The organism is Microbacterium terrisoli (assembly GCF_030866805.1).
Lineage (GTDB): Bacteria > Actinomycetota > Actinomycetes > Actinomycetales > Microbacteriaceae > Microbacterium > Microbacterium terrisoli.
This window is the reverse complement of record NZ_CP133019.1, coordinates 1,492,438-1,548,593: the sequence shown is the minus strand read 5'-3', so window position 1 is coordinate 1,548,593 and position 56,156 is coordinate 1,492,438. Positions and strand designations below refer to the sequence as shown.

Sequence of the window (56,156 nt, the reverse complement as noted above, 5' to 3'; positions counted from 1 at the left end):
CAGGTCGCGGCTGGACGCCGCGGCGATTCCGGCGATCGAGGCGAGCAGTGCCGTTCCGACGGATCCCCCGACCTGCTGCACGACATTGACCGTCGCCGAGGTCACACCGGCGTCGGCCGGGTCCGCCACCGACGTGGCGGTCGCGAACATCGTCGAGATCGCGGTGCCCATGCCGAGTCCCATGACGATCAGCGGACCCACGATGCTCGCCCCGTAGGTGGACGTGGTCGACAGGAATGACAACCAGAACAGTGCGCCGGCGCAGACGGTGAGACCACCGGCGAGCAGCGCCTTCGGGCCGAATCGCGGAAGGAGCAGCACCGGCGCCTGGGTCGCACCGGCCATCAGCGCGACGGTCATGGGCAGGAACGCGAGTCCTGTGACGAGGGGGCTGAATCCGAGGCTCTGCTGCATGACATAGGTCAAGAAGAGATTGACGCCGAACATCCCGATGATCGTGACGAAGCCGGTGATGAAAGCTCCGGCGCGGAAGCGATCGAGCACGACGCGCAGCGGGAGCAGCGGATGCGCCACCGTGCGCTGGATGACGACGAAGACCGCGAGCAACAGCACACCGAGCGCAAGAAGACCGGCCACCTGCCAGCTCGACCACGCACTGGTCTCGGCATTCGAGAACCCGAACACCAAGAAGAACAGGCCGGCCGTGGCAGCGATGGCGCCGGGCACGTCAACGCGCGGTCGCGTCGAGGCCCGGCCGCCCGGCAGCAGAACGCGTGCGCCGACAGCGCTGGGGATGGCGAAGACGACCGCGACGAACAGGCACGCGCGCCAGCCCACGAACTGGGTGAGGGCACCACCGAGGACGAGCCCGATGGCACTTCCGGCGACGGCGAGTGCTGAGAACATGCCGAACGCACGCGCACGGGCCGGACCGGTCGGGAAGGTCGTGGCGAGCAGGGCGAGTGCCGCGGGGGCAAGCAGCGCAGCGAAGGCTCCCTGAGCGGCTCGTGCCGCGACCAGCACGGCGAAGTTCGGCGCAAGTCCGCCGAACAGCGAGGCGAGGGCGAATCCGAGGATGCCGATGAGGAATACCCGCTTGCGGCCGAAGACATCCGAAAGCCGGCCGCCGAGCAGCAGCAGACTGCCGAACGCGAGCGCATAGGCGGTGATGACCCATGAACGCTGTGCATCGGCGAAATCGAGGCCGGCCTGCGCGGATGGGAGTGCGATGTTGACGATTGCGTTGTCGAGCGTGACGAGGAGTTCGCCCACGCCGATCGTGGCGAGCACCCACCAGGGGTGCTTCAGGGGCAGCATGTCCACAGTTCTTCCTTTCGTTGTATTGCTGATGATCAGCATTACTGACGATCAGAGTAACGCTACAATCGGGATATGTCCACACCAGACGGCGCGACCATCGATCCGCATGACGTCCTCGGCTATCTGCTGAAGCACGCCGCTGCCCGGTTCGCTGCGGTCGCCGACTCCGCGCTCGAACGCCACCGGATCGACAGCAAGGAACTCGGCGTGTTGCGGATGCTCGCCGGCCGCGAGGGCACGTCGCAGTTGGCCCTGGCCGACGCACTCGGCATCGACAGGACGACCATGGTCGCGGTGTTGGACGGACTCGAGCGCAAAGGCGTGGTGGACCGCCATCCGGACCCCTCAGATCGGCGGCGGAACGTGGCCGAGCTGACCCAGCAGGGTCAACGGACCTACGAGGCCGCCGAGGCCGACTACCTCGCAGCGGAGAACGCGTTCCTCAGCGCGCTCAGCTCCGGCGACCGGGCAGCACTGCGACGCGGGCTGCGCACACTCGTCGTCGATCCGGCCGGCGCGGCTCCGGCGCGCTGAGCCCAGGAATGGAAAAGACCCCGCGTTCCCTTCTCTCGTAAGGGAACGCGGGGTCTTGGTTCGGGTGACAACGGCTCGTGGAGATGGGGGGAATCGAATTATGCCGAGGCGCCCGGCCGTTCCGGTGATCTGGCTCAAAATCCGCGGAATTCCGCGGAATTTCGGTCATGTTTTGGGGTGCTCAGTGGGGCTTGTTTTGGTTCGATTGCGCTCAAGTGTGGGCAAATTGTGGGCAAATCGGTCCGATCCGACAGTCAGCCGACCAGCGATCGGGGCCGGCGGAGTGCTCGCTGAGAGCGGCTCCTAAGCGCAGCGCGAAGCGCGAAGTCTGGAAGGAGCGAGCAGTGAGAACGGAGCCGGGCGCGATCGCTACACTCTCGGCGTCGGGGCGCACCGAGCCGTCTGCTGCGCTCCGCGACCTACAATCCCGTCCCGGTCGAAGATCGTCTCCCATTCGACCTCGCGTCGTCCAAAGGACGGGATCGCGCCGGTCTGCTCGATGTTGAAGTTGTGCCACGCGGGATCCCATCCTCGCGCAGCAGCGACCCTCGCCGCGGCTGCGCGAGGATGGCGTCGCTGCCCGGCTGGGTGTGAAGCGAGTCGAGATCCTGCGTCGTTCCTGCGCGGAAAGTAGCGAAGGGCGAGAGCCGCACCACCGACTCGGCGAATGCCCGCGACGAGGTTCGAGGCCTGAAGTTTCGCGATGAGCGCCCGCAGACCGTCCAGATGTCGTCACGGTCGAGTGTGGTCAACACGGTCAGTGGGTTTCGACCCGGTTACGGGGAAACGGCTGCAGAAGGCCCGGATGTCCAAGACCAAGGACGGCGCGGCAAGAAGCTCAACACGATGCTTCGTGAACGCGATAGCCAGGAGACGGTTCTCGATCGGTCGACGCACATCGCAGAGCTCGCTGCCAAATGGCTGGCGGATGCCTCGACCCGGACGAACCCACCACCGCTGCGGTCGCGCAGTTGCGAAAGCTTCGCGCAGAGGATGCCGGCTTGAACCCGCACGGGTTGGTGTGGCATCGCCCCGACGGGGCCTCGAACTCCAACGTCGACGACGAGCTGTGCCCTCAAGGATGCCCGCGAGCGGGTAAACAGGAGCCACTACATACCGTCTAGTCCCGCAGTGAGCGAGGTGGGCGGGTGACGTCCCCTGGGGTGGTGGAGATTCCGATGGGTTGGTCTGCGTCGTAGACGTGGGTGAGCCATCGTGCGATGGTCAGTGAGTACCGATCAAAGTCACTCACAGAAAGACACAAAGCACGATGGCTCTAGACCAGTCTGCCCTCCTCGAGCTCCTCGGGGAACTGAAACTCACCGATGTCACTGACCGGATCCGTGTCGCGACCGAAACGCTCTATCAGGAGCTGATCGATGCGGAAGCGGCCGCGTTCATCGGCGCGGCCCCGTATGAGCGATCCGCTGGCCGGGTGACTCAGCGCAACGGATCCCGCCCGAAGACCGTGTCCACGACGGCTGGGGATCTGGAACTGCGGATCCCGAAACTCCGGCAGGGGTCGTTCTTCCCGTCGCTGCTGGAGCGCCGGCGAAGGGTCGATCAAGCACTGTTCGCGGTGGTGATGGAGGCGTACGTCCACGGCGTCTCAACGAGGAAGGTCGATGATCTGGTGAAGGCGCTGGGTGCGGATACCGGGATCAGCAAGTCCGAGGTGTCGCGGATCTGCGCGAACCTGGACGAGGACGTCGCCGCGTTTCGGGACCGGCCCCTGGCGGACACGACCTACCCGTATGTGTTCCTCGACGCGACCTACTGCAAAGCAAGGGTCGGACGGCGGGTGGTGTCCCAGGCGGTGGTCGTCGCGATCGGCGTCGCCGCGGACGGGCGTCGCGAGATCCTCGGGTTCGAGGTCGGGGAGACCGAATCGCAACCGTTCTGGACCACGTTCCTCCGATCGTTGAAAGCACGCGGTCTGGATGGTGTGAAGCTGGTCATCTCCGACGCTCACACGGGTCTGATCTCGGCGATCGAGACCGTGTTCGCCGGGTCCGCGTGGCAGCGGTGCCGGGTCCATTTCATGCGCAACGTACTCTCGAACGTTCCCAAAGCGTCGGGGCCGATGGTCGCGTCGATCATCCGCACGATCTTCGCCCAGCCCGACACCGAGCACGTGTTCACGCAGTTCCACGAAGTCGTCCGGATGCTCACCCGCTCCCACCCGAAGATCGCGGACATGCTCGAGAACGCGAAGGATGACATCCTCGCGTTCTGCGGGTTCCCGCAACAGCACTGGCGGCAGATCTGGTCCACGAACCCCCTGGAACGGCTCAACAAGGAGATCAAACGTCGCACCGACGTCGTCGGCACATTCCCCAACCCCGCCGCCCTGCTGCGCCTCGCTGGGCACGTCCTGATCGAGCAGCACGACGAATGGGACGGCGCCGACCGCCGCTACTTCTCCGAGCACTCCATGAAGCTGTTGTTCGCCGAAGCCGAGGAGGTGGCCATCCCCGAACTCAACGCGGCATAATCACAGAAGCTGATCCCGCACGGTGTCGAGAAACTCCACCAACCAGTGGGACGTCACCCATTGAAGAACCGACAACCGCGCCGATGGGAGCGCTTTCGGCCGTCTCGGGGATTACGGACTCCATACCGCGGGACAACCGATGTCGGGACGGGCGCGTATAGTCGCCAACTCGGGATAGTAAGGATCATCAAAGTGGCAAGCATCAACACCGCAAAGTCGCAGGCGCGAAGCATCGGAGCGGCCATCAACGGTCAAAGTTCTGCAATGCAAACGCTCGGCAATGTTGGGCGAGACCCGCACCCTGAGCGGCTGCTCGCCGTGGGTCTTGCCCATGCGCAGAACGCCCTTGGCGAGCTGATCAAACTGATCGAGGAGCAGCAGGAGGAGATCGATCAGCTGCGTCCCGCATTGCGCTAATGCCAAGTCGTTCGGCGAAGGCCGCGTGCCGCGTGGCTCGACCCCGGTCCCTCAGGGACGTGGATAGGGTCCTGAGGGGGGCGTGAGATGACACTAGATCTGCAACAGCTTGGTCCGATCGGCTTCCAGGACCTCGCCGGCGCTATCGCGCTTTCGTGTTTCGGGCCAGGGGTGCAGGTCATGGGCGCGGGACGTGATGGAGGACGCGATCTTTATTACCGAGGCCGCATGTCCTGGTCGACCGCCGCTCTCCCCGGGGAGGACCCAAGCACCGAAGTGTGGGACGGGTATTCGGTGATCCAGGTCAAGCACCGCCAGTTTCCCTCAGACCGCCCCGAAGACAACGCCAGTTGGCTGTGGGGCCAGATTCGATCAGAACTCAAATCGTGGGCGGACCCCCATGGAGACCGCGCAGAAGTTCCCGCCAACATGCTATTCATCACGAACGTCCGGCTCTCGGCATTTCCGGGGCTTGGCGGCCATGATTCAGTGCTCTCGAACATTGCGCGGTTCATCGAAAGGCTTGATGACGCGAGCCGAGACGTCAACGACGCCGCTGGCGAGCTTCGCCGCGAGAAGTTGAGTCGCCTTTCGAGAATCAACAACTGGCGAATCTGGGACGGAACCCAGGTTGGGACTCTGCTGCTCACCAAGAGTGACGTGCGACGAGGATTTCCCGCATTCCTCACCGCGGCCGATGTCTTTGCCCACCTTGGCCAGTTCACCGACAGGCTTCCGGTCGAGGAACTACGGCCGGCTCTGCGCACGCACGCACGGTCGAGCCTCACAGGGGGTGACGGCCTCATCTACTTCGACGAGGCCGGGAGCGGGGATCTCCGCTCCTATGCTGTGCACGACCTTGCTATCGATCTCCCAATCGTGGAAACCGGCACCACGACCCGATCGACGGTTGTCCACTACGTGCTGGACCGGGCGGAGCACGTTCTTCGGCCCGGAATCACAACCGTCGCTCAACCCAGAAGCGTCATTCTGGCTGGCGCCCCAGGCAACGGCAAGACGACAATCTCAAAGTTCCTTGTTCAGGCGTATCGCGCCGCAATGCTTGACGGCGCAGACGACCTCAGTGATGGGCAGCGAGCGGTGGTCGACGGGACTCGAGCGGCTCTCATCAGGATGGGCCGCGGTGGCCTCCCGCTCCACCGAAGGTGGCCAATGCGAATCGATCTCGCTGAGTACGCGCAACAAGGTGGCCTCGATGAGGATGCCACCCTGCTCAAGTGGATAGCCAAGACTATCTCGAAGCGGCTGAACGCCGGACAAGTATCACCTCGGGTTCTCGACTCCTGGATGAGACAGTGGCCATGCATCCTCGTCCTCGACGGGCTGGACGAGGTCACCGAGCAATCGGTACGAAAGCGCCTGATCGAGCAGATAACAGAATTCGTAGACGAGGCCGAGGCTACCAAGTCCGACGTCTTCGTCGTGCTTACCACGCGTCCGCTCGGGTTCACCGAGAACATTGCTCCGGGGCATTTCGGCCGGGTCGATCTCGCGGACCTTCCGCGGCAGGAGGCGTTGAAGTACGGAGTCCTTGCCAGTCAAATCCGCCTGCAGGCCGACCCAGATCGTCTAGATCGGGTGATCCGACAGCTCCGAGTTGCCGCCAAGGACGAGTCACTCAAGTATTTGTTCCGCACACCACTCCAAGTCCTAATCCTCGCGATCATCATCGAAGGATCGGGCCCCTTAGCTCCCGATCGTTTCAGCCTGTTCTCGGGCTACTACGAGACTGTCGCACAACGAGAGAAGGGCAAGGTCGGCGGCCACAGTCACCTACTTCGCGACCATGCGCCGCTTGTGCACCAACTCCACGAGCGGGTGGGATTTGAACTGCAGGTCCGAAGCGAGAACGCAGATCGCTCCCTAGCCGTGCTGTCCTTCGACGAGCTCAAAGCGATCGCATGGAACCTGCTGCTAGAGCACGAGTTCCAACCCTCCGGTCGAGATAGCGATCTTCTACGACGCATTCTGGAGGCCGTCACCCACCGACTCGTCTTGATCGTCCCTCGTCGGGAAGCCGGCTACGGATACGACGTAAGGTCCCTTCAGGAGCTCATGGCAGCGATGTTCCTGACGTCCGGTCCGCTCGAGGCCACGGTCCAAGCACTCCGCGTGTGCGCCCCGAGCCCCCACTGGCGCAATACCTGGCTGTTCGCTGCCGGCAGACTCTTCGCAACTCCACAGCCGCATCTCCAGAGCGCGGTAGTAGAACTCGTTGAGTCGCTCGACGACAACGCAGCGAACCGGCTCGCTGCTCTCTTCCCCGTCGGACCGCGGTTGGCATTGGATGTGATCGATGACGGAATGGCCAGATCTAGCCCGAAGTGGAGAGCCAGGCTCATACGACAAGGTGTAAGAGTACTCCAAGCGCCGGCCACATCTGAGTTCCCGGAGAACTGCCGCATCATGATCCAGTTCGCGGACGCGGACGACAGAAATTCGGCGTTGGTCGCGGACGGTATACGCGATGCAATGGCGGCGTCGGGCACCGGCAACGACAACGCTTGGCGCTTCAAAGGCATGATCCACGCCCTCTGCGACGAGACCGGCGCCGGTCTTCGGGCACGGGGACTTGCGGCCGTATTGCCACGTCCGACCGACAGCCCTCGGCAGACGCCGCTCGATTGGGACGAATTCGAAGCGGAGCTTGCCACCGCCCCCTTAGCTGCGAATCTAACCGCCACACTCGCAGGAGCCGGTCAGGCCATACGGTCACTAGCCGAGGGTGCGACGCACCCTGATGTCAGCGCAACGATTCTTCACGCACTACAACAGCCCGGAGTCGACACGGCGCTCGCCCAAGCGCTTCACCACGTGATTCCGAGCGAGCCTGTACTCACGCGAGAACTTCAGGAAGCCGTCCTACCTACGGTGCACCGACACTCAGTTGGTGATTCCCTGCGCGACATCCTGGCGGATTAGGGACTGCCCAACGTTCGGGGATTCGCTGGACAGACCTTTGCGCGCCAGCTCGTAGGCGCGGCGAACGTCGACTTAGATGTCAAGGCGATCGGGCCGACGCTACGCTCGACACCGCAACTCGCGCCGCGTTCGAGGATCGCGTGAGTGCGCTACCCACGCCGTCGAGCGGTTGCAACTCGGCGACCGGTCCGCCGGTCGCCGCAGCGGATACCGCCGTCGACGGCCCGGGTTGCACACCCGCTCGCGTTGCCCCATTCGCGCATTGCCCGGATACGGATCGGCTGATTCGTTTGGTGAAGGTTTCAGCCGCTTACGAGTCCGCAATGTAGTCGAGCAGCTTGGCGAGATCAGCCCACTCGCTTGCCACCAAGTCTCCTTCACGGGCCCGCACCACCTTGGCGCGGAACCGCTGCTGGATCTCGCGCTTGCGCAGGAACTCGCCCTGGTACTCGCCCTGGGAGTCGATGAAGCGGGTCCATTGCACAGGCTCAAGCGCGCCCGAGGGATCGGTGAGCACATCTCGACCGAAGAAGAACTCGATGGAGACAGCCCTTCCGTTCACGTCGAGCACTTGGGGGCCAGTGGGCCCCAGAGTCGGGTAGGCCCGCGCTAGGTCCAGCGGTGGCAGTGACACTGCTCTGATTCGGTCGGGGAGATTGATCCCCTTCAACGCCTTCTTTCCGTCGGCGCCGGCAGTGTCGTTGTCAAAAAGGCCGGTCACACGGTTCGCCACGCCCGCAGACGCGAAAGCTTTCATCCCATTGGTCACCGCGCCGACGCCCCCGTCGGGCTTCAGGCCGTAGTTTATGAAGGTCAAGAAGCCTGCGAGGCCCGGCCGCACGAACTCCACAGCTGCGGTCAACGCTTCCGCGTCTGTTGACCCTTCAGTTAGAACAATTGTCGGCATGGAACCCGAAGCCTCATTCGCCAGCTCATTCCTGGCGTCAAGCGCGAACGTGGAGGGCGGCACGTACCCCCGATCGACAGGTTCGGAGAGATCGAGCTCCACGCGGGTGTCGGCCGGGATCCGGTCTAGCAGGTACCTGAGCTGCCGACGTGATTCGCCCCAGATCGTTCCCCACTGTTCTTCAAGCGCTCGAGCGTGCTTGTTCGGCATGCCGTGCTCGCCCGGCTCGTCTATGTGCGCAATCCAAGCATCGATGAGGTCAGATGGCGATACATCCGCCGGCTGCTGAACATTGATCCGGTCCAGCCAGAGCATCTCGACCACGCGAGTGGTGAACTTCTTGTCGTAGCCGAGCAAGTGGAGGCGAATCCGTAAGTCGCCCGCAGAACTCACGTAGGACGTAGCACTAACTCGCTCATGTTCGGAGAAGAGCGCGGCCATGGCTGTTGGAACGGCCTCGCGAGCGCTATCGACGATGACCCGATTGGGCTCGACTCCGACGATCACATATGAATGGGCGGCCACCTGCCCGAGCCTAGGGCCGACGGAGCAGCGATGCGCGGCCCGCTCGCAACCGCGCCAGCAGACCCGGACTGACGTTCGCGCGAGGAGCGCGCTATGTCGACGCCACCACATGCTCGGCGAGCAACGTCGCGGGCTTCCGCGTGAGCCGCGGTGCTGCTCGGCGGAGCTCGCGGACCACGATCACCACGTCACGCTCGTCGAAGTGGGGGGGCGCGGTCGAGACCATCCCGCGCCTAGAAGAGGCCCATCACCGGCGGCTGCCCGCTCGCGGGCACTTCACGGCCGAAATCGACTGCAGCCGCATGCCGGTGCTCTTAGCGAAGTCCCAGCCTGCGAGCGCGGAGATCCCGCCTCTTTTGCTGAGACGTCACTCGCAAGGCGTTCGCGAACAGTGCCTTGAAGAGCACTGCCCGTGCTTCGTCAGCGTCGACACGGTTCCTCAAGCCGTCGAGGATAGCCGTCACGTACTCGTCACCATGCAGGTCGCACCAGGTCGCAGATAGCAGGCGTCCGTCGCGCTCGGTGTTGCCCTCCGGGATCTTCTCGATGGTGACATCGGACCATAGGGTGGCACTGGGCCCATCGCTGCACGGGCAGGTGATGGTGAGGTAGTCGTTCTTCTCGATCTGATCCCACACCGACCCCGCGACGATGAGTTCGTGCCGGTCCGCCTGCTGCGCTGCCTTCGTCGCGAAATTCACGGGTGTCCCGGCCCACACCGGCTCCTGCTCGGACAGGTTTCGCGGCGTCCCGATCCGCTTCACAAGGACGCGGCCGCTCGCGACTCCCACCTTGAAGCCGGTCGGGTGCTCCTTGGCGTGTGCGGGCCACTTGTTCTCGAGGCGCGGCACCAGTGACTTCTCGCTGAACGTCTTCACGGTGATCCCTGAGCACATGGCTCGTTCGTACCGCTGTTCGCCCCAGAAGAGCGCGACCGCCCCGTCTCCCTGAATGGCGATGAAGTCGGCGCCGAAACGATTGAAAATGCTTACCGTGCCGCCGGTCGCGGCCTGATAGATGCTGGCCGTCGAGGCAGCATGCTTTCCCGTTCCCAGGTGGGTCGACGCCTTGAGGTCCGCGACTACCGCGACGACATCGGGGATCTGAATCCATTTGCGCGCCTGGATGGGGAGATCCGCGACATCGAAGTCGTCACTCCACTCCTCGACCGTCGGTTTGGAGGCGAACTCCTCCTTGGTGCTGTCGTCCAGCGTCTCCAGCAACCCGTCGAGGTCTACGTCCGTCATTTGAGGCATTGCCACCCTCCCGATAGAACGATAGAGGGAGGCGCCGACATCCCAAGTGGCCCGGCGCCGCCAGGGAAACGCCTCACGGAATCCAAGAGGCGTCCCCTACGCGAACGTGTCGATCCATTCGTCCATGTGGAGATCGATGACGTACCCGGCGTACACCGTGCCCAGGTCGCGCACGTATCTCGGCTGCAAGAAACTTCGGTTCTGCTCGTTGAGGTTGTCGTAGAAGTACGAGCCAGCATAGATCGGCACCCGCCAGCCTCGCCCTGCCTCATGGGCCAGGTGTGCTGCTCGATTCACGACGTCACCCATGTAGACGACATCGTTAATCCCGCTTCCGGCGTAGCCAGCCTTGATCATGAGGACGCGCCCGTCGTCTACCCCGATGCCGACCGCTATCGGGTCGATCCCGTGCGCTTGCAGGTGGTAGTTCAGTAACCGAACGAGCGTGTTTGCCTGGTACACGATGGCGAACACGTCGTCGAGGTCTTTCTGCAAGGTTGTGCGGTAGACCGCCCACACACAGTCGCCGACGATGTTGACCTCTCGGATCTTGGGGTCGGAGTTGAGCACTGCGACCATCTCGGATATGAACGCGCGGTATATCTTGGCCAGACGGGGCCGCTTGTGTCTGGCGGTGAGCCCGGACGAGTTGCGAATGTCGATGAAGACGGCCGAACAGGTGCCGTAGAAGCCGTTCGTATAGGTGAGACGGTCACGGTCTGGAAGGTTTCCCTCGACCTCTTGGAAAGATCCCTCCGGCATGTCCAGGATTTCGCGGATCCGTTCCGAACTCCGCTCATAGTCATAGGAGCGGTAGTTTCCATCCACCGTGGTTCCCCTCAGCTGTTCGTGACGCCGATGATTATGGCCAGCGCCGCCACTGCCGCCCCAGCGGCCAGGGCGGACCGGATCGCCCACAGCGCGTATTTCGCCTTGACCGTCGCGATCTTCGCGTTCGCGTGAATCTGGTCGGCGAGGTCCCTCACCAGTTCGTCAGGGTCGGCTGACAGCGTGCTGAGGACCTGTCCGTGCCTGGGCCGATCGCCTTTGAAGTTGGTGGAGATGCTTGCGAAGAACACCCTGTTGATTGCCTCGGGGTCGGCGTCCTTGTCATTGATGCGCGGCGTGAGGGTCCACCCGCAGAGCGCCGCCGTTGTCACGAGAAGGAGGCATGCGAGGATCACGCACACGTCGAAGAGGGTGGTCCGTGCCGTGAAGTCCTTCGTCAGGTTGAACGCCATTGTCGCGAGGACGCCCGTGAAGGCGAGAGTCACTCCTGCCTTGGCGTCGGAGTGACGGATCCACTCGTTTACGAGCCCGAGGAGCTTCCACGCGTGGTCGGGGTTGGGCACGACGGGTGCGGGGCGGCCGTGTGCGCGCGAAAAAGGTCTGAGCGCCATGGTGTCAACCTACTGACGCCGCACTCGAGTCGCTCGACGACTTGCGGTACCCGTCGCGTTGACCAACGGCAACTGGCATGAGGAGTGCCGCACCAGAAAACGTCGGGGGCGCCGATTCCCAAACAGGCCACGCTTGCGTGCAGTGCCCGGCCGAGGTCGGGAGTGCAGGTAGGGCGCTCCTATGCTCAGAACATGACTACGACCGCGACCGTGCTCTACGTGATGATCGCGTCTCCTGGGGACGTGGGCGACGGGCGTGAAGCCGTCATGCGCGCAATCACGAGCTGGAACGAGGCGAGCACCCGGACACGTGGTGTCGTCGTTGTGCCGCTGCGCTGGGAGAGCGTATCTCCGCGGGCTGGCGACCACCCACAGGCGATCATCAATGCGGCGCTTCTCGACAACGCCGACTCTTTGATCGGTATTTTCGGCAGTCGCATCGGCACCGCGACGCCGACGGCGATCTCCGGAACGGCCGAGAGGTCGACCGAGCCATCGCGGACGGGCGGCGCGTACACCTCTGGTTCTCCATGGCCTCGCATGCGCACGACGTCGACCTAGAGCAGCTCCAGGCGCTTCGTGTTTTCCAGGACGACCTACGAGAACGCAGCCTGTACGGCACGTACGTCAACCCGGACGAACTGCTCCACAAGGTCTGGGCGGCAATCGAGAGTGACATCGCCGAGCTGGGACTCGGCGCGCGGGAACTCACTCCTTCTTCGGTTGCTCCAGAGGTGAGGCTCGTGGCGCAGGCTGGGAGCGATGACGCGTCCCGGACGGACAGCCGCGGTCGTGTGAGGAACAGTGTGCGTCGGTACATCGACCTCCGCAACGAAGGCACCGCCGACGCCGAAGCGCTCACAGCGCGCGCTGGAGACCGTCCGGCGAACCTGCTTTACGAGGCGATCGCGCTCGGACGCTGCACGCGGGTCAGACGCAGCGGTTCCGCTACGACCGCAGCATCGCGGATGGCGTGCCGACGAGCGTCTTGGTGAAGTGGACGGAAGGCGGCGAGAGCCGCGAGCGGCCGTTCGACATCTAAAGCGGCATATGTTGGCGCACTCCCACAGGGCACGGCAGTGGGATGCACCTCTATGTCGGCGTGTTATCGGAAAACGCCGCCGCACACCGTCCCTGAATCTAGCCCAGCTCACCGGCGTCTGATCGAACGCGCTCGCCGAGAGGCGTGCATCAAAGCACAAGACCGTCCCCAGTCCTGTCCCTCCGACCTCACAGAGAAGCCGAAGCTGGAGCGAACCGCCGCTCGCAGCCGCCCCGCCTCCGCGCATCGCCCGCATGAGGATCCAACCCAGGTGCGCCTCTGCGGTGACGGTGGCACCGTCGGCGGCATGAACGGAATACTGATTGGCTACGCCAGGGTCTCCACAGCGGATCAAGACCTCACTTCGCAGCGAGACGCACTGCTGCGACTGGGAGTCCTCGATTCGAACATGTACGTCGATCACGGACTGACCGCCACGAACCGGGCCAGGCCTGGACTGCGCGAAGCCCTCGCCGCCGTCCGGGAAGGTGACACGCTCGTGGTCACCAAACTCGACCGGCTCGCCCTGCGCATGAAAGAAGGGATGGCGGTGGCGCGTGCGAAGGGACACCTGAAGGGCAAGCAGCCAAAGCTGTCGATGACGCAGCGAAAGCTCCTGTTCGACGTCCAGGACCGGGGTGAGTACAGCCAGACTGAGATCGCCGAGCTGTTCAATGTGTCCCGTGCCACCGTCTACCGCGAATTGCAGCGCCGCCGCGTGGCATTCCTCGCCACATGCGAAGCACACATCTTCTGAACCCGCGTCGTCGCGGCCATCCGCAGCCGCCGACCGTCGCGGCCGGCGGCTGCCGCCGGTCTCACCCGCAACAGGGCTAGGGATCGGATCGGGTCGGAAGTCCCCTAGGCCGCGACGTACTCCTGCCGAACCGCGCCCTGCGTGGCGATCTCGATGAATTCAAAGTCGTGGTCGGAGTTCAGGATGACAGCGTCGTTGACGACGGCGTATGCCGCAATGAGGCAATCGAACGCCGCTGCCGCGCGCATGAGCCCGGTGTCCCACAGCGCCTGCTGGACGTCCAGGGCTCGCTGCTCGTCGGGGTGCTCCCATGCGGGCAGTAGCTGCTCCATGTCCGCGCGGAGTTCTTGGTACTCCAGCGGGGTCCGGGCCGAATGGCAGTACTCGAGAACTTGCGGCGGGCAGGTGATGATCAGGTGACTGGGTGAGAGCTCCCGGAGTCTTGTCGCAATCGCTTCGCTCGTTGCGGCCTTCTGCCAGATGCTGTTGTCGACGAGGTAGGTCGTCACTGGCCGGCAATCGCCGTCGCCGGCGGAATCGTCGGTGCGTCGATCTGGTTGGGCTCGAACGTACGGGCGATAATCCGCTCGACGGCCGCCGGCTGGCGACGGACGGCGATGAGAGTGCGCAGGGCGAGATCCACCGTCTCGCGATTGGAGGTCGTGCCGGCGAGCTCTTTCGCTTGGCGCAGCGCGTTCGGGTCGATATCGATTGACGTGACCGTCATGACTCCTCCTCTCCCGGTTTGTATAGAGCAGTATATAGACCTTTCACCCGACTCCGGATCGATCTCACGCGCATGGCTTCCATCGCGCCAGATGCCGAAGAAGCTCTACCCTGATCCCGAGGCGCATCATGGGCAGCATCACGGCGTATCAGGCGGCGGCCGGCCGCCGCTACCGTGTTCGCTGGCGCGACGACAGCACCCATCGCCAGGTCGAGAAGCGCGGGTTTCGGACCAAGCGCGAGGCCGAGATCTTCCTCGCCCGGACCGAAGTCGCCCGCACCGACGGCTCGTACACCGATCCGTCCGCGGCGCGAGCCGCCGTCGGCGACCTCGGCACCGAGTGGATGCGCAACAAGCGCCACTCCCTCAAGGCGTCGTCGTACAGCTCGCTGGAAACCTCGTGGCGCGTCTACGTCCGCCCTCGATGGGGAGACACCCGCATCGGTGACATCCGCGCTTCACAGGTCGAGCAGTGGATCCGGGAACTCTCCGAAGGCACGGCGCCGACGAATCGCACGAAGAGCAGCGGCGTCGCCGGCAAGCCGCGCTCGGCGACGGTCGTCTATCGCGCGCTCGGCGTGCTCGCCGGCATCCTCGATACCGCCGTTCGTGACGGGCGAATTCCCCGCAACGTCGCTCGCGGTGCCCAGAACCTGCCGACCAAGCGCTCCGAGAAGCCGCGACGCTACCTGACGCACGCCGAGGTCGTCCGCCTCGCCGAAGCAGCGAGCACGTCGACCTACCGCACGCTGATCCTCGTCCTCGCCTACTGCGGCCTTCGATGGAGCGAGGCGATCGGCATGCACGTCCGCGACATCAACTTCGACCGGCAGCGTATCCAGGTCAATCGTGCCGCCGTCGAGGTCGAAGGACGCATCGTCCTCGGCGCTCCGAAGAACTGGGAGCGACGGATCGTGCCCTTCCCCGAGTTCCTCGAGCAGCCTCTCCAAGAGATGTGCACCGGCAGGGGTCCAGACGACCTCGTGTTCACCGATGCCGAGGGCAACCACCTCCGACGGGCGAAGACCAGCGTCGGGACCACGTCGTGGTTCGCCGCAGCGCTCGAACGCTCAGGCATCGAGCGGCTCACGCCGCACGATCTCCGGCACACGGCCGCGAGCCTGGCGATCTCGTCCGGCGCCAATGTGAAGGCGGTGCAGCGGATGCTCGGCCACAAGTCCGCAGCGATGACGCTCGACACGTACGCCGACCTGTTCGAGGACGACCTGGCCGACGTCGCCGCCCGCCTCAACCAGGGTGCGCTCGCCGCCGACGTCAGCCGCATCATTCAGGTATGACTGTGGGCAAGCCTCGGGCGTGTGGGCAAATTGTGGGCAAATCGGGAATCGACGCCGAGTCCGAGCAAGGAAGAGGGCCAGAAATCCGCGTGATTCCGCGGGTTTCTGACCCTCTCTGTGACAACGGCTCGGTGGAGATGGGGGGAATCGAACCCCCGTCCGTCACTGAATCTCCACGCCTTCTCCGGGCGCAGTCTGTGAAGAAGTTCTGCTCGGCCCCGACCTTTGTCACAGACACCTAAGTCGACAGGCCCAGCCTGGGAAGAGTCCCGTACGGCGTCCAGACGCCGCCGCACAGCGAGATTCCTAGATGACGCCAGGATCCGTACCGGAATCACATACGGTCTGACGGACTATCGGGCTCGCTTACGCAGCGAGGGCGAAGTCAGTGCGCTTTGCATTGGCACTTATTGTTTTGCAGGGATCGTTTGCGAGATAACCCTGCGTCCTCGGCCCGCTTCTCGTGAATAGACAGGCGACGTCGAAACCGATCATCCCCGTGCATGCTCCGAGTGGAGCGGCCGCTGTCACCGTGTGGAGTTGCCAATCGGATGCTGTGCACACCCGAGCATCACAGCTTACAACGGATCCGCAGCATCCGGCATTCCTGTCTCTCGGGACAGGTTCTTGACACCTCACTTGCATTTTGCAAGTATCGGCACATGAGCCTCTTCATCACCTGTCCGGTCGAGAACGTCCAGCGCTCGACCGGCTTCTACACCGCGCTCGGCTGGACCCTCAACGCCGAGATGTCCGATCACAACGTGTCGTGCTTCGCGATCGCGCCCGAGCAGTACGTCATGCTCGGCAGCCGCGAGATGTACGCCAGCGTCGGCGGCACCGACGAGCTGGTCGGCGGGGCCGACACGCCGTCGAAGATCACGGTCTCGTTCGACCTCGGCAGCCGCCAAGCCGTCGACGAACTCATCGAGCGCGCGGGAGCCGCCGGCGGACGGATCGGCGATACCGATGACTACCCGTTCATGTATCAGCGCCAGTTCGACGACCTCGACGGCTACCACTATTCGCCGTTCTGGATGAAGCCCGACGCCGCCGCGACCGCGTGAGCGACCTCGCCGCAGCCCTCGACATCGTCGGGGCACGCTGGGCTCTGCTCATCGTGGAGCAGCTTCTCGGCGGACCGCAGCGCTACGGTGACCTGCAGCGTGAACTCGGCGTGCCGACGAACATGCTCACGATCCGCCTGCGCGAACTCGAAGCGGCCGGCGTTCTGTCTCGCCTGCCACTCCGGCACAACACACGGGCATATGCGCTGACCGATCGCGGGCGTGCGTTGCGTGAGGCCATTCTCGCGCTCTCACAGTGGGGTGCTGAGGACGCGACATAACCTTCCGATGACACCGCGCTGACCTTGCCGGTCACCGGCGTCCTCCTCTCCAGATGAGGGGATTCCGCTCAGACGAGTATTCCTGGGACCGCGAGAGTCCTCCGCTCGGCGGATTACCCTCGCCGCACGACACGCGCCCCAGGCACGACGGGGCGCGACGAACGATGAGACAGCGGCTTAGGCTCGGAGCCATGTCCGAGGTCACCATCACCGTCCGCGGTGAGCACGAAGCCGTGCACGCACCAGAAGAAGCCGTCGCGCACGTGTCCGTGCACAGCGAGGGTCCCGAGCGCGGCGCCGTCGTCGAGCGCATCGCCACGTTGACGGCACCCATCCGCGATGACCTCGCAGCACGCAAGGATGCCGGGGGCCTCGCCGAATGGACGAGCGGGCGCGCGTCGGTGTGGGCCGAGCGCCCGTGGAACGCCGATGGCAAACGTTTGGCTGTCGTGCACCATGCGACGGTCGGGTTCACGGCGACCTTCACCGACTTCCCCGCACTGAGCTGGTGGCTCAGCGAGGTCGCCGAGCGTGACGGCGTCCAGGTCGGCGAGATCACGTGGCGTCTCACGCGCGCGACCGAGGCTGAGCTCGAGCGAGAGGTCGCCGCCACAGCGGTGCGTGCCGCCGTCGAACGCGCCACCGCATACGCGCACGCGCTCGGTCTGACCGAGGTCGCACCGGTCGAGATCGCCGACCTCAGCCTGCTCGGGCACGATGCTCCACCGCCCGTGCTGCGGATGGCCAAGACGTCCTTCGACAGCGCCGCGGCATCCCCCGCACTCGACTTCCGTCCCGACGACATCACTGTCTCGGCAGCGGTCGAGGCCCGGTTCACGGCGCGATGACAGAACAGGTCATCCCCCGCCCCGGCATCGCCGACCGGCTGTCGCAGCTGATCCGCATCCCCACCGTGTCAGCTGAGCTCGACGAACGCGGCATGCAGCCCTTCGACGAGCTCATCGCGCTGCTGCACGACCTGTATCCGCTTGTGCACGAGCACCTCGAGCTCACGCGGCACACGGATCTGGGGCTGCTGCTGCGCTGGCGTGGGCACCCCGGCGCCGGCGGCCCCCTCGTGCTCATGGCGCATTTCGATGTGGTCCCCGTCGACGAGTCCGACCCGTGGACGCATCCGCCGTTCGACGGTCACGTCGACGGCGACTGGGTCTACGGACGCGGCACCCTCGACGACAAGGGTCCGCTGATCGTCATCCTCGAAGCCGTCGAGAACCTGCTGGCCGCGGGCTTCACTCCCGCTCGCGACGTGTGCCTGTCTTTCGGCGGCAATGAAGAGACCTACGGGGCCGCCGCGCGCGAGATCGCGGCATCCTTCCAGTCCCGCGATGAGATCCCCTGGCTCGTGCTCGACGAGGGCGGCGCGGTCGTCGATGCCCCTCTGCCGTTCGTCACACGCGAGGCGGGGATGATCGGTCTGGCCGAGAAGGGCGTCATGACGATTCGACTGAGCGCCCGGGGCGAGGGCGGTCACGCATCGGCTCCCCCGTCGATGACCGCCGTGCGGCGCGTGGCACGCGCGGTCGACCGATTGGATGCCGGCACCTTCCGCCCTCGCACCCCGACGGCCATCTCGCGCATGCTGAGCGCCTTCGCCGACACCGCATCGGGGCCGGCGCGTCTGCTCTACCGCATTCTGGCCGGCTGGCCGTGGCTGTCGGCGCGAGTGTTCGCAGCCCTCGGCGGTGAGACGGCGGCGTTCGTGCGCACCACCGTGGCTGCGACGATGCTCGCGGGCGGCACCGCGGCCAACGTGCTGCCGTCGCAGGCGTCGGCGACCGTCAATCTGCGTGTGGCGGTCGGCGAGACGGTCGCATCGACCCTGCGGCGTGTGCGTCGACGCATCGCCGACGCGAAGGTCGACGTCACGCTGCTGGAAGGGTCGGATCCCTCCCCCGAATCCCGCACCGACAACGATGCGTTCGCCGCGGTGGCAGCGGCCCTGCACGTGTCGTATCCGGATGCCGCAGCGGTGCCGTACATCATGATGCAGGCCAGCGACGCCCGCCACTTCCACCGGTTCGCACCCGCGGTGTACCGGTTCGCTCCGCTGAAGATGTCGGCTGCGCAGCGTGCCAGCATCCACGGCGTCGATGAGCGGGTCGAGATCTCGTCTCTCGAGCGCGGCGAGCGATTCCACCGCGCGCTCATCGAGCAGTTAGAGTGATCCCACCCGACCGCCGGCTCCACAGCCGGCCCGCCCTGCAGGCACCCAGCCTGCACGCCGCCGGCCGTGAAGATCCCGCCCGCAAAGGAGCGCGCATGATGCCCCGCCGAGCCGTTTTCGTCCGCGCCACCGCCGCGGGCGCTCCCACGACCGCCACCCGCGTGTCCATCGGCACCCTCGCCGGTGTCGTGGGCTTTCTGGCGTTCGTGGAGTTCACCAGCGGCGTTCTGCAGGGCTATTACACGCCGATGCTCACCGACATCGCCCGGCATCTGGACATCCACGACGCCGATGTGAACTGGCTCGAGGGCACGCAGCTGATGCTGTCCGCGCTCGTGGTGCCCGCCTTCGCCAAGCTCGGCGACATGATCGGGCACAAGCGGATGCTGCTGATCTCGACCGCGATCACGGCTGCAGCATCCTTCGTCCTGCCGTTCACCGACTCCTTCGCGGTGTTCCTCGTCGGCTGGGCGCTCATGGGCTTCTACGTGGTCTGGCTGCCGCTGGAGATCGCGCTCATCTGGTCGCGGGCGCGACGGATGGAGGGGCGCTCGACCATCACGGCACGTGCGGCGGGCTTCCTCGTCGCGGCGCTGGAATCCGGTGCGATCATCGGTGCCCTCGTCGGAGGCGCGCTCGTGGACGCCCTGCCCCTGTCGGTCGTGCTGCTGGTGCCCGCCGTCATGATCGTGATCTGCTTCTTCGTCGTCCTGTTCGGCGTGCGTGAGTCGCCCGAGCCGACCGGCGGCGTGTTCGACACCGTCGGCGTGGTGCTCATCTCGATCGCATTGATCGCGTTCACCGGCGGCCTGAGCCTGCTGCGCCTGAACGGTCCGGGCGACCTCCTGTCGTGGATCGTCGTGCTCCTGGGCATCGCGCTGGTCGTGCCCTTCGTGCTGTGGGAACTGCGTCAAGACGATCCGCTGATCGACGTGCGGATGTTCCGCTCACCCGCTCTGGGCCCGGTGTTCCTGACCGCGGGCCTGTTCGGCGTGAGCGTGCTGGGCGCCCAGGCACCGCTGTCGACGTTCGCACGCACCGACCCGGCGGTGTACGGCTATGGCCTGGGCACCAGCGGGTTCGCGACGTCGCTGATCATCGGGATCTACCTGATCGCGATGATCGCGGGGGCCCTCGCCTTCCCCCTGGCGGCGCGACTGATCTCGCCGCGCATCACTCTGATCGTCGCGGCCGTGCTCGTCGGCGTCGGATTCCTCCTGTTCGTGCCGTTGCACGCCGCCTATCTGCAGGTCATCGTCAACATGGTCATCGTCGGCATCGGGTCGGGCGCGCTGGTGGCAGCACTGCCGGCGGCCGCGGCATCCGCCGCCGCGCACACCCAGACCGGAGTGGCCACCGGGCTGACCAATTCGGTGAAGACCGTGGGCGGCGCGATCGCATCGTGCGTGTTCGGCATCGCACTGCTGCAGGGCGTCACGCACGCCGGCGGCGCCGACAGCACGGCCGGATCGTTCGCCGGCTATGTGACCGTGTGGGTCGTGTGCGGCGCCACGGCACTGGTGGCGGCAGTGCTGCTGCTGGTCGTGCCCAAGACCGCGTTCAGCGATCAGCACACGGGCCACGCCGACACCCGCGACGCCGAGCCGATCGTCTGATCAGTCCCCCATGCGGTTGCGCGTGCGCATGGCGCGCTCGGCCTCGCGCTTATCCTGCTTCTCGCGCAGGGTCTGGCGCTTGTCATACTCGCGCTTGCCCTTGGCAACCGCGATCTCGACCTTCGCCCGCCCGTCGGAGAAATACAGCTTGAGCGGCACGAGCGTGTAGCCGCCGGCCGACACGGCGTGCGAGAGCCGCACGATCTCTTCTTTGTGCAGCAGCAGTTTGCGGGTGCGCTTGGCGGCGTGATTGGTCCAATTGCCCTGCACATACTGCGGAATGTTCACGGCATCCAGAAACGCCTCGCCGCCGTCGATGTAGGCATAGCCGTCGGTGAGATTCGCCCGCCCCTCGCGCAGCGACTTGACCTCGGTGCCGGTGAGGACGAGACCCGCCTCGTATGTCTTCTCGATCGTGTAGTCGTGGCGCGCGCGACGATTGGTCGCCACGACCTTCTCGCCGCGTTCCTTCGGCATGATGCTCCTGAGGGGGATGCTTCAGAGTGAATGATGGATGCCGCCTCCGCGTCACGGAGGCAGCCCACAACTCTATCGCATGGGCCGTGCGCGCTATGCGCGCAGCCAACGCCGGATGGCGAAGCCCGCCGACACGGCGGCGAGCACCACCCCGATCACGATGAGGATCGGCACGACGTATGCCACATCGCGCATATCCACCCAGGTTGTGATGAAGTCGACGCGCGAGCGCAGATATCCGTGCACGCCGAACTGCACACCCGCCCACACCGCGACTCCGGCCAGCACCGATCCGATCAGCGCGGCTAACACCCCCTCGAGGATGAACGGGGTCTGGATGAATCTGTTGGATGCCCCGACCAGCCGCATGATGCGCAGCTCACGGCGTCGGGCATACGCCGACAGCCGAATGGTGGTCGCGATCAGCAGCACCGCGGCCACGAGCATGAGGCCGGCGATGCCCACGGCGATGTAGGTGGCAACCGTCAACGCGGAGAACAGCGGCTGCAGCAGCTTCATCTGGTCTTGGACGGTCTGCACACCCTTCTTGCCCGAGAACGCCTCGGTGATCACGGCGGAGTTCTCCGGATCGACGAGGTTGATGTAGAAGCTCGCGCCGAACTGACTGGGCGAGAGGATGTCTTTGTAATCGCTGCCGAGCAGCTCGAGTGCGTTCTTGTACGCCTGTTCCGGCGTCTCGAACCGGTACTTGGAGATCAGCGGCTTCAGCCCGCCCGTGTCCAGTCGCTCCCTCACGGCCTCGATCTGCGCCTTCGTCGCTGCCCCCTGGTCGCACGTGGCCTCGCGTGCGCCGTCGACGCACATCGAGACCTGCACCTGCGCGCGCCCGGTCCAGAAGTCGCGCATCGTGCCGATCTGGGCCTGCATCAGGATCGCCGCGCCCACGAACGTCAGCGACACGAACGTGACCAGCACGATCGAGATCACCATCGACGCATTGCGGCGCAGTCCGTTCAGCGCCTCGCCGAAGATCAGCCCCGCCCTCATCGCGTCGGTCCCACTTCTTCGTCGCCGTCGCCGTCGCGCAGCCCCAGCCGGTCGGCCAGTCCCAACTCGTCCAGGTCCACGTCCATGCCCGGGAGCGTCGGCACGCCCGGGGCGGTGTCGTTCTCGGTGTCGGCGGCGGGCGCGTCCGACACGTCGGGAACGGCGGGCGCGGACGTCTCGACCTTCTGGGGCTTTGCCGGCTGGGGCCGTGCCGGTTCGGGCCGTGCCGGTTCGGGCTGTGCCGGAGCGGCGGCCGCGGCATCCCGCTCTGAAGCCGCCGCTGAAGCCGCAGCCGGACCCGGCGTGACGGTCTCGCGGTGCACCTCGAGCACGGCGGTCAGCGCCGCCACCGATGCCGCACCGCGCTCAGGTGCCGGTGCCAGGCTCGGCAGGCTCGACGTGTCGCCGTAGCCACCGTGCCGCTCATCGCGCACCATGTCGCCCTCGTGCAGCTCGATCACGCGACGCTTCATCTCATCGACGAAACCGGCCTCGTGCGTGGCCATCACCACGGTGGTGCCGGTGGCGTTGATGCGCGCGAGCAACCGCATGATGTCCACCGACGTGGCCGGGTCAAGGTTGCCGGTCGGCTCGTCGGCCAGCAGGATCTGCGGGCGGTTCACGATCGCGCGCGCGATCGCCACCCGCTGCTGCTCGCCGCCCGACAGTTCGTGCGGCAGCCGCTTGCCCATGTCTTGCAGTCCCACCAGCGCGAGCGCCTCGGGCACTGCCTGGCGTATGAAGGCCCGAGACGAGCCGATGACCTGCAGGGCGAAGGCGACATTCTGGAAGATCGTCTTGGCCGGCAGCAGCCGGAAGTCCTGGAACACCGCACCGATGTGGCGACGGAAGTACGGGACCTTGCGGCTGGACAGCGCGCGCAGGTCACGCCCCAGCACCACCACACGGCCCTCGCTGGGTGTCTCTTCGCGAAGGATCATGCGCAGGCAGGTCGACTTGCCGGAGCCCGACGGGCCGACGAGGAAGACGAACTCCGCGCGTTGCACCTCGAAGTCCACATCATGCAGCGCAGGTTTCGACGTGCCGCGATACCGTTTGGTGACGTGTTCGAACCGGATCATGGCTCAACGAGCCTAAGCGCGATGATGCGCGATCTGCGCAGCGACACCACGGCGGGTCGGATCAGTCGTCATCCTTGCGCTTGCGCCAGCGGATGCCTGCCGCGATGAATCCGTCGAGGTCTCCGTCGAAGACGGGGGCGGGGTTGCCGACCTCGTACCCGGTGCGCAGGTCTTTGACCAGCTGCTGGCCGTACAGGAAGTACGAGCGCATCTGATCGCCCCAGCTCGCCGTGATCGTGCCGGCCAACTCCTTCTTCTTCGCCGCCTCTTCTTCGCGCTTGAGCAGCAGCAGTCGGGTCTGCAGCACGCGCATCGCGGCGGCGCGGTTCTGGATCTGCGACTTCTCGTTCTGCATCGACACGACGATGCCGGTCGGGATGTGCGTGAGGCGCACCGCGGAGTCGGTCGTGTTCACCGACTGGCCGCCAGGCCCCGACGAACGGAAGACGTCCACACGGATGTCGGTCTCGGGGATCTCGACCTCGACGGCCTCCTCCATGACCGGGATGACCTCGACGGCGGCGAAGCTGGTCTGCCGCTTGTCGGCAGAGCCGAACGGACTGATGCGCGCCAGACGATGCGTGCCCGCCTCCACCGACAGGGTGCCGTACGCATACGGCGCATCGATCTCGAACGTGGCCGACTTGATGCCGGCGCCCTCGGCGTAGGAGGTGTCCATGACCTTGACGGGATACTTGTGACGCTCGGCCCAGCGCAGGTACATGCGCATGAGCATCTCGGCGAAGTCGGTGGCGTCGTCGCCGCCGGCACCCGAGCGGATCGTGACCACCGCGGCCCGATCGTCGTACTCGCCGTCCAGAAGGGTCTGCACCTCGAGCTGACCGATCGTCTCGTCGAGGTCGGCGAGCTCGCGGCGCGCCTCGGCGGCCGAGTCTTCGTCTTCGAGCTCGACGGCGAGTTCGACGAGCACCTCGAGGTCGTCGAGGCGCTGCTCGATCTCGGTGACGCGCTTGAGGTCGGCCTGCCGGTGGCTGAGAGCGCTCGTGACCTTCTGCGCCTTCTCGACGTCGTCCCACAGGTCGGGGGCGCCGGCTTCGGCGCTCAGCCGCTGGATGTCGGCCTGCAGCGCAGGGACGTCGGCCACCGCCTTGATCTCGGCGAAGGTGGAGCGCAAGGCATGGATGTCGGTGGACAGATCGAGTTCGAGCATGACACTTCAGGTTATCGTGGATGCGATGCCTTCCGATGCCGAGCCCCCGCGCGACAGGCGTTCGGGCGATCGAGGCCTGGACGAGGGGCGGCTGAGCGTCCGCACGGTCCTGCTGCGCTTCGGTCCGATGATCTACGGGCCGACGGTGCTGTTCGCGCTCGGCGAGGGCGCGGTGATCCCCCTCATCCCGGTCATCGCCTCCCAGCTCGGCGCGGGTGTGGCCCTGGCGGCGCTGGTCTCGTCCGCACTCGTCGTCGGCCAGCTGTGCGGCAATCTGCCCGCCGGCTGGGCCGTCTCGCGCATCGGCGAGCGGTGGACCATGGTCATCGGCGGCAGCGCGGCGGTGCTGGCCAGCCTCGGGCTGGTCCTGGCCCCCAATCTTGCAACCCTCACCATCGCGGTGTTCGTGCTCGGGTTCTGCGCGGCGGTGTTCGGCTTGGCCCGGCACTCGTTCATGACGACCCGCATTCCGCTGAGTTTCCGTGCCCGTGCGCTGTCGATGCTCGGCGGTTCGTTCCGGCTCGGCGTGTTCGTCGGTCCTTTCGTCGCGGCGGCGCTGCTGGCGATCTTCGGCGACGAGCATGCCGCGATCTGGTTCGCGCTGATCTGCCTTGCGGGCGTGGTCGCACTGGTCACCTTCGGACCGGATCCCGAAAAGGAGGCCGCAGCCGCGCTGGCGGGTTCGGACCCGGTGGCCGCCTCGCTCGGCGCGACGGCCGACTCCGAAGCGCAGAGCGCCGCCGGCGCCGAGCTGATCGAAGACACCGGTGAGGCGATCACCGGGCCTGTGCGGACGGCGGACGCCACCGGCGTGTTCCGCACGATGTGGCAGCACCGTCACGTGCTCGCGCGTCTGGGCACCGCAGCCGCGCTGCTGTCGGCGGTGCGCTCGGCCCGTCAGGTGGCGCTGCCGCTGTGGGGTGTGTCGATCGGGCTGGATGCCACGACCATCGCCTTGGTGGTCGGCATCTCGGGTGCGCTGGATTTCGCGCTGTTCTACGCGAGCGGGCAGGTGATGGACCGGTTCGGCAGGCTGTGGGCGGCTCTGCCGGCGCTCATTCTGATGGGATGCGGTTTCATCGCGTTGGCCTTCACCCACGACTCCGATCAGGCAGCCATGTGGTACGCGATGTTCGCGGCCGTGCTCGGGGTCGGCAACGGCATCTCCAGCGGGATCCTCATGACCCTCGGGGCCGATCTCGCGCCGCAGCGCGACCCGGCCGCCTTCCTCGGTTCGTGGCGCACCCTGACCGACGCGGGCGGGGCAGCGGCGCCGCTGCTCATCTCGGCGATCACCGCGATCTTCTCGCTGGCACTGGCCACCGGTGTGATCGGCGTGATCGGCCTGATCGGAGCCGTCGGCTTCTTGCGCTGGATACCCCGCTACATCCCGCGCCCCCGCTGACGGCGCCGACTGCGCGCCTCAGCGCAGAGCGGTGCGGCTGGTGGCCTGGGCTTCGAGCCGCACGCCATCGGGCACGAACAGGGTGATCACGGGTGGATGCCACTGGTCGGTGACCCGCACGCGCGCTGAGCTGCCGTCGGTCGTGGAGGCCGAGATCAGCCGTGCGCCGGCTCCCACATCGGCCACCAGCGCGGCCGCCTGCTCCCGCACTCCCTCGTCGGTCAGTTCGGCCCGGGCGTCGGCGGTGACGACGAAACCGTCGGCAGCGGCCAGTGCCGCGGCATCCGCGAGCGCATCCAGCCTCTTCTGCGCGAGATACATCGAGGTCGCGTCCACGCACACCAGCACGGCGACCAGCGCGAGAGCCGCGTAGCCGATCGCCAGCGGCAGGATGCTGCCGGTGTCGTCATCGGCCGTCTGCCGAAGTCGTGCTCGCAGCCGTGCGCGCACCCGGCGGATCACTCGGCACCCCACAGCCGCGACACCTTCTGCGCGCTGGATGCCTCGACCGGCACGGATGCCACCCTCTTCAGCCCCAGCACGGGTGGGACGAGCGGCAGCCCGACCCTGGTGCGCAGCGTCACCACGAGGGTGGCGCCGGCGCGTGGGCATGCGCCGCCGTCCGGCAGGCAGTCCAGGTTCACCGACAGCTCATCGTGCGCGACGCCGTACTCGTGCTCGGTGGTCTGGACGATCGCGTCTGCGCGCGCACGAGCGGCCGCCGCGTCGGGTGCGGTCGCGATCGCACGCGCGATGTGCCGGGCACCCGATTCGACGCCCAGCGCCTGGCTCTGGATCGCCCCGAGCGCGACGATCAGATACACGATCGGCACGAGCAGCACCAGACCGGCGAGGATGAACTCGAGCGACGCCGACCCCCGCTCGTCCGCCGCAGGGTCACTCCAGGCTCTCAGCCGGGGCATCGGCCGACACCTCCAGCCCCTCTGGAGCACCCAGCAGCCCCACCAGCGGCAGCGGCACACGCACCGTCATGCGCACCGCATCCTCTCCGGCCAGCACCACGTGCCTCGCGTGCACGTCACGCGCATATCCCGCCCCGACGGCCCGCGCGATCAGCTCGCGGGTCCGTGACTCGCCCGCGGCGATCGTCTCGTCGGCGAGCGCGGCACGATAGGCGCCCTCGACCGCGGCATCATGCACGACGTTGCGCACGTACACGACCAGCCCGAGCTGCAGGACGGCCAGCGTCAGAAATGTCAGCAGTGCCCCGACGAGCACGAACTCGACAGGAGTGGAGCCACGATCATCACCGGTGGCGGCCAATCGTGCCCGGATGCGCCGCATCACTCACAGACCCGAGACCTTGTCGATCGCCTGGGTGAACAGGTCCGCCAACGCGGGGCCCGCCAGAGCCCAGATCACCACCACGAGCCCGGCCGTCATGAGCGTGATCAGCACCCAGCCGGGCACATCGCCACGGTCATCCGTCGACTCGTTTCCCACCACGCCCCAGGCAGAGCGCAGTCGTTCGCACGCCGTTCCTGCAGCCCGCTGGGCCCAGCCCATGATCTCCCTCATCTTCACTCCTCATCCATCCTTTGCATGTCGACTCATCCCAAGCCCAGCCGGAGCATGAAAACCCCCGGAAACACGGCGAACACCACGGATAACGGCAGGATCAAGAAGACCAGCGGCAGCAGCATCAAGATCTCTTTGCGCCCGGCACGTTCGATGAGTCCGCGCTTCGCGTCTTCGCGCGTGTCTCCTGCCTGGGCCTGCAGCACGTGTGCGAGTGGTGCGCCCCGGTCGATCGCGGCGACGATGTGATCGATCGACCGCGTCAACGCGGGCACGTTCAGGCCGCGCGCCATCGCGGTGAGCGTTTCTGCCAGGGGGGATCCTGCTCCCACCGTCAGCACGAGGGTGCGCAATTCGCCGGTCAGCTCGCCGGCGCCGACCTCACCTACCCGCCGCAGCGCGTCGAGGATGCCCTCACCGGCCGACAGGCACAGCGCAAGGAATTCGAGCACCGTCGGCAGCTCTTCTTCGATGCGTGCCACTCGCGCGGTCGCGGCATGGGCCAGCAGCAGGTCGGGGCAGGCTGCTGCCGCAAGCGCGGCGATCAGAGGAATGACCGCGGCTACGGCACTGAACCGGCCGGTCACCACCAGTGCCACGACCAGCAGACCGCCGGCGGCCAGGCCGCTCAACGCCCACGCCAGCTGTCGCGCACGGAATGCCGACACACCCGAGCGGTCGCAGCGCCGCCCGGCTTGGCGCAGGCGTGCCGCCAGTGCATCGCTGCCGCCGAGGACGCGCTCCAGCCGCTGACGAAGCACAGCAGAAAGACCGGCGGCCATCGGCAACGGCACCAGCGGAGTGAGCCCCTGCGGGTCGCTGATGTCACGCACGTAGGGCGCGATGCGTCGCTGCAGGCTTGCGGCTCCCCACCGCGGAGCGATGGTGACCACGAGCGCGATGCCGACGCCCAGGGCACCGCCCAAGACGACTGCGACGGCAAGATCTGTCATCGCATTCACCCGAACCACCGCCGAGGCTCAGGCAACCGGCCCAGCCGGATCATGATCCGGTACGCGACGAAGGAAACCGCCGCCCCGGTGACGATCAGCGCGAGCCCGGCCGGCGTGCTGTAGGCCTTGGCCCCCTCGGGGCGCAACGCCAGCAGTATGAGGATGACCCACGGCGCGACCACACCGAGCACCGCGGCACCGCGGATCCACGACTGGCGTGCTTCGACCTCGGCACGCAGGGCCGCGTCGGCTCGCACCGATGCCGACAACGCCCGCAGTACCGGCACCAACTCGGTGCCCCCGACCTGCCGTGCCATCCGCAGTGTCTCGACGATGCGATCTGCGATCGGATCCGAGAGGACCGCCTTGAGTCTGCGCGCGCTGGAGTCGAAGTGTCCGGACGCGGCGATGTCCCGCGCGAACCCGACGAAGGCGGGGCGCAGAGCCGGGGGGCCGGAGGTCTGCAACGAGGCCACCGCGTCGGGCAGGGACATGCCGGCACGCACCGATGCGATCAGCAGATCGCACACGTCGGGCCACAGCGCCCTCCGCTGTCGCAGCAGCCTGCTGCGCCGTGCCCGCAGCCACAGGAACGGCGAGCCCACGCCCACCAGCACCGCCAAACCCGCGAGGACCGGAATCGGCACGACGAGCCAGACCACAGCGCCGGCCACGAGACCTGACAGCACCGCCACAGCGATCGGCACCTTGGCCGACAGGTGGGCGAAGCCCGCAGCATCCATCAGACGGGTCACTGCCCCGTCCCCACGCACGGGCGACGGCGCGTGCGATGGCCACAGCCAGGGAGCGAGCACCAGCAGGATGCCGCCGGCAAGCACCGCGCCGAGCACCGCGATCATGCGTCCGGCCCCGTGCGCGGCGGATACAGTGACCGCACCTCGATCACTCCATCGACGACCCTTCCGGTCGGCGCCACGATCTCGGCGATGCGGCGCCGCCCGTCGTCACCGCGCACGCAGTGCACGACGAGGTGCACCGAACGGGCGATCGCCGGCACCACGAACCCGGCATCGATGTTGCGCCCCGCCAGCAGCGGAAGGGCGGCGAGCTTGTCCAGCGCCTCCCGCGCGGAGTTCGCGTGCACCGTCGCGGCGCCCGGCACACCGGTGTTCAGCGCCAGAACCAGGTCGAGCGCCTCGGCATCGCGCACCTCGCCGACCACCAGCCGGTCGGGCCGCATGCGCAGCGCCTCTTTCACGAGACGGCGCAGCGTCACCTCGCCGGTGCCCTCCAGACTGGGCTGGCGTCCCTGCAGTGCGACCAGGTCGGGGGCGTCCACGGCGAGCTCGAATGTCTCCTCGACCGTGACGATGCGCTGCTCGGCCGCGCAGGCCGCGATCAGCGCTCCCAACAGCGTCGTCTTGCCCGCATGCGTGGCTCCCGAGACGATGACGCTGCTGCCCGACAGCATCGCGTCACGCAGCAGCCGTGCGCCGTCCGCGGTGACAGAGCCGGCCTCCACGAGGCGGGACAGATCCCGGTACGCCGGCAGGAATTTGCGAATGTTCACCGACCAGTTCTTGCGCGTGATGTCGGGGATGACGCAATGCAGCCGGCTCCCGTCCGGCAGCGACGCGTCGACGAACGGCTGGCTGAGGTCCACCCGGCGCCCGGTCGACTGCAGCATCCGCTCCACGAGGTCGCGCACGGCCGCATCGGTCAACGCCAGGGGCACCCGCTGCGCGACGCCGTCGCGGGCCACGAAGATGCGGTCGGGGGCGTTGATCCAGATCTCCTCGACCGTCGGATCATCCAGATACGCCTGCAACGGGCCGTACCCGGCCACGCGGGCCAGGATGTCGCGCACACACGCGTGTTCGTCATCGATGAGCGAAAGCCCGCGGGCGAGCGCGAAATCGTTGTGCCGACGCACCCGCTCACGCGCGATCTGCGCGGCGCGATCCGGGTCACGCGACGGATCGGCCCGTTCGGCCAGGAGCTGCGCCCGCACCTGCTCGGCCAGCCCCGCCACCACGTCCACGCGAGCGCGATCGAGGTCGCCGGAGGCGTACGCGAGACTCATAGAAGCATCCTTGCAAGAATCCAGAAACCGCCTCGAAAGTTATCCACAGCCCGCACACAGCCGGGGGTGTCCCCCACCTCGAAAACGGGTGCCAGCCCCCACAGCGTCCACTCAGCCCGCTCAGTAGACTGGAACCCGCGCGGGAGTGGTGAAATCGGCAGACACGCAGGATTTAGGTTCCTGTGCCCTCGGGCGTGGGGGTTCGACTCCCCCCTTCCGCACGCCGCCGGTCACGGCATCCTGGCCCCTCGACCTCTCTTGACGGGAAACACGTGCACGCAGCAGGTCTCCTCCCCTGGCTCGACCCCGCATCGATGATCGAAAATGCGGGGCCGTGGGCACTGCTCGTGGTGTGCCTGGTCATCTTCTCCGAGACCGGCCTGCTCGTCGGCTTCATCCTGCCCGGCGACACCCTGTTGGTGATCTCGGGGCTTCTCACCAAGACCAACGACGTGTTCGGTCTGAACATCTGGGTCGTCTCGCTCCTGATCGCCGTCGCCGCCTTCGCCGGCGGCGAGGTGGGCTATTACATAGGCCACAAGGCCGGTCCCGCGATCTTCGAACGCAAAGAGTCCGGCCTGTTCAGCCGCAAGAACGTCGAACGCACCAACGCGTTCTTCGAACGATTCGGCGGCTTGACCGTCGTGCTGGCTCGCTTCGTGCCGATCGTGCGAACTTTCGCCCCCGTCGCCGCCGGCGTCGGCCACATGCCGTGGCGCCGCTACTCGCTGTACAACCTGATCGGTGCCGTGCTCTGGGGCTTCGGGTTGACGATGCTCGGCTACGGCATCGGCTTCATCCCGCCGATTTCCGACTTCGTCACGCACTACATCGACCTGATCCTCATCGGCGTCGTGGTCCTCTCGATCGCCGGCACCGCCTGGCACTACTTCCGCGAGCGCGCGAAGGTGCGTCGCGAGGCCGCCGATGCTCAGACATCGGCGACGGAGGCGCGCGAACCGGATGCCGCGGCCCGCACAGAACAGCCCGACGCCTGACGCGCACGACCTGACGCCTGGCCGCTGACGCGGGCAGTCGGTGTCAGCCTTCGGCGGCGCGGGCCTTGCGACTGCGCTCGACGCTCGCGCGCAGCGCCTCCATCAGGTCGATGACCTCGCCACCGGTCTCTTCTTCACGCTCGCCGAACGTCTCTGCGGTGTCGAGCGTGTCGCCCTTCGCGAGCTTCGCGTCGATCAGCGTGCGCAGCTCGGCCTGGTACTCGTCGGTGAAGGCCGCCGGGTCGAAGTCGGCGGCGAACCCCTCGACCAGGGCAGCCGACAGCTCGAGTTCTTTGTCGCTGATCTTGACCGGCTCATCCAGCGCCGGGAACGCGGCATCCCGGATCTCGTCAGCCCACCGCATCGTCTGCAGCGTCAGCACGTCACCGCGCACCCGCAGCGCCGCCAGCCGCGTCTTCTGCCGCAGTGAGAAGCGCACGATCGCGGTGCGGTCGGTGCGCTGCAGCGTCTCGCGCAGCAGCGCATACGCCTTGGGCGAGGTGCCGTCGGGCTCGAGAAAGTACGAACTCTCGAACAGCAGCGGGTCGAGCTGGTCGGACGGTACGAACTCGACGACCTCGATCTCGCGGCTGCGCTCGGCCGGCAGCGCGGCGAAGTCCTCTTTGGTGAGCACGACGGTGCGCTCGCCGTCGTCGTACGCACGGTCGATGTCGGCGTAGGGCACGACCTCGCCGTCCAACTCGCAGATGCGCTGGTACCGGATGCGGCCGCCGTCGGCGGCGTGCACCTGATGCAGTGACACGTCGTGGTCTTCGGTCGCCGCGTACACCTTCACCGGCACGTTGACCAGGCCGAAGGTGAGCGCGCCCTTCCAGATGGCCCTCATGACTCCAGTACACACGCTGAAGGGCACGCTGACAATGCCCGTCTCACCGGGCAGGATGGTGCCATGCCAGACTCTGAGCAGGTGGTGGCGGTCGGCGGGCGCCGCCTGCGCCTGTCGCGCCTGGACAAAGTGCTGTATCCGGCCACGGGCACCACCAAGGGCGAGGTGATCGACTACTACACCCGCATCGCTGCGCTGCTGATCCCGCACGTGACCGGGCGCCCGGTCACACGCAAGCGCTGGCCCGAGGGAACGGACCACAAGCCGTTCTTCGCGAAGGACCTCGAACCGGGTGCGCCGGAATGGATGCGCCGCATGCCGATCGCGCACTCCACGGGCATCAAGGACTATCCGCTCGTGGGCGATGTGCCCTCGCTCGTCTACCTGGCGCAGGTGGCGAGCCTCGAACTGCACGTGCCCCAGTGGCGGTTCACCGCCGACGGCGAGCGCGCGCACCCCGACCGCATGGTCTTCGACCTGGACCCGGGGCCGGGTACCGGACTGGCCGAGTGCGCCGAGGTCGCCCGCCGGGTGCGCAGCATCCTCTCGGGCATGGGGTTGGAGGCCTTCCCCGTCACCAGCGGCAGCAAGGGTCTGCATCTGTACGCGGGCCTGGACGGGACGCAGACCAGCGAGCAGACCTCGGCGGTCGCGCGTGAACTCGCCCGGGCGCTGGAGGCCGACGACCCCGACCTCGTGGTCAGCCGGATGGCGAAGGATGCCCGACCCGGCCGTGTGTTCATCGACTGGAGCCAGAACAACCAGGCCAAGACCACCATCGCCCCCTACTCGCTGCGCGGGCGGGATGAGCCGACGGTGGCCGCCCCGCGCACATGGGAAGAACTCGACAACCCCGCACTGCGCCAACTGCGCTTCGACGAAGTGCTCGAGCGCGCCGACCGCGACGGCGACCCGATGGGGGTGCTCGGCATCCGCGCCGGGGGTCGGGCTGCGGCATCCGGCCCCCTGTCGGCCTACATCGCCAAGCGCGACCCGGCGCGCACGCCCGAGCCGGTGCCCGACAATCCGCTGGCAACGCCCACGCCGCCCGACCAGCCGCCACGGTTCGTGATCCAGGAGCACCACGCGCGCCGCCTGCACTGGGATCTGCGCCTGGAGCGGGGCGGTGTGCTGGTCAGCTGGGCGGTGCCGCGCGGCGTGCCGGCCACGCCCGGGCGCAACAACCTGGCGGTGATGACCGAGGACCACCCTCTGGAGTATGGCTCGTTCGAGGGCTCGATTCCGCACGGCGAGTACGGCGGCGGATCGGTCACGATCTGGGACGACGGACGCTATGACCTGGAGAAGTGGCGCGACGACGAAGTCATCTTCACGGTGCACGGGCGGCCGGGCGGACCGCTCGGCAGCGTGCGGCTGGCGCTGATCCGCACGCAGGGCGAGGGCGAGAAATCCAACTGGCTGCTGCACCGGATGAAGACGGATGCCGCCGGCGGCGTGCAGGCCGACGGCCGGCCAGCGGTGGCCGGGGAACAGGCCGACGCGCAGGCCGATCCGCACGTTGACGCGCAGGCCGATCCGCACGTTGACGCGCAGGCCGATCCGCACGTTGACGACGGCGCGCAGGGGGCGGACGAAGCAGCGGACGCAGTCCCGCTCCCGTCCCGCCGTCAGCTGCAGCCGATGCTGTCGACTCCGGCGACCCCGACGCTGGCCCGCAGCACCGCGGCGCGCTGGGGCACCTGGGCCGAGGTCAAGTGGGACGGCATCCGCGCCCTCGGGGTCTGGGACGGGCACCGGCTGCGTTTGTTCGCCCGCAGTGGCACCGAGATCACCGCCCGCTACCCCGAAGTGCTCACGGCGGGGCTGGATGCGGCATCCGCCGTGGTCGACGGTGAGATCATCGCCCTGGACGCGTCGGGGCGGCCGAGCTTCACGCGACTGCAGAACAGGATGCACCTGACCAAGCCGCGCCAGATCGAGGCCGAGCGCACGCGCACCCCCGTGCGTTACCACCTGTTCGACGTGCTCGCCTGCGACGGCGAGGACCTCGCTGCCCGTCCTCTGAGCGAGCGCCGTGCACTGCTCGAACGGATCGCGGCGGCTCCGGGCGAGCCGGTGGCTGTCCCTCCGGTGTTCGACGATGTCGACGCGGCCCTTTCCACGAGCAGACGCTTCGCGCTGGAGGGGATCGTCGTGAAGAATCCCGCATCCACCTACCGGCGCGGGATCCGCTCCCCCGATTGGCTGAAGGTGAAGCTCACCCGCACCCAGGAGGTGGTCATCGGCGGCATCCGTCCCGGCCGCGGCGGGCGCACCGGTGTGATCGGATCACTGCTTGTCGGGATTCCGGGCCCGGATGGCCTGCGTTATGCCGGGCGGGTCGGCACGGGCTTCAGCGAGTCGACGCTGGCGCGCCTGGACGACGTGCTGCAGCCGCTGCGCACCGACGACGACCCGTTCGTGGGAGTTCCCGACGCCGATGCGCGCGACGCGCTGTGGGTGCGTCCCGACCTGGTCGGCGAGGTCGAGTTCGCCGAGTTCACCCCCGGCGGGATCCTGCGGCAGTCGCGCTGGCGCGGCCTGCGCCCCGACAAGGCGCCCTCGGACGTGCGCCGCGAGTCCTGACGTCCGAGTTGCGGTCGAAATCATATGACTTCATCGAGCACACACCGATTTGACGTCAAACCCGTGTGTCGCCGTCGAAAGCACATGATTTCGACGGCGAGAAGCAGGGGTCAGCTGTGCGCCTCGTGATCGAAGTGGCCGGCCGGCTCGAGCTGGAACGTCGAATGCTCGACGTCGAAGTGCTCGGCCAGGCATCCCTGCAGCCCCGTCAGGATCGCAGCCGATCGCCCGTCGCGCAGCGCGTCGGCATCGATCACGACATGCGCGGTGAACACGGGGGCACCGCGGGTGAGCTGCCACACGTGCACGTCGTGCACGTCCTGCACGCCCGGCGCGCTGAGGATGTGGTCGCGAATCCTCTGCACCTGCATGCCGCGCGGCGCCGACTCCCCCAGCACCGAGACGACCTCGCGCAGCAGCCCGACCGCGCGCGGGATGATCATCGCGGCGATCGCCAGCGAGGCGACCGCATCGGCGGGGACCCATCCGGTGGTCAGGATGATGATCGCCGCGACGATGACCATCGCTGAGCCGATCAGATCGCCCATCACCTCGAGGTAGGCGCCGCGCACGTTGATGCTGCGGCGCTGCGCGGCCGACAGCAGCCACATCGCGAAGCCGTTCGCGCACAGCCCGATGACGGCCACGACCAGCATGGTCCCGCCCGCCACTTCGACCTCGGCCGTCTGCACGAGGCGCAGCACGCCTTCCACTGCGACCCATGCCGACAGGACGATCAGGATGATCGCGTTCACCAGCGCGCCGAACACCTCGGCCCGCTGGTACCCGAACGTGCGTCGGTCGTTGGCCGGCCGCGCGGCCACCGTGCTCGCGATCAGCGCGATCACCAGCGCCGCCGCATCGGTGAACATGTGGGCGGCGTCCGCCAGCAGCGCGAGCGAGCCCGACAGGATCGCACCGACGACCTGCACGATCATGACCACCGAGGTCAGCGCGAGCGATGCGGCCAGCAGGCGCCGATGGGAGGCTCCCCGGATGCCGCTGGGTGCATGCTCGTGCATGTCCCCAGGTTAGGACGCCGGATGCCGCGTCCGGCCGTTCCGGCACAGTCGGGAATGAGTCCGATTCTCAGTATCGACGGCGGGTCACAACAGTTGCAGCAGCGGGCCGAGCTCGCGGAAGGCTCGTGCGCGGTGGGACGCCGCGGCCTTCTCGTCGTCGTTCCATTCGCCGACCGTGCGCTCGATGTCGGTGGGCTGGTCGTCGGGGATGAAGACCGGGTCGTACCCGAACCCCCCGTCGCCGCGCGCGGCGGTGGCGATGCGCCCCGGCCAGATCCCTTCGACCACGTGCTCTTGACCGGTCGGCAGCACGAGGGCGATCACCGAGACGAACCGCGCCGTGCGGTGCGGGTCGGCGATATCGCCGATCTGGTCCAGCAGCAGCTCGAGGTTGGCCACCGGGTCCTTCTTGTGCCCGGCCCAATATGCCGAGAAGATGCCCGGCGACCCGCCCAGCACGTCCACCGCCACCCCGGAGTCGTCGGCGAAGGACGGCAGCCCGGTGTGCGCGGCGGCGACGCGAGCCTTCAGCAGCGCGTTCTCGGTGAAAGTCACACCGTCTTCGATCGGCTCGGGCCCGTCATAGCCGAGGATCTCGAAATCGGGGCGTGTCGCGGCGATGATCTGCGCGAACTCGATGACCTTGTGCGGATTGTGCGTGGCAAGAACCGCCCGACTCATGCCCGCTCCCCCGCCGGGCCCGCCTCGCCCAGCGTCGCCGTCTGCAGATCCCGCAGCTGCTCGCATCCATTCACGCCGAGCTCGAGCAGGGCATCCAGTTCGCGCTTGTCGAACGGCGCGCCCTCAGCCGTGCCCTGCACCTCGACGAACAGCCCGCGGCCGGTGACCACGACGTTCATGTCGGTCTCGGCCCGCACGTCTTCGACGTAGGCCAGGTCGAGCATCGGCTCACCGTCGATGATGCCCACCGACACCGCGGCGACCGAGTCGAACAGGACCGTGGACTTCTGTCCGATGAACTTCTTGGCCCGCCCCCAGGCGATCGCGTCGGCCAGGGCCACGTAGGCACCGGTGATCGCAGCGGTGCGTGTGCCGCCGTCGGCCTGCAGCACATCGCAGTCGATGACGATCGTGTTCTCGCCCAGCGCCTTGGTGTCCACGACCGCACGCAGCGCGCGGCCGATCAGGCGCGAGATCTCGTGCGTGCGCCCGCCGATCCTGCCCTTGACCGATTCACGGTCGTTGCGCGTGTTGGTGGCACGGGGCAGCATCGCGTACTCGGCTGTCACCCATCCTTTGCCCTTGCCGGTCAGCCACCGCGGCACGCCGTTGGTGAACGACGCGGTGCACAGCACCTTGGTGCCGCCGAAGCTGACCAGCGCCGAGCCCTCGGCCTGAGCGCTCCAGCCGCGCTCGATCGTGACCGGTCGCAGCTGGTCGGTGGTACGCCCATCGGCGCGGACGGTGTCTGTCATGACAATCCCTTCACAGTGGTCGGCGCGGCGGATCGCAGATCGATGACGCCGGTCTGAACGAGCTTGACGCTGCGGACCCCGCGGCCCATGAGCCGATGCGCGAGGTCCAGGAACTCGCCCTCCGAGTCCCCCGTGGCCTCGTACTCATGGCGGGCCGTGGCATCCGGCCCCGCGAGCAGGTCGCGGGAGACGAGCTGGCGGTACACGTCTTTGGCGGTCTCGGTGTCGCTGGAGACCAGCGCCACGTCCTCGCCCATCACGTAGCTGATCGCGCCCTCCAGGAACGGGTAGTGCGTGCAGCCGAGCACCAGCGTGTCGACTCCGGCCTGGCGCAGGGGCGCGAGGTAGTCTTCGGCCACCGCCAGGACCTCACCGCTGTCGGTGACCCCCGCCTCGACGAATTCGACGAACCGGGGACACGCACGGGCGAACACCTCAAGGTTCTCGTTCACGCCGAGCATGTCCTGGTAGACGCCCGAGCCGACCGTGCCGGCGGTGCCGATGACCCCGATGCGGCCGTTGCGCGTGGTCGAGATGGCCGTGCGCACCGCCGGGCCGATGACCTCCACGACCGGCACGTCGTAGCGTTCGCGCGCGTCGCGCAGCATCGCCGCCGACGCCGTGTTGCATGCGATCACCAGCATCTTCACGCCCTCGTCGACCAGCGTGTCCAGCACCTCGAGCGCGTAGCGGCGCACGTCTGCGATGGGCTTGGGCCCGTACGGCGAGTGCGCAGTGTCGCCGATGTAGCGGATCGACTCACGCGGCAGCAGCGCCGACACCGCGCGTGCGACGGTGAGCCCGCCGACGCCGGAGTCGAAGATCCCGATCGGCGCGTCATTCACAATCGACCAGCTTACCGACCTGCCGGCGACCGATATGCTGACCGCCATGAGCGTCCGCAGCACAGCCCTGTTCACCGACCGCTATGAGCTGACGATGCTCGAGGCGGCGCTGCGCGACGGCACCGCCGGGCGCCGCTGCGTGTTCGAACTGTTCACCCGCCGCCTGTCCGGCGGTCGCCGGTTCGGAGTGCTGGCCGGCACCGGCCGCCTGCTCTCGCTCATCCGCGACTTCCGCTTCGATGACGACGAGCTGCGGTTCCTGCGTGATCACCGAGTGGTGGATGCCGCGACCCTGACGTTCTTGGAGAGCTACCGGTTCACCGGCTCGGTCCGCGGCTACCGCGAAGGCGAACTGTACTTTCCGGGCTCCCCGGTGCTGACGATCGAGGGCACATTCGCCGAGGCGGTCGTGCTGGAAACGATCGCCTTGAGCGTCATGAACTACGACTCGGCCGTGGCCACGGCGGCGGCACGGATGTCGATCGCCGCCGGTGACCGCCCGCTGGCGGAGATGGGCTCGCGCAGGGCCGGCGAGCACTCCGCGGTGGCCGCCGCGCGCGCCGCATACATCGCCGGCTTCGGTGCGACGAGCAACCTCGAAGCCGGGCGGGCATGGGGCATCCCGACGATGGGAACCGCCGCGCATTCGTTCACGCTGCTGCACGACAGCGAGGAGGCGGCGTTCCGCTCGCAGATCGAGGCGCTGGGAACCGGCACCACACTGCTGGTGGACACCTACGACATCCGCGCCGGCGTCGAAACGGCAATCCGGGTCGCCGGCACCGGCCTGGGCGGTGTGCGCATCGACTCCGGCGACCTGCCGATCGTGGCCGCCGAAGTGCGCACGCAGCTGGACGAACTGGGCGCGACCGGCACCAAGATCACCGTCACCAGCGATCTGGACGAGTACGCGATCGCCACCTTGGCGGCAGCTCCCGTGGACGCCTACGGCGTGGGCACCTCGCTGGTCACCGGCTCGGGCACGCCCACCGCCGGCATGGTCTACAAGCTCGTCGCGCGGCAGGCCGACGACGGGGCGTGGGTGTCGGTGGCCAAGGCCTCGACCGACAAGGCGTCCAAGGGTGGTCGCAAGGCGGCGTTCCGCATGCTCGATCACGGCACTGCGACGCAGGAGCTGATCGTCGTCTCCGACGGTTTCGAAGCCGTCGACACCTCTGTCGATCACCCCGATGCGCGCGCGCTGCAGGTCGATCTGGTCGAGGACGGCACGATCGACACGTCCTATGAGGACAACGCCGGCGTCGCCCGCGCGCGCGAGCACCACGCACGCGTGCGAGAAGAGCTTCCGGTGCAGGCACTGGCCCTCAGCCGCTCCGACCCGGCGATCCCCACCGTCTACATGGACGCCGAGTAGCCGCTAGACGTCGCGCAGGCCCTCGTAGATCTCTTTGCAGGTCGGGCAGACGGGAAACTTCTCGGGGTCGCGGCCGGGGGTCCACTTCTTGCCGCACAGCGCCCTGACCGGCTTGCCCGTCAGGGCGGACTCGAGGATCTTCTCCTTCTTCACGTAGTGCGAGAAGCGCTCGTGGTCACCGGGCTCGATGCTCTCTTCGCGCAGGAGCTCTTCAAGTTCACGGTCGAGGGTGGCAACGCCCCCGGAGTCTGGACGATCGATCGGGGTGCTCATGGATGCCCAGTTTACTGTCGCCCGACCGCGCAGGGGCGAACGGCTCGGACGGCGGAGATCGGTGGCGATCAGGCCACCTCGGCGAGCTCGACGAACCGCGAGCCGCGGCGATCGAAGACCGCGCCCCCCGCCACGACGCCGACCACGAGCACGGCCAGACCCACCGCGACCCCGCCCCAGAGCGCGAACGGCGCGTACGACACGTCGCGGCTGAGCGCGAGCCATCCCCACCACAGGGCCGGAATCGACAGCACAATGGTTCCCACGAGCACGACCGCCTGGGTGATCGCGCTGGCGGCCCCCACCCGCTCGGGCTGGCGGAACGGGCCGTCGCCCGGCCGCGAGACCGGGTACGGCTGCACCGCGGAAGCAGCGCTTGACAGACCCAGCCCGCTCAGGAAGAGCGATGCGCACACCCCGATCATCGCCGGCAGCACCGCCCATCGGCCGTGCAGCGCCACGGCGATGGGGATCGTGATCACCAGTGCGGGGATGCCGACCACCAGGATCGGCACGAGGCGCCCGAGCCGATCCGACACACCGCGCACTCCCCCTGCGATGTGCATCCAGATCGCGGTCCCGTCGTATGCCAGGTCGTTGTGGGGCAGCCACCCGAGGAACAGCGCGATGATCGGCACGGGAACCAGCACCACGATCTGCGGCGCCACACCCACCACGAGAAGGGGCACCATCGCCACCGCCGCCACGACAGGGACGATGACGAGGTTGGCGAGATAGCGTCGATCGCCGAACCAATAGGCCATGCTCCGCGCGGCGATCGCTCCGCCGGGGGTGTCGGGGGTCACCGTGAACCATCCGAGCCTTCCGGCACCGCCCGCCGATTCGACCGGCGCTGGAGCCGACACACTGCGCACCACCAGCGCGACCCACGCGAGCCACAGCAGAGCCAGGGTGATCACCGCCACCGCTGCGCTGACCAGCGCCTCACCGGTGCCCCAGTGCGCTCCGATCGCCCAGGCCGCGCCGAACGGCGTGTCGGCGACGACACCGGCCACGGCCCGCAGCTGCGGGGCCACGGCGTCACTCCATTCCAGCGATGCCAGGAACACCGCGATCGGCACGAGCACGACCAGCAGCGCCATCAGCAGCAGTCCGGTCAGTTCCCGGGATCGCCGCTCGCGCAGAAACAGTGCTGCGACCGACAGGCACACGCGCGAGAGCAGGCTGCAGGTGAGCACACCGAGGACGACGCTCAGGACCCCTGCGGCCCAGGGCACGCCGTGCGCAGTCCATGCCGCCACGACGAATCCTCCCAGTACCAGCAGCGACAGCATGGGCACGCTGACCAGTCCGATCGGTACGAGCGCAGCTGCCAGTGGTCGCGGGGGCAGGTCCAACACGGCGAAACGGCGTGGGTCCATCGGATCGCTCGTGGACAGAGAGAGGGGGGCCGCTACCGCGGCCAGGGTCAGTGCGGCGCCACCGAGGATCGTGACGACGGCGGTGGCCTCGGCCGTGGCGTCGCGCAGGGCCAGCAGGCCCCAGCATCCCACGCTCACCGCGATGACCACGGCCACCAGCGCACCCGCTGTTCGTGCGGCGTGCCCCGATCCTGCGCGCAGTCCCGACAGCAGCAGAGCGACCCTCAGCCGGAGAAGGTGTGCAGCCATTCCAACCCTTCCACGTCTGAAGCGACGCCGGTCAACTCGGCATAACGCTGTTGCAGCGTGAGCTCACCGCGCACGTCGGCGACCGGCCCTTCGGCCAGTACCCGCCCCGAGACCAGAACAGCCACCCGCTCGCACACGGCCTCGATCATCTCCATGCCGTGGCTGGAGAGGATCACCGTGCCGCCGTGGGCGACATACGCGCCCAGGATCTCGAGGATCACCGACGACGAGACCGGATCGACTGCCTCGAACGGCTCATCGAGCACGAGCAGGCGCGGTGCATGGATCATCGCGCCGGCGAGCATGACCTTCTTGGTCATTCCGGCCGAGTAGTCCGAGACCGGGCGCGCGAGGGCGTCTTCGATCTCGAACGCACGTGCGAGGTCGGCCGTGCGGGAGCTGACGACGGTGCCGTCCAGCCCGCGCAGCAGACCGTAATACATGAGCAGCTGTCGGCCGGTGAGCCGATCGAACGTGCGCAGCCGATCAGGCAGCACGCCCATCGCGCGCTTCGCTTCACGCGGGTGTGCGATCGCGTCGATGCCGTGCACCGTGATCATGCCGCTGTCGGGGAGCAGAAGTCCGGCGATCATCGACAGCGTCGTGGTCTTGCCCGCACCGTTGGGGCCCACCAGACCGTAGAACGTGCCCTCCGGCACGACCAGATCGATGCCGTCGACGGCGACGGAGCCCCGGAACGACTTCGTCAGTTCCCGCAACACCAGGACCGGAGCGCGAGGGGATGCCGTGTCAACGGGCGGCACGGGCACGGCAGCGGCGACAGCCGACGCGGGTTCGGGTTCGGGTTCGGGTTCGGGTTCGGGTGCGGCCTGAGGCTCGGTCGGCGGTGCGATCACCGCGGCGGTCTGCTCGGCCCGCATCGGCTGCACGGGTGCGCGGTCATGCGTCACGTCGAGGGGGTCGTCGTCATCCGCATCGGCCGACTGCTCTTCGCCCGTGTTCTGTTCGCGCAGCCCCAGCCACGGCTCCGCCACCGGGCGGGTCAGCTCCGGCTCGACGCTCTCGCGGGTATCGCCCGGCTCTTCGTCCACCGGCTCGACGGCCTCGATGCGGTCGGCGAGAGCGGGCAGAGGCGGTTTGGGCGGAACGACGACCGGACCCAGCGGAGACACCACCGCGGCATCCTTCTCCGCGGCCGCTGGATGCGCCGCGTCCGATCCCGCCTGCTCCCTCGCCGTCTGCTTCTTGCCGACTCGTTTGGACGCCGGCCGCTTCGCGGCCTTCTTCGTCACGGAAGCGGATTTCGTCTCGTTCTTGGACGAAGATGCCGCCGGCGATGACGGCCCCGCGGACGCATCAGCCGTGCGTGCGTGCAACGCGGCTGCGGCGGCAGAGATGCGCGGCTTGGGCGGTAACGACACAGGGCGGACCGCCCCCTCCTCGCGAGGGCTTTCATCTTCGCGGGGGTCCTCTGGCACGGGCAGAGAGGCTGTCACCGATCCAAGGTATCAAGCGTTGCCTGGGCAATCGGCCTGTGAAGAAGCCGTGTTCCCGATTACGAATGCGCAACAGGATGCCCCCGGTTCGGGGCGCAACCGCGGAAGTTCGCTACTATGAAAGAGCACGAAGGGGTGTTTTCTCGGTATGCACCGCATCCCCCGCACGCAACTCAGGAGCTGATCGTGACTCTTCAGACCGTCATCCTCGCAGCCGGTATGGGCTCGCGACTTGGCCGCAGTCTTCCCAAGTCGCTGACCGTCCTGAACGACGGCCGCTCGATCATGGGCCAGCAGCACGCGAACATCCGTGCCGCATTCGGCCGTGAGGCGCGCATCACCACGGTCGTCGGTTATCGCGCCGAGACCATCATCGAAGCGTTCCCCGACGCCGACTACGTCTACAACGACCGCTACGACCAGACGAACACGTCCAAGAGCCTGCTGCGCGCCCTCGGCACCACGGGCAAGGGCGGTGTGCTGTGGATGAACGGCGACGTCGTGTTCGACCCGCGCATCCTCGGCCGGGCGGTGGCGTTCATCGAGCGCGACCAGTCATTCGTCACGGTGAACACGTCGAAGGTCAGCGACGAAGAAGTCAAGTACCGCATCGATGCAGAGGGCTTCATCACCGAGCTGTCCAAGACGGTCGTCGGCGGCATCGGCGAAGCGGTCGGAATCAACTACATCTCCAGCCGCGACAAGAAGGCGTTCATGCGCCAGCTTCACCGTGTCGACGACCAGGATTACTTCGAGCGCGGCCTGGAGCTGGCGATCATCGAGGACGGCGTGCGCCTGGAGCCGATGGACATCTCGGATCTCTACGCGGTCGAGGTCGACTTCGCCGAAGACCTCGAGCGGGCAAATCAGTACGTCTGACCCCGCACCGCACCGACAGCGTCTGTGCGAGGACTCGCTGTGAGCCGTCACTCTGCGGGAGGTCGCGCGGTGACGCGCATCGACTCGTTGCCTCCAGACGCACCGTGGGCCGGAGGCCTTCCGCCGGAAGGCTCGGATGAGCACCCGCGCACGATCCGTGCGTTGGATCGGGTGCTGGCGATCCAGCGCCCGGCAGTGCTCGCCCACCTGCGCAGCATTCGACTGCGGCATCCGGATGCCACACCCGCTGAGATCGTGCGCATCCTGGAGCGCCGCTACCTGACCGCCGTGGCCGGGGGCGGTGCTGCGGTCGGGGCCACCGCCGTCATTCCCGGGATCACCACCGGCATCACTCTGGCCCTCAGCGGCGTCGAGACGGTCGCTTTCGTCGAGGCCAGCGCCCTGTTCGCGCAGTCGCTGGCAGAGGTCCACGGCATCCGGGTGGAGAGCCCCGACCGGGCGCGTGCTCTCGTGCTCACGCTGATGCTCGGTGAAGAAGGCGTGGCCCTGGTCAGCCAGCTCACCCGGCAGGCCGCCGGGAAGGGACCTGCGCGCAGCGCGTACTGGGGTGAGATGATCACCACGTCATTGCCCCGCGCGATGGTCGGGCCCCTCGTGGACCGGCTGAAATCGGCGTTCGTCCGGCGCTTCGCCGTCGGTGGAGGTGCATCCTGGGTCGGAAAAGCACTGCCGTTCGGTGTGGGCGCCGTCGTCGGCGGTGTCGGCAACAGCATCCTGGGACGGCGCGTGATCGTGACATCGCGCCGCGCATTCGGGGCGGCACCGGCGGCCCTGGCCGCCGAGGTCGAGCCGCTCCCGGGCGCCACCCGTCTCGAGCACGCCATCGGATCGCGCCTGCGCAGCGCGGGTGCCGTCGTGGGCAGGCTCGACCCGCGCCGACGCATCACACGCGAGAACGGGCCAGAATAGACGCATGGGTCTGTTCGCTTCGAAGCCGGAAGAGCCGTTCCAGTGGGCCGGCCTGCCCTCTGAACCCGATCTCGAGCGCACAGGTGACGTCCTGCCCGAAGGACCGCCCATCGATCCGTTCGCCATCACCACCGACGGCGGCCGTGCTTCCATCAGCATCTCGATCGATGCGCTGACGGCGCCGGAGGAGGCCGCAGAACCCGCCGCGGGCTCCGACGCCGACCCCGAGGACTGACTTCCTGGCCCAGCGCCTCCTGCACAGGGCGAAAGCCTCGGCCTCTTCTCCACATTTCCGCCGCAGCCCCGTTCGGTGGGCTCCCACGCCGTCAGCATGGGGTGATGAGAACCGAACCCACCATCCTGCACGCATCCGGCGGTGCCGACTTCCTCGCCATGCTCCCCACTCTCGCCGGCTGCACGGTCCGCGAGAGCATCCTCATCGTCCCGTTCGCGGGCACGCGCACAATGGGCGTCATGCGCATCGATCTGCCGTCGCGGGGCGCCCCGTACGACCGTCTGGGATCCATCGCGCTCGGGTCGATGAGCAGACTGGAAGGCTGCGACGGTGTGATCCTGGCCGCATACACCGACGCCACCTTCCCTGTGGCGTTCGCGCAGTGGGAACGCTTGATCGCAGCCTTGGACGAGCGATTCGAATCGGCGGGATTCACCGTGAAGGACGCCTACTGCGTCGCGCAGGACGGCTGGGCCAGCTGGTACGAGCCGTCGCCGCCGTTCGACGGGCATCCCCGGTCTGAGATCGATGAGAGTCCGATGGCCGCCCACGCCGCCGAGGTGCGCGGCGGCGCGCCCTTGACTGCGCACACAGCCGCCGGCTCGCTGCCACCCGCCGACCCCGAGACGGCGGGGCGGCTCACGGCGATGGTCGACGGCCTGATCAGCGGTCACGAACTCGACGCGTTCGGCCGGTGGCAGCCGGCGAACATTCCGGACGCGATCGCCTTCATCGAGGAGCTGCTGGAGCGCGACGCCGACGACACGCCGCTGCCGATGCTCGCCCGCCTCGCCCTGCACAGCATGCGCCCTGACCGTCGAGACGAGATGGTGCTGCAGATCGCCTTCGGGCGCGCAGTCGGCGAACGCGCCCGCGCCGACAGCGAGCGCCGGCACGAGGTGCAGCGCACGCAGCACCTGTCGATGGACGAGATCGTGGCGGCCGAGACCGCACAGTCCGACGGGCGGCCCGACGAACAGGGGGAACTGTTCCTCGGCGAGAGTGTGAGAGAGCCGCACGTTGTGCGCGTGCGCCGGGCGATCGACATCCTGCGCCGCACCATCGTTCATCTGGACCCCGACCTGCGCCCTGACCTGCTGTGCATGCTGGCGTGGCTGCACTGGGCGGTGGGGGCGAGCTCTGCCGCCGGGCACCACGTCGAATCAGCGTTGCGGATCGACCCCGAGCACACGCTGGCGGCCGGGCTGCTGGCGCTGATCGAGAGCGGCAAGGTCCCGGAGTGGGTCTATGCCGCCCACGGCAGCCAGCGCACGCAGAACCGGGCTCAGCGGCGGTCGGGCCGCCGTGCCACGAAGGCCGCCGCCCGCATGGGATGATCGACGGGTGCAGGATGACGCGACAGGACACAGAGATGCTCCCGTCCCCCCTGCCGACGCCGGCGTGTCGTTCGTGATGCCCGTGCTCAACGAGGTCGCCTACCTGCAGCGCGCGGTCCAGACCGTTCTCGCCCAGCAGACCGACGGGCCGTCCGAGCTGATCCTGGCACTGGGGCCTTCCACGGACGGCACGAACGAACTCGCGCGGCGACTGGCCGAAGCCGATGAGCGGATCGTCCTGGTCGAAAACCCCGGCGCCGACATCCCCAAGGGATTGAACCTGGCGATCAAGGCCAGCAGCCGCCCCACGGTCGTGCGCGTCGACGCGCACTCCGAGCTCTCGCCCCACTACACGAGAGCGGCGCTGGCAACCCTCGCCGAGACCCGGGCTGCCAATGTCGGAGGTGTGATGCGCGCCGACGGCCGCACGCCGTTCCAGCGCGCCGTCGCGCGCGCCTACAACTCCCCGATCGGGCTGGGTGGCGGCGCCTACCACGGCAGCACGCACGCGGGAGAGGCGGAATCCGCCTACCTCGGGGTCATGCGCCGCGCCGTGCTGGACGAAGTGGGGCTGTTCGACGAGACGATCCGTCGGGGCGAGGATTGGGAGCTGAACCTGCGGATCCGCAGCGCCGGCTACCGCGTCTGGTTCGACCCGGCCCTGTCGGTCACGTATTGGCCCCGCGAGAGCTGGGTACGGCTCGCGCAGCAGTTCCGCGCGACCGGCGCCTGGCGCGGTGAACTGGTGCGCCGCTTCGCCTGGCGCAACCCGCTGCGCTTCTTCGCCCCGCCCGCACTCGTGCTCGTCGTCGCCGCCGCGATCATCTTCGGTGTGCTGCAGGTGACCGGCATCGTGACCGGGTGGCTTTCACTGCTGCTGTCGATCGTCTACCTTCCGCTGGTCGCGTACGTCGCGCTGCTGATCATCGTCGCCGCCGGAGACGGAGGAGGCACCGGATGGCGCGACAAGCTGTGGACCCTGGCGGTGCTGCCCACAATGCACCTCTCGTGGGGTGCAGGGTTCCTGTCGGGTGTGGCCACCGGCGCCCACGACACCGTCGACACCTCACGGCTGGGCTCGCGCAACACGCCGCTGCCGTGACCGCGGCCGTCAGCGGCCGATGAATCCCTGATCCAGGATGCGGGACACCACGCGCTCGGCAGCGTGGCCGTCCTCACGCGCGTTGAACCGCTCACGCCATTGCGCATACTTCTGCGCGTAAGGTGCCGCGTCCTCTGCGAGGATCGCTTCAGTCAGCTCCCGCTGAGTGCGTACGACGGGTCCCGGCGCCCGGGCCGCGAGATCGAAATAGAACCCCCGCAGCTCACCACGGAAGTGCTCCATGTCGGGCACGAAGAAGTACATCGGCTTCCCCGTGACGGAGAAGTCGAACATGACGGATGAATAGTCGGTGATCAGCGCGTCAGCGGCGAGCATCAGCTGCGCGGTGTCGCCGAATGCCGTGACGTCGATCACCCGCGAGCCGGCGGCATCCCGACCCGGAATCAGGGTGCGCGAATGCCCGCGCACCAGCACCACCGAACCCGTCTCGGCCGCCAGCGCCTCGAGTTCGAGGAACTCGACGATCTGCTCCCGGTCGTCGCGCCAGGTCGGGGCATACAGCAGCACGCGCTCATCCGCCCCGATGCCGAGCGCCGCGCGCACCTTCGACCTGCCGTCCGCCGCGTGATCGGCGGCGAGCACGTCGTTGCGCGGGTATCCCTCCACCCACACGGGTTTGCGGCCGAAGGCGTAGGCACGGCGCAGGATTCTCGCACCATAGGGGTTCTGCGCGAGCAGCACGTCCCAGCGCCGCGACTCGCGCAGCACGGCGAACATGCGCCGCGGTGCGAAGCCTGACCGCTGCAGCGCCAGACGCTTCAGCGGCGTGCCGTGCCAGGTCTGGATCACGTGCTGCCCGCTTCCGCGCTCGAAGCGGCGCCGCAGCCAGTCGTTGATCACCAGCAGGCGCGCGGCCCCGCGTGCGCGCCACCAATCGGGAGTGCCTTCCACGATCGCGACCGCACCGTCGGGGACCGCGACCGAAAGATCGACCACGCTCCAATACCGCACCACGCCGGGCGCCCGACGAGCGATCTCACGATCGATCGCGGCCGGATTGTCACTCGCATTGCGCCCGTAGAAGCTCTCGAAGAACACGGCGTTCTCCAGCACGTCGCTCGGGCGCGTCGCATAGCGCCGCTCCAGAGCAGCCTGCCCCTCCCAGGAATCATAGGCAGGGTCCAGCGGCGGCCCGATCTGCAGCTGCGTGCCCTCCAATGTCGCGCGCAGAGTGCCCAGCATGGTCACCGGCAGCGGATCCCAGTCCGCAACGTCCGATCCCGATGCGCCCTCGACGGTCAGGCCGTACTGACCGGACGGCAGGGGCAGAACGGGCCCGCGCCAGCGCGAAGCATGCAAGGGCAGCACGATCCGCCACGTCTTGCCGCCCCCCGTGATCGTCCCGGAGACCCGCGCGCGTGCACCGATCAGCTCTGCACGCACCGGGCGGGGACCGGTGCCCCTCAGGACGAGGGCAGGAGTGGGGTGCGTCTGGAATCGTGCCTGGGTCACGGTCGTCCTCTCCGCCGTCGGCGGTGTCGTCGGTCGTCGGATGCGAGCCGTACGGCGATCGCGGCGCTCACACGCTGAGCGTTGCGCCCGTCGGCGAACGCGTGCACCCGATCGGAAAGGTCACGGGCGCGCGCGACCCGCGCCTCCAGCTCGTCGCCACCGGACAGCACGGCATCCAACTGCGCGAGCGTCTCATCCCAGTCGCGCGCCCATCCGCGGTCTGCGTCAGACCTCTCGTGCGCGTCGGGTCCGGCCACATCGGCATAGGTGCCGTACATGCCGCGCCGGGCGACGTAGTCGGCCAGGTCGGGCGCGAAGAACACCGTCGGCACCGGAACGAGCGCGGCATCGAAGGCCAGCGACGAATAATCCGTCACGAGCACATCGATCCCCGGCAACAGCGGCGTGATGTCGTTGACCAGATCGCTGCCGATCGTGCGCACCCGCTGCCGGAGATGCTCGGGCGGTCGATACGCGCCCGCGCCCAGGGGGTGCGACCTCACCAGCAGCACCGCATCGCGCCGTGCCAGCACCTCGCCGATCCGATCCCATTCCGCGTCCGTCGGAACGGCCGGGTCCTGCGCCCCGTCACGCCAGGTCGGCGCGTACAGGACGAGCACGCAAGCGCCCGTGTCGCCCACCGCGGTGCGCACGGCCCCGAGCGCATTCTCACGGCGGGTCACCGCATCCTGCTGCGACAGCACGTCCACCCGCGGTTCGCCGGTGACCGGCACATGTGACTCGGTCAACGAGAACGCCGACTCGAGGCGCCCGCGCACCAGGTGCGACGCAGCGGGGATCAGGTCGATCTTGCGCGTCGTGCGACGGTAGAGCGCGCCGATCAGCCGACGCATGATCGCGGCCCCCGGCATCCGCTGCAACGGGCCGGGTACCCGGACCGTCTCCGGGGAATCGATGCCGATGCGCTTGAGCGGAATGCCGTGCCACAGCTGCACGATGAAAGCGCCGTCCACGGCGTAGCGGTTCACGTCGCCGAAACCGTGCGTGACAACCAGCACCCGCGCCCGCGCCGTGCGCCAGAATCCACGCAGCGAATGCTTGGGCAGGCTCGGGATGCCGCGGGCTGCCGCATCGCGCGCCTCGTGTGCCGAGCCGGTCAGCCACACGGCCCGCCGTGCTTCGGTGGCCGTCTGCTCCCACAGGGCGAGGGCACCGTCGCCGATGCCCGCGCCGCACCCGAACACCCAGTCGTCGCGCGTACGCGGGATCAGCAGCGTCGCCACGCGCCCGGCAGCGTACAGCGGCACCCGCAACAGCTTGGCCGCGTTGCCCGAGCTGAACGAGAAGGACGCCACCCCGCGAGCCTATCGCGGGGTGGCGTCCTTCCCATTCGACCTACTTGAGGGTGCCGAGGGTCGCCTCGGTGTTCTGCGTGCGACCGTCGCGCACGTAGCTGAGCTTCGCGGTCGAGCCGGCGGCGTCGGCGCGCACCTGTGCGGTCAGGTCCACCGCACCGGTGACGGGCACGCCGTTGAACGACGTGATGATGTCCCCCGCCTGCAGGCCCGCTTTGGCCGCTCCCCCGCCGGCGGTGGTCTCCACGACATACGCGCCGGTGATGGTCGCCCCCTGCACGCTCGAGGCGTCCCGCACGCTCGCGCCCAGCAGGCCGTGACTGGCCGAGCCGTCCTTGACGAGGTCGTCCGCGATGCGGTGCGCGATATCGGACGGGATCGAGAAGCCCACACCGATCGATCCGGCCTGTGACGACGACGATGTGCTGCCCGTCGAGGCGATCGCGACGTTGATGCCGACCAGGCGCCCCTGACTGTCCACCAGCGCACCGCCGGAGTTGCCGGGGTTGATCGGCGCGTCGGTCTGGATCACCGCGATCTTGATCGACTCGGTGGGCTTCTGGGCGGACTGACCCTGGCCCTGACCGAAGTCGAAGAAGAACGGGCTGCCGCCGTTCTGGCCGTTGTCGCCGTTCTGGCCGTTGTCGCTGCTTCCGCCCTTGGGCGCCGCTGACGAGGCGATCTCGATCGAGCGGTTCAATGCGCTGACGATGCCGGTGGTCACCGAGTTCGACAGGCCCAGCGGCGCGCCGATCGCCACCGTCTGGTCGCCGACGTTCAGCGCCGACGAGTCGCCCCAGCTGATGGGAGTGAGATCGTCCGCGCCCTTGAGCTTGATCACTGCCAGGTCGTACACCGGGTCGGTGCCCACAAGGCTGGCCTGATAGATGTGGCCGTCTGAGGTCGTCACCGAGATCGAGGCGTCGCCGCTCTCGCCGTCAAGCGTCACGACGTGCGTGTTGGTCAGGATGTAGCCGTCCTTGTTCAGCACGACGCCGGAGCCGGTTCCGCCGTTGTTGCCGGCCGACACGTTGATCGTGACGACGCTGGGCACGACCTTCGTCGCGATCGCCGACGTCGCGTTCACGCTGTCGGGGTTGTTGACCGTGACCACGCTCGGGCCCGCTGCCGCCGAATTGTCGGCGGGACCCCAGAGGTTGAAGCCCGCCCATGCACCGCCGAGCCCGACGGCGCCTCCGACCACGGCCGCCGCGACGATCAGCGCGGTGATCTTGCCTGCGCCCGACTTCGCTTTGGCAGGCGCCGGGGCCGGAGACGTGCTGTCGGTCGCGGGCGCGGGGATGCCGAAGCCAGCACCGGGATACGGCTGCGTGGGGTGGGTCTGGGGACCGGCCTGCGGCGCAGCGGACGGCGCAGCGGGAGAGGCGCCTGCGGCGGGAGCCTGGCCGTATACCGGCTGCGCCTGGCCGTACGGCGGCTGTGCCTGTGCCGGCTGGCCCTGGGCGTGCTGAGGGGTCTGCTGGGCGGGGGGAATCGGGGTCGTCGGCTGGTCTGCCGACGCCGGCTGAGGTGCCGGCGGCCGCGGCGGAATCTGCTCTGCCGCACCGGGCGAAGCCACGGGCTGCACCGGCTGCGCGGGGGTCGCGTTCTCTTCCTCGGGACGGTTGCCCTGGTTGTCGCTCATCGTTGCTCCTTCACGCTGTTGAGACAAGCATGCCGATGAATTCTGTGTTTTGCTTATGGCGAGTCTCCGGCGTAGCTATGTGAGCCACGTGTGTGCCGTGCGAGTAGCGTGGACGGCGTGCGAGACTTCTCCGGCGCCTGGCGCCGCACCGCTGAGGGCGCAGGTCTGCTCGACGAGGACGGCCGCGGCATCCCCACCATTTTCGCAGAGATGAGCGCACTCGCCACCCGAACAGGGGCGGTCAATCTCGGTCAGGGCTTTCCCGACGAAGACGGCCCGGCCGAAGTGCTCGATGCGGCACGTCGGGCGATCGCGGAGGGCGCCAACCAGTACCCGCCCGGACGCGGCATCCTGGAGCTGCGCACTGCGGTCGCCGAGCACCAGCGCCGCTTCTACGGAACGATCCTCGACCCCGAGCGTGACATCATCATCACCGCGGGTGCCACCGAGGCCATCGCCGCGGCGATCCTCGCACTGACCGGCGAACCGGACGACGAGGTCGTGGTCTTCGAGCCCTACTACGACTCCTATGCGGCGTGCGTCGCGCTGGCGGGCGCCCGCCTGGTGCCCGTGCCGTTGCGGGCGCCGGACTTCCAGCCCGACCTCGACGAGCTGCGGGCTGCCGTGACCGATCGCACGCGCGTGATCCTCGTCAACGATCCGCACAACCCCACCGGCATGGTGTTCACCGACGCCGTCCGCGAAGAAGTCGTGCGGCTGGCCGAACGACACGACGCGGTCATCGTGACCGACGAGGTGTACGAGCACCTGGTGTTCGACGGGCCCCACGTGCCGATCGCGACGCTGCCGGGGGCATGGGAGCGCACGCTGTCGATCTCGTCGGCGGCCAAGAGCTTTTCGGTGACCGGCTGGAAGATCGGCTGGTTCACGGGTCCTGCCGACCTCGTCGACGCCGTGCTGGCCGTCAAGCAGTTCCTCACATATGCCGGCGGAACGCCCTTCCAGCCGGCGATCGCGACGGCGCTGCGGCTGCCCGATGCGTATTTCACCGGGATCGCCGCGACGATGCGTGCCAAGAGCGCCCTGCTGGGCAGCGGCCTGTCCGCTGCCGGATTCACGGTGCTGCCGCCGCAGGGCACGTATTTCACGGTCGCCGACGCCGCACCGCTCGCGGTCACGGACGCCGCGCAATTCTGCCGCGACCTGCCCGAGCGCGCCGGTGTGGTCGGCATTCCCCTGACCGCGTTCGTCACGCCTGCCCATCGTGCGCGCTACGCGTCGTTCGTACGGTTCGCCGCCTGCAAGCGGGTGGACGTGATCGAGGATGCCTCAGCCCGTCTGCAGCGGCTGCGCTGAGGCAGCGCCGTGCGGTGGTCACGGCAGTGCGGCCAAGGCAGTGCGGTCAGCGCGGCACCACGCGATAGCGGCGCAATGCAAGGGACGGGTTGATCCGTCGCACGGCGGCGATGGCTGCGGGGCTCACCGAGGCCACGGCGACGTCGGTCGCAGTGCCGACGGCCGCGACGGTGACACCCTGCGGGTCGACGATCATGGAGTTTCCCACTCCGAGCGGCGGCGGATGATCGGCACCGGCGACATAGACGGTGTTCTCGATCGCACGCGCTTGGATCAGAGTGCGCCAGTGCATCTCTTTGAGCGGTCCCCGCACCCACTGCGCGGGCACCAGGACGGCATCGGCCCCGGCATCGGCGACAGTCCGCGTCACTTCGGGAAAGCGCAGGTCGTAGCAGGTCTGCAGTCCGAAGCGCACCCCGCCCACGACGAATGTCTCGGGCTCGGCGAGCTCCCCCGGCTCGACCCAGTCGGATTCACGCTGCCCGAACGCGTCGTACAGATGCGTCTTGCGGTACCGGGCGCGGATCCCGTCGCCGCCGACGGCGACGAGTGTGTTGTGCACGCGGGAGGCATGCGCGCGTTCGAGCAGACCCGCGACGATGTGGATGTCGTGCTCGGCGGCCAGGCGGGTCAGCGCGGCCGTGAACGGGCCGTCGAGGGGCTGCGCGTGGCCGGCCAGACTCTCATCGAACGGATCCAGGAACGCGCTGGAGTATTCCGGGAAGACCACGACGCCCGCGCCGCGGGCGACCGCGAGGGCGGTCAGAGCGGTGATCTGCTCGAGGTTGGCCGAGGCATCCGTCGTCGGCGCGAACTGCGCGACGGCAAGCGCCACCGGCTCGGCCGTCGGCACGTCAGTGGGGATCGCCTCGGTCATGCTTCCATCCTCGCGGTGGTGCGCGCCCCGGGCAACCCGTGTCGCAGCGGGCATAGCCTGGAACAGACCAACGAAAGGATTCTCATGACCGACTCGATGTACCCCAAGCGCACCCCCGAGATGGCGCGCAAGCGTCGCGAACTTGCTCCCGACACGGCTGCGGCATTCGAGGCGTTCAGCGCGCAGGTGTTCGCTGAGGGCGCCCTGGACGAGAAGACCAAGCAGCTGATCGCCGTCGCCGTCGCGCATACCACGCAGTGCCCCTACTGCATCGACAGCCACACGAAGCTGGCCTCGCGCAAGGGAGCCTCGGACGAGGAGATCATGGAGGCGATCTGGGTCGCCGCCGAGATGCGCGCTGGCGGAGCGTATGCGCACTCGGTCATTGCGCTGAACGCGTTGGACGCCGTGCACGGGCACGCGCACGCGAACGCCTGATGTCTGCCGAGGCCGGCCCCGCGAACGCGCTGACCGGCGCGGGTTCCGGCATCCCTCGGCATTCCGTCGGAGGTCCGGCCGGGTCACCTCCGCGAGACGCCGGTCGTGTGCTCGCCGAGGTGCCCACCTCGGCGGACGAGGACGCGTACAAGACGGCTTCCACGCACGCGGCCAAGGGGGTGGCGGTGCTCACTGCACGGCAGGGCAGATGGGACCATGCGGTGACCGTCACGGACTTCCTATCGGTGTCTTACGACCCGCCGACGATGCTCGTCAGCCTGTATGAGCTGTCGAGAATGGCGGATGTCGTGGTCGACACGGGACGGTTCACCCTGAATCTTCTCACCGACCGCCAAGGGTCGGTCGCCGACAGGCTCGGCTGGGGCGGTGCGCCGCTGGTGGGATTGCTCGATCAGGTGCCCTTCTTCCGCCGCGAACCTCACGGTCCGGCCCTGATCGAAGGCGCCCTGGCATGGTTCGAACTGCGGGTGACGGATGTGCACCCGGTTGCCACACATCGGCTCGTGGTCGGACGCGTGGTCGCGATGGGATCGGATGCGCCCGCGGGCGCCCGCCCGCTCGTGCGCTGGCGGTCCGAGTACCGGCGCTGAGCTCGCACCCGGACCGCCTGCAAAGCAGAAGGCCCTCGCTTTCGCGAGGGCCTTCATCTTGTTGCGGGGGCAGGATTTGAACCTACGACCTCTGGGTTATGAGCCCAGCGAGCTACCGAGCTGCTCCACCCCGCGGCACGTTGAACAGCCTAACACGCGGACCCCGACGGGGCGAATCGAACGCACTCGGACCTCCGCCTCGCCCCAGACACGCCCGCACCGAGCGCTGCAGCGACGCCGCCCGCTTGCCGAAATCATGTGACTTCGACGGGGGCACATCGAATTGACGTCAAAACGGTGTGTCGAGGTCGAGATCACATGATTTCGACCGGCGGGGAGGTCAGGGCTGCTGGCCCTCCAGCTTCAGCAGCGCGTCGATCGCCTTGGTCAGCTCGGCGTCGGCCTTGCCGTACGCCGTCCAGTCGCCCCTCGCGAGCGCCGCCTGCCGGTCCGCAAGGGCGGTCTTTGCCTGCTGCAGCGCTGCCTGGAACTCGACCGACGTGCCGGGGCTGGTCGGGCCGCCCGTGCCGGGTTTGGTCGTTTCCGTGCCCGATGGTGACGGTGCCGGGGTCGGGGTGACGTTCTCATCGCCCGTGGAGGCTCCGGAGTCGCCGCCGAACAGCGAGTTGAGGGCATCGGCCAGCGTGTCTTCGAATGCGATCTGGTCGCCGAACGCTACCAGCACCCGCTGCAGGGTCGGCACCTTCGTCTCACCCGAGGACTGCACGAACACAGGCTGCACATACAGGAAGCCGCCGCCGACCGGCAGCGTCAGCAGGTTGCCGGGGAGCACCTGAGACTGGCCTTGTTTGAGCAGGTTGATGTATTGCGACACCTCGGGCTGCGCGTCGAAGTTCGCCTGCACCTGACCGGGACCGGGAACGGGTGTCTCCGCACTGATCTCGAGCATGCGCAGCTTGCCGTAGTCGGCGCGCTTGGCGCCGGATTTGTCACCGGCATTCGAGTCCACCGCGAGATACCCCATCAGCACGTTGCGCGAGGTATCGCTCGAACCCTGCGGAATGTAGCTGGTGAACATCGAGTACTGCGGCGCATCCTGGCCGGGCATCGCCATCGTCAAGTAATACGGCGGCTGCAGCTCCTGGCTGTTCTGCGG

56 protein-coding genes, 2 tRNA genes and 1 other RNA gene (2 of these 59 only partly in view) are annotated in these 56,156 nt (G+C 67.8%); 26 read left to right on the top strand and 33 right to left on the bottom strand.

Features of this window, described 5'->3' with window-relative positions; translation table 11 throughout:
* A protein-coding gene (locus QU603_RS06610) for an MFS transporter (RefSeq protein WP_308493695.1) crosses the window boundary here: on the bottom strand, window positions 1-1,320 show its 5' portion. Its footprint begins 240 nt before the window's first position; 1,320 of the gene's 1,560 nt are visible here — the first part of the coding sequence; its start codon is at window positions 1,318-1,320; its stop codon lies beyond the left edge, outside the window.
* Between the two features lie 33 nt (window positions 1,321-1,353).
* On the opposite strand from QU603_RS06610, the gene QU603_RS06605 reads away from it, so the two are divergent.
* The 4 genes from QU603_RS06605 (at window position 1,354) to QU603_RS06590 (ending at window position 7,669) form a co-directional block, all read left to right on the top strand.
* On the top strand, window positions 1,354-1,815 hold the full coding sequence (locus tag QU603_RS06605; RefSeq protein WP_308493694.1) for a MarR family winged helix-turn-helix transcriptional regulator: 462 nt from the start codon (window positions 1,354-1,356) through the stop codon (window positions 1,813-1,815).
* A 1,270-nt stretch (window positions 1,816-3,085) separates the two neighbouring features.
* Complete coding sequence (locus QU603_RS06600; protein ID WP_308492704.1) at window positions 3,086-4,309, top strand: IS256 family transposase; 1,224 nt, start codon at window positions 3,086-3,088, stop codon at window positions 4,307-4,309.
* 192 nt (window positions 4,310-4,501) lie between these two features.
* Window positions 4,502-4,726, top strand: a complete 225-nt coding sequence (locus tag QU603_RS06595) for a hypothetical protein (RefSeq protein ID WP_308493693.1) — start codon at window positions 4,502-4,504, stop codon at window positions 4,724-4,726.
* A 429-nt stretch (window positions 4,727-5,155) separates the two neighbouring features.
* Window positions 5,156-7,669 (top strand): NACHT domain-containing protein, encoded by a 2,514-nt coding sequence (locus tag QU603_RS06590; RefSeq protein ID WP_308493692.1) that lies wholly within the window; start codon window positions 5,156-5,158, stop codon window positions 7,667-7,669.
* A 310-nt stretch (window positions 7,670-7,979) separates the two neighbouring features.
* Here the strand turns inward: QU603_RS06590 and QU603_RS06585 are convergent, their stop codons facing one another.
* The 4 genes from QU603_RS06585 to QU603_RS06570 form a co-directional block, all read right to left on the bottom strand.
* Window positions 7,980-9,101, bottom strand: coding sequence for a hypothetical protein (locus tag QU603_RS06585; protein ID WP_308493691.1), 1,122 nt, complete (start codon window positions 9,099-9,101; stop codon window positions 7,980-7,982).
* A 314-nt stretch (window positions 9,102-9,415) separates the two neighbouring features.
* Complete coding sequence (locus QU603_RS06580; protein WP_308493690.1) at window positions 9,416-10,348, bottom strand: hypothetical protein; 933 nt, start codon at window positions 10,346-10,348, stop codon at window positions 9,416-9,418.
* 105 nt (window positions 10,349-10,453) lie between these two features.
* Complete coding sequence (locus QU603_RS06575; RefSeq protein WP_308493689.1) at window positions 10,454-11,185, bottom strand: adenylate/guanylate cyclase domain-containing protein; 732 nt, start codon at window positions 11,183-11,185, stop codon at window positions 10,454-10,456.
* A gap of 11 nt (window positions 11,186-11,196) precedes the next feature.
* Window positions 11,197-11,757: a Pycsar system effector family protein gene (locus QU603_RS06570; RefSeq protein WP_308493688.1), complete on the bottom strand. Its 561-nt coding sequence runs from the start codon at window positions 11,755-11,757 to the stop codon at window positions 11,197-11,199.
* A 192-nt stretch (window positions 11,758-11,949) separates the two neighbouring features.
* On the opposite strand from QU603_RS06570, the gene QU603_RS06565 reads away from it, so the two are divergent.
* From QU603_RS06565 to QU603_RS06555, 3 genes are all read left to right on the top strand, one after another.
* Window positions 11,950-12,318 (top strand): hypothetical protein, encoded by a 369-nt coding sequence (locus QU603_RS06565; protein ID WP_308493687.1) that lies wholly within the window; start codon window positions 11,950-11,952, stop codon window positions 12,316-12,318.
* The gene (locus QU603_RS06560) at window positions 12,288-12,752 is read left to right on the top strand and encodes a hypothetical protein (RefSeq protein ID WP_308493686.1); all 465 of its coding nucleotides are present in this window, start codon (window positions 12,288-12,290) and stop codon (window positions 12,750-12,752) included. Before QU603_RS06565 ends, QU603_RS06560 begins: the two co-directional genes overlap by 31 nt.
* Before the next feature lie 354 nt (window positions 12,753-13,106).
* A complete protein-coding gene (locus tag QU603_RS06555; RefSeq protein ID WP_308493685.1) occupies window positions 13,107-13,556 on the top strand; it encodes a recombinase family protein in 450 nt (149 codons plus the stop codon).
* 104 nt (window positions 13,557-13,660) lie between these two features.
* On the opposite strand, the gene QU603_RS06550 is transcribed toward QU603_RS06555, so the two are convergent.
* Window positions 13,661-14,065: a PIN domain-containing protein gene (locus QU603_RS06550; protein ID WP_308493684.1), complete on the bottom strand. Its 405-nt coding sequence runs from the start codon at window positions 14,063-14,065 to the stop codon at window positions 13,661-13,663.
* Window positions 14,062-14,283, bottom strand: coding sequence for a type II toxin-antitoxin system VapB family antitoxin (locus QU603_RS06545; protein ID WP_308493683.1), 222 nt, complete (start codon window positions 14,281-14,283; stop codon window positions 14,062-14,064). Before QU603_RS06545 ends, QU603_RS06550 begins: the two co-directional genes overlap by 4 nt.
* Before the next feature lie 128 nt (window positions 14,284-14,411).
* On the opposite strand from QU603_RS06545, the gene QU603_RS06540 reads away from it, so the two are divergent.
* Window positions 14,412-15,581 carry a site-specific integrase gene (locus tag QU603_RS06540; RefSeq protein WP_308493682.1) on the top strand — a complete coding sequence of 390 codons (1,170 nt, stop codon included), beginning with the start codon at window positions 14,412-14,414 and terminating at the stop codon, window positions 15,579-15,581.
* 129 nt (window positions 15,582-15,710) lie between these two features.
* On the opposite strand, the gene ssrA is transcribed toward QU603_RS06540, so the two are convergent.
* Window positions 15,711-16,080: a transfer-messenger RNA gene (gene ssrA / locus QU603_RS06535) on the bottom strand.
* A gap of 163 nt (window positions 16,081-16,243) precedes the next feature.
* Between ssrA and QU603_RS06530 the strand changes: the two genes are divergently transcribed.
* From QU603_RS06530 to QU603_RS06510, 5 genes are all read left to right on the top strand, one after another.
* Window positions 16,244-16,648, top strand: coding sequence for a VOC family protein (locus QU603_RS06530; RefSeq protein WP_308493681.1), 405 nt, complete (start codon window positions 16,244-16,246; stop codon window positions 16,646-16,648).
* The gene (locus tag QU603_RS06525; RefSeq protein ID WP_308493680.1) at window positions 16,645-16,929 is read left to right on the top strand and encodes a winged helix-turn-helix transcriptional regulator; all 285 of its coding nucleotides are present in this window, start codon (window positions 16,645-16,647) and stop codon (window positions 16,927-16,929) included. Before QU603_RS06530 ends, QU603_RS06525 begins: the two co-directional genes overlap by 4 nt.
* Window positions 16,930-17,120: 191 nt before the next feature.
* Window positions 17,121-17,777: an SIMPL domain-containing protein gene (locus QU603_RS06520; RefSeq protein ID WP_308493679.1), complete on the top strand. Its 657-nt coding sequence runs from the start codon at window positions 17,121-17,123 to the stop codon at window positions 17,775-17,777.
* Window positions 17,774-19,114, top strand: a complete 1,341-nt coding sequence (locus QU603_RS06515; protein WP_308493678.1) for a M20/M25/M40 family metallo-hydrolase — start codon at window positions 17,774-17,776, stop codon at window positions 19,112-19,114. The genes QU603_RS06520 and QU603_RS06515 overlap by 4 nt, the downstream gene beginning before the upstream one ends.
* A 98-nt stretch (window positions 19,115-19,212) precedes the next feature.
* Entirely contained in the window at window positions 19,213-20,730 is a 1,518-nt protein-coding gene (locus QU603_RS06510; RefSeq protein WP_370655348.1) for an MFS transporter, read from the top strand.
* Here QU603_RS06510 and smpB read toward each other — a convergent pair whose 3' ends face one another.
* The 4 genes from smpB to prfB form a co-directional block, all read right to left on the bottom strand.
* Window positions 20,731-21,207 carry an SsrA-binding protein SmpB gene (gene smpB / locus QU603_RS06505; RefSeq protein WP_308493676.1) on the bottom strand — a complete coding sequence of 159 codons (477 nt, stop codon included), beginning with the start codon at window positions 21,205-21,207 and terminating at the stop codon, window positions 20,731-20,733. It abuts the gene before it with no gap.
* A gap of 93 nt (window positions 21,208-21,300) precedes the next feature.
* Window positions 21,301-22,215 (bottom strand): permease-like cell division protein FtsX, encoded by a 915-nt coding sequence (gene ftsX / locus QU603_RS06500; RefSeq protein WP_308493675.1) that lies wholly within the window; start codon window positions 22,213-22,215, stop codon window positions 21,301-21,303.
* Window positions 22,212-23,297, bottom strand: coding sequence for a cell division ATP-binding protein FtsE (ftsE, locus tag QU603_RS06495; RefSeq protein ID WP_308493674.1), 1,086 nt, complete (start codon window positions 23,295-23,297; stop codon window positions 22,212-22,214). The genes ftsX and ftsE overlap by 4 nt, the downstream gene beginning before the upstream one ends.
* A gap of 61 nt (window positions 23,298-23,358) precedes the next feature.
* Window positions 23,359-24,468, bottom strand: coding sequence for a peptide chain release factor 2 (prfB, locus tag QU603_RS06490; RefSeq protein ID WP_308493673.1), 1,110 nt, complete (start codon window positions 24,466-24,468; stop codon window positions 23,359-23,361).
* 127 nt (window positions 24,469-24,595) lie between these two features.
* Between prfB and QU603_RS06485 the strand changes: the two genes are divergently transcribed.
* Window positions 24,596-25,873 (top strand): MFS transporter, encoded by a 1,278-nt coding sequence (locus tag QU603_RS06485; protein WP_308493965.1) that lies wholly within the window; start codon window positions 24,596-24,598, stop codon window positions 25,871-25,873.
* Window positions 25,874-25,891: 18 nt separating this feature from the next.
* Here the strand turns inward: QU603_RS06485 and QU603_RS06480 are convergent, their stop codons facing one another.
* The 7 genes from QU603_RS06480 to QU603_RS06450 are packed head-to-tail and all read right to left on the bottom strand — an operon-like array spanning window position 25,892 to window position 30,409.
* The gene (locus tag QU603_RS06480) at window positions 25,892-26,347 is read right to left on the bottom strand and encodes a pilus assembly protein TadG-related protein (protein ID WP_308493672.1); all 456 of its coding nucleotides are present in this window, start codon (window positions 26,345-26,347) and stop codon (window positions 25,892-25,894) included.
* Window positions 26,332-26,796 carry a TadE family protein gene (locus tag QU603_RS06475; RefSeq protein WP_308493671.1) on the bottom strand — a complete coding sequence of 155 codons (465 nt, stop codon included), beginning with the start codon at window positions 26,794-26,796 and terminating at the stop codon, window positions 26,332-26,334. The genes QU603_RS06480 and QU603_RS06475 overlap by 16 nt, the downstream gene beginning before the upstream one ends.
* A complete protein-coding gene (locus QU603_RS06470; protein WP_308493964.1) occupies window positions 26,771-27,178 on the bottom strand; it encodes a TadE family protein in 408 nt (135 codons plus the stop codon). The genes QU603_RS06475 and QU603_RS06470 overlap by 26 nt, the downstream gene beginning before the upstream one ends.
* A gap of 3 nt (window positions 27,179-27,181) precedes the next feature.
* Window positions 27,182-27,412 (bottom strand): hypothetical protein, encoded by a 231-nt coding sequence (locus tag QU603_RS06465; RefSeq protein WP_308493670.1) that lies wholly within the window; start codon window positions 27,410-27,412, stop codon window positions 27,182-27,184.
* 32 nt (window positions 27,413-27,444) lie between these two features.
* Entirely contained in the window at window positions 27,445-28,365 is a 921-nt protein-coding gene (locus QU603_RS06460; protein WP_308493669.1) for a type II secretion system F family protein, read from the bottom strand.
* A gap of 5 nt (window positions 28,366-28,370) precedes the next feature.
* On the bottom strand, window positions 28,371-29,225 hold the full coding sequence (locus tag QU603_RS06455) for a type II secretion system F family protein (protein WP_308493668.1): 855 nt from the start codon (window positions 29,223-29,225) through the stop codon (window positions 28,371-28,373).
* The gene (locus QU603_RS06450; protein ID WP_308493667.1) at window positions 29,222-30,409 is read right to left on the bottom strand and encodes a TadA family conjugal transfer-associated ATPase; all 1,188 of its coding nucleotides are present in this window, start codon (window positions 30,407-30,409) and stop codon (window positions 29,222-29,224) included. The genes QU603_RS06455 and QU603_RS06450 overlap by 4 nt, the downstream gene beginning before the upstream one ends.
* 139 nt (window positions 30,410-30,548) lie before the next feature.
* On the opposite strand from QU603_RS06450, the gene QU603_RS06445 reads away from it, so the two are divergent.
* Window positions 30,549-30,630: transfer RNA gene (locus QU603_RS06445), tRNA-Leu, on the top strand.
* Between the two features lie 93 nt (window positions 30,631-30,723).
* On the top strand, window positions 30,724-31,407 hold the full coding sequence (locus QU603_RS06440; RefSeq protein ID WP_308493666.1) for a DedA family protein: 684 nt from the start codon (window positions 30,724-30,726) through the stop codon (window positions 31,405-31,407).
* Between the two features lie 43 nt (window positions 31,408-31,450).
* Here the strand turns inward: QU603_RS06440 and ku are convergent, their stop codons facing one another.
* Window positions 31,451-32,254: a non-homologous end joining protein Ku gene (ku, locus tag QU603_RS06435; RefSeq protein ID WP_308493665.1), complete on the bottom strand. Its 804-nt coding sequence runs from the start codon at window positions 32,252-32,254 to the stop codon at window positions 31,451-31,453.
* Between the two features lie 63 nt (window positions 32,255-32,317).
* Here ku and QU603_RS06430 point away from each other — a divergent pair, with 63 nt between their 5' ends.
* Window positions 32,318-34,840, top strand: coding sequence for an ATP-dependent DNA ligase (locus tag QU603_RS06430; protein WP_308493664.1), 2,523 nt, complete (start codon window positions 32,318-32,320; stop codon window positions 34,838-34,840).
* Between the two features lie 110 nt (window positions 34,841-34,950).
* Here QU603_RS06430 and QU603_RS06425 read toward each other — a convergent pair whose 3' ends face one another.
* The 4 genes from QU603_RS06425 to murI all read right to left on the bottom strand — a co-directional run bounded on the left by QU603_RS06425 (window position 34,951) and on the right by murI (window position 38,143).
* A complete protein-coding gene (locus QU603_RS06425) occupies window positions 34,951-35,862 on the bottom strand; it encodes a cation diffusion facilitator family transporter (protein ID WP_308493663.1) in 912 nt (303 codons plus the stop codon).
* Window positions 35,863-35,946: 84 nt separating this feature from the next.
* Complete coding sequence (gene rdgB, locus QU603_RS06420; RefSeq protein ID WP_308493662.1) at window positions 35,947-36,543, bottom strand: RdgB/HAM1 family non-canonical purine NTP pyrophosphatase; 597 nt, start codon at window positions 36,541-36,543, stop codon at window positions 35,947-35,949.
* Window positions 36,540-37,298, bottom strand: coding sequence for a ribonuclease PH (gene rph / locus QU603_RS06415; protein WP_308493661.1), 759 nt, complete (start codon window positions 37,296-37,298; stop codon window positions 36,540-36,542). The genes rdgB and rph overlap by 4 nt, the downstream gene beginning before the upstream one ends.
* Complete coding sequence (murI, locus tag QU603_RS06410; RefSeq protein WP_308493660.1) at window positions 37,295-38,143, bottom strand: glutamate racemase; 849 nt, start codon at window positions 38,141-38,143, stop codon at window positions 37,295-37,297. The genes rph and murI overlap by 4 nt, the downstream gene beginning before the upstream one ends.
* A 46-nt stretch (window positions 38,144-38,189) precedes the next feature.
* Here murI and QU603_RS06405 point away from each other — a divergent pair, with 46 nt between their 5' ends.
* Entirely contained in the window at window positions 38,190-39,518 is a 1,329-nt protein-coding gene (locus QU603_RS06405; protein ID WP_308493659.1) for a nicotinate phosphoribosyltransferase, read from the top strand.
* Between the two features lie 3 nt (window positions 39,519-39,521).
* On the opposite strand, the gene QU603_RS06400 is transcribed toward QU603_RS06405, so the two are convergent.
* The 3 genes from QU603_RS06400 to QU603_RS06390 all read right to left on the bottom strand — a co-directional run bounded on the left by QU603_RS06400 (window position 39,522) and on the right by QU603_RS06390 (window position 42,675).
* Window positions 39,522-39,791, bottom strand: coding sequence for a DUF3039 domain-containing protein (locus tag QU603_RS06400; protein WP_308493658.1), 270 nt, complete (start codon window positions 39,789-39,791; stop codon window positions 39,522-39,524).
* Window positions 39,792-39,859: 68 nt separating this feature from the next.
* Entirely contained in the window at window positions 39,860-41,422 is a 1,563-nt protein-coding gene (locus QU603_RS06395; RefSeq protein WP_308493657.1) for a hypothetical protein, read from the bottom strand.
* Window positions 41,398-42,675 (bottom strand): ABC transporter ATP-binding protein, encoded by a 1,278-nt coding sequence (locus tag QU603_RS06390; RefSeq protein WP_308493656.1) that lies wholly within the window; start codon window positions 42,673-42,675, stop codon window positions 41,398-41,400. Before QU603_RS06390 ends, QU603_RS06395 begins: the two co-directional genes overlap by 25 nt.
* A gap of 390 nt (window positions 42,676-43,065) precedes the next feature.
* On the opposite strand from QU603_RS06390, the gene QU603_RS06385 reads away from it, so the two are divergent.
* From QU603_RS06385 to QU603_RS06365, 5 genes are all read left to right on the top strand, one after another.
* A complete protein-coding gene (locus tag QU603_RS06385) occupies window positions 43,066-43,758 on the top strand; it encodes a phosphocholine cytidylyltransferase family protein (protein ID WP_308493655.1) in 693 nt (230 codons plus the stop codon).
* A 69-nt stretch (window positions 43,759-43,827) separates the two neighbouring features.
* Window positions 43,828-44,688, top strand: coding sequence for a hypothetical protein (locus tag QU603_RS06380; RefSeq protein WP_308493654.1), 861 nt, complete (start codon window positions 43,828-43,830; stop codon window positions 44,686-44,688).
* A 4-nt stretch (window positions 44,689-44,692) separates the two neighbouring features.
* Window positions 44,693-44,923: a hypothetical protein gene (locus tag QU603_RS06375; RefSeq protein ID WP_308493653.1), complete on the top strand. Its 231-nt coding sequence runs from the start codon at window positions 44,693-44,695 to the stop codon at window positions 44,921-44,923.
* A 104-nt stretch (window positions 44,924-45,027) separates the two neighbouring features.
* Window positions 45,028-46,260 carry a DUF4192 family protein gene (locus QU603_RS06370; protein ID WP_308493652.1) on the top strand — a complete coding sequence of 411 codons (1,233 nt, stop codon included), beginning with the start codon at window positions 45,028-45,030 and terminating at the stop codon, window positions 46,258-46,260.
* A gap of 64 nt (window positions 46,261-46,324) precedes the next feature.
* Window positions 46,325-47,362, top strand: coding sequence for a glycosyltransferase family 2 protein (locus QU603_RS06365; RefSeq protein WP_502572644.1), 1,038 nt, complete (start codon window positions 46,325-46,327; stop codon window positions 47,360-47,362).
* Between the two features lie 9 nt (window positions 47,363-47,371).
* Here QU603_RS06365 and QU603_RS06360 read toward each other — a convergent pair whose 3' ends face one another.
* The 3 genes from QU603_RS06360 to QU603_RS06350 are packed head-to-tail and all read right to left on the bottom strand — an operon-like array spanning window position 47,372 to window position 51,796.
* The gene (locus QU603_RS06360) at window positions 47,372-48,835 is read right to left on the bottom strand and encodes a CDP-glycerol glycerophosphotransferase family protein (RefSeq protein WP_308493651.1); all 1,464 of its coding nucleotides are present in this window, start codon (window positions 48,833-48,835) and stop codon (window positions 47,372-47,374) included.
* Window positions 48,832-50,151, bottom strand: coding sequence for a CDP-glycerol glycerophosphotransferase family protein (locus QU603_RS06355; RefSeq protein ID WP_308493650.1), 1,320 nt, complete (start codon window positions 50,149-50,151; stop codon window positions 48,832-48,834). Before QU603_RS06355 ends, QU603_RS06360 begins: the two co-directional genes overlap by 4 nt.
* A gap of 40 nt (window positions 50,152-50,191) precedes the next feature.
* Window positions 50,192-51,796 (bottom strand): S1C family serine protease, encoded by a 1,605-nt coding sequence (locus QU603_RS06350; RefSeq protein ID WP_308493649.1) that lies wholly within the window; start codon window positions 51,794-51,796, stop codon window positions 50,192-50,194.
* 117 nt (window positions 51,797-51,913) lie between these two features.
* On the opposite strand from QU603_RS06350, the gene QU603_RS06345 reads away from it, so the two are divergent.
* Window positions 51,914-53,113, top strand: coding sequence for an aminotransferase class I/II-fold pyridoxal phosphate-dependent enzyme (locus tag QU603_RS06345; RefSeq protein ID WP_308493648.1), 1,200 nt, complete (start codon window positions 51,914-51,916; stop codon window positions 53,111-53,113).
* Between the two features lie 46 nt (window positions 53,114-53,159).
* Here the strand turns inward: QU603_RS06345 and QU603_RS06340 are convergent, their stop codons facing one another.
* Complete coding sequence (locus tag QU603_RS06340; protein ID WP_308493647.1) at window positions 53,160-53,990, bottom strand: carbon-nitrogen hydrolase family protein; 831 nt, start codon at window positions 53,988-53,990, stop codon at window positions 53,160-53,162.
* Between the two features lie 84 nt (window positions 53,991-54,074).
* Here QU603_RS06340 and QU603_RS06335 point away from each other — a divergent pair, with 84 nt between their 5' ends.
* Both QU603_RS06335 and QU603_RS06330 read left to right on the top strand, forming a co-directional pair.
* The gene (locus QU603_RS06335; protein ID WP_308493646.1) at window positions 54,075-54,428 is read left to right on the top strand and encodes a carboxymuconolactone decarboxylase family protein; all 354 of its coding nucleotides are present in this window, start codon (window positions 54,075-54,077) and stop codon (window positions 54,426-54,428) included.
* Window positions 54,428-55,039, top strand: coding sequence for a flavin reductase family protein (locus QU603_RS06330; protein WP_308493645.1), 612 nt, complete (start codon window positions 54,428-54,430; stop codon window positions 55,037-55,039). The genes QU603_RS06335 and QU603_RS06330 overlap by 1 nt, the downstream gene beginning before the upstream one ends.
* 61 nt (window positions 55,040-55,100) lie before the next feature.
* On the opposite strand, the gene QU603_RS06325 is transcribed toward QU603_RS06330, so the two are convergent.
* Window positions 55,101-55,174 (bottom strand) — tRNA-Met (locus QU603_RS06325).
* Window positions 55,175-55,379: 205 nt separating this feature from the next.
* Window positions 55,380-56,156, bottom strand: the final stretch of a protein-coding gene (locus QU603_RS06320; RefSeq protein ID WP_308493644.1) for a UPF0182 family membrane protein. 2,130 nt of this gene lie beyond the right edge of the window; 777 of the gene's 2,907 nt are visible here — the last part of the coding sequence; its start codon lies beyond the right edge, outside the window; the stop codon is at window positions 55,380-55,382.

Bases quoted from the DNA above. Each gene is read 5' to 3' on its own strand.
- QU603_RS06605 (WP_308493694.1), top strand. From the start codon at position 1,354: ATGTCCACACCAGACGGCGCGACCATCGATCCGCATGACGTCCTCGGC.
- QU603_RS06600 (WP_308492704.1), top strand. From the start codon at position 3,086: ATGGCTCTAGACCAGTCTGCCCTCCTCGAGCTCCTCGGGGAACTGAAA.
- QU603_RS06590 (WP_308493692.1), top strand. From the start codon at position 5,156: ATGCTATTCATCACGAACGTCCGGCTCTCGGCATTTCCGGGGCTTGGC.
- QU603_RS06580 (WP_308493690.1), bottom strand. From the start codon at position 10,348: ATGACGGACGTAGACCTCGACGGGTTGCTGGAGACGCTGGACGACAGC.
- QU603_RS06570 (WP_308493688.1), bottom strand. From the start codon at position 11,757: ATGGCGCTCAGACCTTTTTCGCGCGCACACGGCCGCCCCGCACCCGTC.
- QU603_RS06565 (WP_308493687.1), top strand. From the start codon at position 11,950: ATGACTACGACCGCGACCGTGCTCTACGTGATGATCGCGTCTCCTGGG.
- QU603_RS06560 (WP_308493686.1), top strand. From the start codon at position 12,288: ATGGCCTCGCATGCGCACGACGTCGACCTAGAGCAGCTCCAGGCGCTT.
- QU603_RS06555 (WP_308493685.1), top strand. From the start codon at position 13,107: ATGAACGGAATACTGATTGGCTACGCCAGGGTCTCCACAGCGGATCAA.
- QU603_RS06545 (WP_308493683.1), bottom strand. From the start codon at position 14,283: ATGACGGTCACGTCAATCGATATCGACCCGAACGCGCTGCGCCAAGCG.
- QU603_RS06540 (WP_308493682.1), top strand. From the start codon at position 14,412: ATGGGCAGCATCACGGCGTATCAGGCGGCGGCCGGCCGCCGCTACCGT.
- QU603_RS06530 (WP_308493681.1), top strand. From the start codon at position 16,244: ATGAGCCTCTTCATCACCTGTCCGGTCGAGAACGTCCAGCGCTCGACC.
- QU603_RS06520 (WP_308493679.1), top strand. From the start codon at position 17,121: ATGTCCGAGGTCACCATCACCGTCCGCGGTGAGCACGAAGCCGTGCAC.
- QU603_RS06515 (WP_308493678.1), top strand. From the start codon at position 17,774: ATGACAGAACAGGTCATCCCCCGCCCCGGCATCGCCGACCGGCTGTCG.
- QU603_RS06510 (WP_370655348.1), top strand. From the start codon at position 19,213: ATGCCCCGCCGAGCCGTTTTCGTCCGCGCCACCGCCGCGGGCGCTCCC.
- smpB (WP_308493676.1), bottom strand. From the start codon at position 21,207: ATGCCGAAGGAACGCGGCGAGAAGGTCGTGGCGACCAATCGTCGCGCG.
- ftsX (WP_308493675.1), bottom strand. From the start codon at position 22,215: ATGAGGGCGGGGCTGATCTTCGGCGAGGCGCTGAACGGACTGCGCCGC.
- ftsE (WP_308493674.1), bottom strand. From the start codon at position 23,297: ATGATCCGGTTCGAACACGTCACCAAACGGTATCGCGGCACGTCGAAA.
- prfB (WP_308493673.1), bottom strand. From the start codon at position 24,468: ATGCTCGAACTCGATCTGTCCACCGACATCCATGCCTTGCGCTCCACC.
- QU603_RS06485 (WP_308493965.1), top strand. From the start codon at position 24,596: ATGATCTACGGGCCGACGGTGCTGTTCGCGCTCGGCGAGGGCGCGGTG.
- QU603_RS06475 (WP_308493671.1), bottom strand. From the start codon at position 26,796: ATGCCCCGGCTGAGAGCCTGGAGTGACCCTGCGGCGGACGAGCGGGGG.
- QU603_RS06470 (WP_308493964.1), bottom strand. From the start codon at position 27,178: ATGCGGCGCATCCGGGCACGATTGGCCGCCACCGGTGATGATCGTGGC.
- QU603_RS06465 (WP_308493670.1), bottom strand. From the start codon at position 27,412: ATGAGGGAGATCATGGGCTGGGCCCAGCGGGCTGCAGGAACGGCGTGC.
- QU603_RS06460 (WP_308493669.1), bottom strand. From the start codon at position 28,365: ATGACAGATCTTGCCGTCGCAGTCGTCTTGGGCGGTGCCCTGGGCGTC.
- QU603_RS06455 (WP_308493668.1), bottom strand. From the start codon at position 29,225: ATGATCGCGGTGCTCGGCGCGGTGCTTGCCGGCGGCATCCTGCTGGTG.
- QU603_RS06450 (WP_308493667.1), bottom strand. From the start codon at position 30,409: ATGAGTCTCGCGTACGCCTCCGGCGACCTCGATCGCGCTCGCGTGGAC.
- QU603_RS06440 (WP_308493666.1), top strand. From the start codon at position 30,724: ATGATCGAAAATGCGGGGCCGTGGGCACTGCTCGTGGTGTGCCTGGTC.
- ku (WP_308493665.1), bottom strand. From the start codon at position 32,254: ATGAGGGCCATCTGGAAGGGCGCGCTCACCTTCGGCCTGGTCAACGTG.
- QU603_RS06430 (WP_308493664.1), top strand. From the start codon at position 32,318: ATGCCAGACTCTGAGCAGGTGGTGGCGGTCGGCGGGCGCCGCCTGCGC.
- QU603_RS06425 (WP_308493663.1), bottom strand. From the start codon at position 35,862: ATGCACGAGCATGCACCCAGCGGCATCCGGGGAGCCTCCCATCGGCGC.
- rdgB (WP_308493662.1), bottom strand. From the start codon at position 36,543: ATGAGTCGGGCGGTTCTTGCCACGCACAATCCGCACAAGGTCATCGAG.
- rph (WP_308493661.1), bottom strand. From the start codon at position 37,298: ATGACAGACACCGTCCGCGCCGATGGGCGTACCACCGACCAGCTGCGA.
- QU603_RS06405 (WP_308493659.1), top strand. From the start codon at position 38,190: ATGAGCGTCCGCAGCACAGCCCTGTTCACCGACCGCTATGAGCTGACG.
- QU603_RS06400 (WP_308493658.1), bottom strand. From the start codon at position 39,791: ATGAGCACCCCGATCGATCGTCCAGACTCCGGGGGCGTTGCCACCCTC.
- QU603_RS06395 (WP_308493657.1), bottom strand. From the start codon at position 41,422: ATGGCTGCACACCTTCTCCGGCTGAGGGTCGCTCTGCTGCTGTCGGGA.
- QU603_RS06375 (WP_308493653.1), top strand. From the start codon at position 44,693: ATGGGTCTGTTCGCTTCGAAGCCGGAAGAGCCGTTCCAGTGGGCCGGC.
- QU603_RS06370 (WP_308493652.1), top strand. From the start codon at position 45,028: ATGAGAACCGAACCCACCATCCTGCACGCATCCGGCGGTGCCGACTTC.
- QU603_RS06350 (WP_308493649.1), bottom strand. From the start codon at position 51,796: ATGAGCGACAACCAGGGCAACCGTCCCGAGGAAGAGAACGCGACCCCC.
- QU603_RS06340 (WP_308493647.1), bottom strand. From the start codon at position 53,990: ATGACCGAGGCGATCCCCACTGACGTGCCGACGGCCGAGCCGGTGGCG.
- QU603_RS06335 (WP_308493646.1), top strand. From the start codon at position 54,075: ATGACCGACTCGATGTACCCCAAGCGCACCCCCGAGATGGCGCGCAAG.
- QU603_RS06330 (WP_308493645.1), top strand. From the start codon at position 54,428: ATGTCTGCCGAGGCCGGCCCCGCGAACGCGCTGACCGGCGCGGGTTCC.